The following is a 55,558-nucleotide window of genomic DNA, read 5'->3' on the forward strand; positions in this document are numbered from 1 at the left end:
GCCCGCCAGCCCGCCAGCCCGCCAGCCCGCCAGCCCGCCAGCCCGCCAGCCCGCCAGCCCGCCAGCCCGCCAGCCCGTCGTCTGGCTGCGCGCATCGGTCCCGATGGGCACCATCCATCCGCCGTTGACAGGTCCCGAGCCTGCTCCGCTGCTGTGGCGGGCGCTACCTGTCCGATCCGTTCATACCTGTCCTCCCTCCCCGTTGTCGCCGCAGTGTGTCGTTGCTGAATCCGTTGCCGGCCCGCCGCTTCGAGGGCTCGTGCGCGTTACCGGTGGGGACCCGGCGTCAGCTCCTTTCGGCTCCTGATGATGTTCAGGAAGCCCTGTCAGGAACACGTTCAACCCGAACTCGTACCGTTCGATGAGCGAGGTCGATTCGAGCAGTGAGTCGAGACCGAGCAAGTTGGGAAACGATGCCTTCCTCGATCTCATGTAGTGGCGAATCTGAGCTCCTTTCCTCTCGATCTCGTCACGAATCTCGATGGTGTGGGTGGCGCCGGCTTCCATGGCGAACGCCGCCACCCACTGGCTGAGCAACTCGTACGACAGCGCTGCTTCGATCCGGGACAGACCGCCGCCGAGGAGGACGGCGATCACGCCCTCCGCGAGCAACAGCGCGTTCGGTCCGGTCGGCCCGGTGGTCTCCATCGCCACTCTGGCGATGCCCGGGTAGGCCGTGAGTACCTCAAGCTGCTTGCGTGCGATCTCCCTGATCTGTTCCTGCCATCGATCCGGCTCGGGCTCGGGGAGCGGAACGCGGCCGAGTAATCGGTCGAGCATCAGTTCCCGTAGCTCGTCCTTGTTGCTCACATGTGCGTACAGGGACGCGGCGCCGGTACCGAGCGCCTGTGCCACACGCCGCATGCTGACCGCGTCGAGCCCTTCCTCGCTCAGCAGTGAGAGCGCCGTGTCGACGATCAGGTCCTGGCTGAGTACACGGCGTACGGGCCGCTCCTCACCTCGGGGCCAGGTCATGGTCATCACCTCCTTCTCAACCTTTCTGCGAACACCGTACTTGACACGAACGGTGTTCGCAAGTAGAACGGTATTCGACAGACGAACGGCGTTCGTCGACACGCAGCTTGACAACTCAACAGTGAGGTCCGGTCCTGGTGGACATCCGTTCGGCACCGGTTCGACCGAGGGCCGTTCGCAACTCCGTAAACTTGTGGTGAGGACGGGAGGTGACAGATTGGCGAGCACGGACGAGCGGCGCTTCGCCGTGCTGCGTGCGATAGTTGCGGACTACGTTTCCAACCAGGAGCCGGTGGCGTCGAAGGCGATCGTCGATCGGCACAACCTGGGGGTCTCGAGCGCGACCGTGCGTAACGACATGGCCTCTCTCGAGGAGGACGGTTACATCGCGCAGCCGCACACGAGTGCGGGGCGCATTCCCACGGACAAGGGTTACCGGCTGTTCGTCGACCGGTTGTCCGAGGTCAAGCCGCTCTCCGGCGCGGAACGACGAGCGATCCGTTCGTTCCTCGACGGTGCGATCGACCTCGACGACGTCCTGCGGCGGAGTGTGCGCATGCTCGCGCAGCTCACGCGGCAGGTGGCGATCATCCAGTACCCCACGTTGACCCACTCGCTGGTCCGTCACATCGAACTCGTCCAGCTCACTCCCGCCCGCGTGATGCTGGTGCTGATCACGGACAACGGTCGGGTCGACCAGCGGATGATCGACCTCGGCGACGTCGTCACCGACGACTCCGTCGGGAGACTGCGCGCGATGCTGAACTCGGCCCTGGTGGACCACCGGGTCACCGAGGCGGCGGCCAAGGTCGCCGATCTGATCGAGGAGGCGCCGTCGGAACTGCGTGACGCGATGACCCGCGTCGCGACTGTGCTGGTGGAGTCGCTGGTCGAGCATCCGGAGGAGCGACTGGTGCTCGGCGGAACGGCCAACCTGACCCGCAACGCGGCCGACTTCCCCGGCTCGTTGCGGCAGGTCCTCGAGGCGCTCGAGGAGCAGGTCGTCGTCCTCAAGCTGTTCGCGGCGGCCGGTTCGCCCGGCATGGTCACGGTGCGGATCGGGGAGGAGAACGAGGCGATGGAGATGCGGAGCACCTCCGTCGTGTCCATCGGCTACGGCCCGCACGAGACGCTGCTGGGTGGGATGGGTGTGGTCGGCCCAACGCGGATGGACTATCCGGGCACTATCGCGGCGGTGCGGGCCGTTGCCAACTATGTGGGAGACATCCTGGCCGGGCGTTGACGCCCGACCGGAAACGAACGCAGGGATTCATGCGAACCCCAGGTGCGGGGCGCACCTGGGCTGAAGGACGGGACAACGGTGGCGAGGGACTACTACGGCACTCTCGGGGTGCGGCAGGACGCGACATCCGAGGAGATCAAGCGTGCCTATCGCAAGCTTGCGCGCGAGCTGCATCCGGACGTCAACCCGGACGAGGCGGCGCAGGAGAAGTTCCGCGAGGTGACAGCGGCCTACGAGGTCCTCTCCGATCCACAGAAGCGCAAGATCGTCGACATGGGCGGCGATCCGCTGGGCAACGGTGGTGGTGGGGGCCGTGATCCGTTCGCCGGGTTCGGCCTCGGCGACATCATGGACGCGTTCTTCGGCGGAGGAGGGGCCGGCGGGGGACGCGGGCCGCGAAGCCGTGTCCAGCCCGGCTCGGACGCGCTGATCAGGATCGAGCTGACGCTGGAGGAGTGCAACACCGGGGTCAGCCGGGAGCTGACGGTCGACACCGCGGTGCTGTGCGACGTCTGCCGTGGCTCGGGCTGCGCCGAGGGCACCTCGCCGCAGGTCTGTGACACCTGTGCCGGCCGGGGCGAGATCCAGTCGGTTCAGCGGTCCTTCCTCGGCCAGGTCGTCACCGCGCGTGCCTGTCCGGTGTGTCGGGGGATCGGCGAGGTCATTCCCGATCCGTGCCGGCAGTGTGGCGGTGACGGTCGGGTCCGGGCCCGGCGCACGATCACCGCGAAGGTGCCGCCCGGGGTGGCCGACGGCATGCGGGTCCGGCTGTCCGGTCAGGGTGAGGTCGGCCCTGGTGGCGGGCCGGCCGGTGACCTGTACGTCGAGGTCGTGGAGCGGCCGCATCCCACCTTCGAGCGCAACGGTGCCGACCTGCACTGCACCATCCGCATACCCATGACCACCGCCGCCCTCGGTTCGGTGCTGCCGATGGACACCCTCGACGGCACGGTCGACCTGGAGCTGGAGGCCGGCACCCAGCCGAACACGGAGCTGGTGCTGACCGGTCAGGGCCTGCCCAGGTTGCGGTCGTCGGGACGGGTCGACGGCCGGGGTGACCTGCACGTACATGTCGAGGTCGACATTCCGGGCAAGCTCGACGCCAAACAGACCGAACTGCTCAGGGAACTCGCCAACCTGCGCGGCGAGGAGGAGCACGTGGTCGCGTCCACCAACGGTCGGGCCGGGGGGATCTTCTCGCGGCTGCGCGCACGGCACCGTTGACCGCCCCGGTTTTCCTCGTTCCCGAGTTGCCCGCCGGGTCGTCCTACCTGCTCGACGGGTCGGAGGGGCGGCACGCGGCGGCCGTGCGCCGGCTCGGGCCAGGTGAACCGCTGGTGATCGCCGACGGGAAGGGCGGTGCGGCGGCGTGCGTGGTCGAGTCGGTCGAGGGAAAGACAGCGCTGTCACTGACAGTGTCCAGGCGTTGGCAGGATCCGGCACCCGCGCCGCGCGTGGTGCTGGTCCAGGCGCTGGTGAAGGGCGATCGCGGCGAACTCGCGGTGGAGCTGGCCACCGAGTGCGGAGTCGACGCGATCGTGCCGTGGCAGGCGTCGCGCAGCGTGGCGAAGTGGGACGACGGTCCTCGTGGTGAGAAGGCGTTGGCGCGGTGGCGAAGCACGGTGCGTGAGGCCGCCAAACAGTCACGCCGTACCTGGGTTCCGGAGGTCACCGCTGCGGTGAACACGACCGCGTTGGCCTCGCTGGTCTCCGAGGCGGCGGGTGCGGTGGTGCTCGACTCCAGGGCCACGACAGGACTCATCGACCTCCCGTTGCCCGACGACGGCGACCTGATCATCGTCGTTGGGCCGGAGGGAGGTATTTCCGATGGCGAGTCCGACGCTCTGGCGGCGGCAGGAGCGCAGGTAGCGAGGCTGGGGCCGACAGTGCTGCGCACGTCGACCGCTGGAGCCGCCGCTATAGCTGTGCTAGGAGTACTCACTCGACGCTGGCGCTGAGCGTGCACGACGGTCTACGCTTTGCAGTGCAAGGCATGGGGGTTTTGATTTCCTCTTGCTGAGCGTGCGACTACCGCCGGACACCTCCCCCCTCGGTCCGGCGGCGCCGCGTTGCGGTGGAGCGACCCCCAGGCTTCACCGCAACGCGGCATCCTTCCCCTCAGGAAACACCGACCGTCACTCGGTTTCATTGCACGACTGACGGCTGTGGCCACTACCTTTGCCTTCGTGGCGGGTAAGTCGACTCCCTATGAGGAGCTTGAGGTCGGTGACCGTGTCGTGCGGATCAGTAACCCGGACCGGGTCTACTTCTCCGCGCGGGGTGAGACGAAACTCGATCTCGCGCGCTATTACCTGTCCGTCGGCGACGGCATCGTGCGTGCGCTTCGTGAACGACCGTGCATGATGCATCGTTTTCCCGACGGCGTCGACGGGGAGAAGGTGCACCAGAAGCGGTTGCCGCGAGGGGCACCGCCGTGGGTCGAGACGGTGCGCGTCGACTTTCCCCGGTACGGGCGGCACGCCTACGAGTTGTGCGTGACCGAGTTGGCGAGCGTCGTGTGGGCCACCCAAATGTCCTGTGTGGAGTTTCATCCCTGGAACTCGCGTCGCGCGGACACCGAGAAACCCGACGAGTGGCGCATCGACCTCGACCCGATGCCCGACTGTTCCTTCGACCGGGTTCGCCAGGTGGCGGTGGTCGTCAAGGACGTACTTGACGACATCGGCGCCGTCGGGTGGCCGAAGACCTCGGGCGGGAAAGGTCTTCACGTCTACGTCCGGATCGAACCGAGGTGGGGGTTCGGGGATGTGCGCCGGGCGGCCCACGCGTTCGCCAAGGAGGTCGAGCGGCGGGCTGACGACCTGGTCGACCTGACCTGGTGGCGCAAGGACCGGGATCCCAGCACCGTCTTCGTCGACTACAACCAGAACACGCGCGATCACACGATCCGGAGTGCCTACTCGGTGATCGGTGTACCGGAGGCCCGGGTGTCGACCCCGATCAGGTGGGACGAACTGGCCGATGTCGATCCCCGTGAGTTCACCATCGCCACCGTGCCCGACCGGTACGCCACGCTCGGTGACCTGCACGAAGGCATCGACGAGGCCGTCTACTCACTCGAGCGGCTCCTCGAGTGGGCGGACCGGGACGATCTCCCGGCGGCCGACGAGGGGGAGCCGACCGATTAGCCTGCACGGCATGTCGGACTGCCTGTTCTGCAAGATCGTCGCGGGAGACATCCCCGCCACCACGGTGCACGAGACCGGGACGACCCTGGCCTTCCGGGACATCAACCCGCAGGCCAAGGTGCATGTCCTGGTCGTACCGAAGGCGCACCACGAGGACGCCGCCGCTCTCGGGGTGGCCGACCCCCAGCTGCTCGCCGACGTCGTCGCCACCGCGGCGAAGGTGGCCAGGCTGGAAGGCATGGACGAGGCCGGGTACCGCCTCGTCTTCAACACCGGTGAACACGCCGGTCGTACCGTGTTCCACGCCCACCTGCACGTCCTCGGCGGTGAACAGCTGGGCCTGTTCGGCCGCCCGGCGGGCTGACGAGCAACAACGTCGATGCGGGATGCGGGTCCCTGCGACTAGCATTGCTGACAACACACACCGACGAGTTGGCGCAGCGCGCGCAGAAGGCAGGACCGAGAGCACGTGACCGGTACCGCACGGGGCAGCGAGCCCCAGACTTCTGCGCAGTCAACCACCAACCCGGCGAAGGCCGGCACCCTCGACTCGGCGGCCCAGTCCAGATTCGTCGTCCCGGATCAGGCGGTGCTGGCTTTGCTCGGCTCCCGGGACGAGAACCTGAGGGTCGCCGAGGAACTGCTCGACGCCGACATCCACGTCCGTGGCAACGAGGTGACCCTGAGCGGTGAGTCGGCCGATGTGGCCTTCGCCGAGCGGGTGTTCGCCGAGCTGGTCACGCTCGCCGGCAAGGGACAGCCGCTCGGGCCGGACGCCGTGCGCCGCACGGTCGCGATGCTCTCGGCCGGGGCGGCCGAGTCGCCCGCCGAGGTGCTCAGCCTGGACATCGTCTCCCGGCGTGGGCGCACCATCCGGCCGAAGACGCTGAACCAGAAGAAGTACGTCGACGCGATCGACCAGCACACGGTCGTGTTCTGCATCGGGCCGGCCGGCACCGGCAAGACCTACCTGGCCATGGCCAAGGCCGTGCAGGCGCTGCAGGCCAAGCAGGTCAACCGGATCATCCTCACCCGGCCCGCAGTCGAGGCGGGGGAGCGGCTCGGGTTCCTGCCGGGCACGCTCTACGAGAAGATCGACCCGTACCTGCGCCCGCTGTACGACGCGCTGCACGACATGGTCGACCCCGAGTCGATTCCCCGGTTGATGCAGGCCGGCACCATCGAGGTCGCGCCGCTCGCCTACATGAGAGGCCGCACGCTCAACGACGCCTTCATCATCCTCGACGAGGCGCAGAACACCTCGCCCGAGCAGATGAAGATGTTCCTGACCCGCCTGGGGTTCGGTTCCAAGATCGTCGTCACGGGTGACGTCACCCAGGTCGACCTTCCCGGCGGGCAGAAAAGCGGCCTTCGGGTCGTGCAGGGCATCCTCAACGGGGTCGACGACGTGCACTTCTCGGTGCTGAGCAGCCACGACGTGGTGCGGCACAGGCTGGTCGGCGACATCGTGGACGCCTACGACAAGTGGCAGGCCGCCCAGGACGCCCAGGAGAACGTGCGTCAGCAGGGTCCCCGTGGGCAGGCCCGACGGGGGCGTTGAGACTCGTGAGTGAGCCTGCGAACACAACACCGTCACCCGGCGACCGTGTACGACACCACCGAGCCGGCGAGGACCTGTCGTGAGCATCGAGATCGCCAACGAGTCGGGGGTGGCGGTCGACGAGCCGTCCATCGTCGCGGCAGCGCGGTTCGCGCTCGACCGGATGCGGGTCAGCCGGCTCGCGGAACTGTCGGTGATGCTCGTCGGCCTCGACGTGATGGCCGACCTGCACGAGCGCTACCTCGACCTGCCGGGGCCGACCGACGTCATGGCCTTCCCCATGGACGAACTCGACTCCGCCCGTCGGCCGGACGCGCCCGACCCGGGGCCGACCCTGCTCGGCGACCTGGTCCTGTGCCCCGCCTTCGCCCGCGACCAGGCGCACAAGGCCGGCCACAGCCTGATGGACGAGCTGCACCTGCTCACCGTCCACGGCGTCCTGCACCTGCTCGGCTACGACCACGCCGAGCCGGCCGAGGAACGCGAGATGTTCACGCTGCAGAAGCGGATCCTGGCCGACTTCAAGACCGAACGGGCCGCCGCCCAGCGGCGCGCGGCTCAGCGGCGTGAGGACGACAAACTGCTCGGCGCTGTCGGGCTGACAGCACCGGAGCCACCCAAACAGCCGGACGAACCGGCCCAGTAACCGCGGGGGAATCGGTGTCAGACACGGCCGGCCTACTGGTGATCGCAGTACTGCTCGTGGTGGCCGCTGGCATGTTCGCGTGTGCGGACGCCGCGCTGTCCGCGGTCTCCAGAGCCAGGGTCGAGGGTCTGGTGCGCAGCGGGCGGGCCGGCGCCAAGCAGCTGATCGCGGTGGTGTCCGACCGGCCCCGGCACATCAACCTGCTGCTCCTGCTGCGCCTGAGCTGCGAACTCGCGGCGACCGTCCTGGTCACCGTGGCCTGCATGCAGCTGATCGAACGTGGCTGGCTGTCCGGCCTGGTGGCGGCGGTCGGGATGCTCGTGGTGTCCTACGTGCTGGTCGGTGTCGGGCCCAGGACACTCGGCCGGCAGCACCCCTACGCGGTGGGGCTGATCGCGGCCGGTCCGGTGCGTGCCCTGGGATCGGTGCTGGGGCCGCTGTCCCGGTTCCTGATCGTCGTCGGTAACGCGATCACGCCCGGCCGCGGCTTCCGCGAGGGACCGTTCTCCTCCGAGGTCGAACTGCGTGAACTGGTCGACATGGCCCAGGAGAGCGGGGTCGTCGACGAGGGCGAGCGGGAGATGATCCACTCCGTCTTCGAACTACGCGGCACGATCGCCCGTGAGGTCATGGTGCCGCGCACCGAGATGGTGTGGATCGAGCAGGCCAAGTCGGTCCGGCAGGCGCTCGCGCTCTCGCTGCGCACCGGATACACCCGGCTGCCGGTGATCGGCGAGTCGGTCGACGAAATCGTCGGTGTGGTCAACCTGAAAGACCTGGTCAAGGCGGCGATGGAAGCGCCGGACTCCCGGCGTACGGTCGGCGACCTCATGGGCGAGGCCACGTTCGTCCCGGACACCAAACGGCTCGACGACCTGCTGCGCGAGATGCAGCTGTCCCGCAACCACATGGCGATCGCGGTCGACGAGTACGGCGGAACGGCCGGGCTGCTGACGATCGAGGACATCCTCGAGGAGATCGTCGGCGAGATCACCGACGAGTCCGACACCGAGGACCGGCCGCCGATCGACCATCTCGAAGACGGATCGGTCCGGGTCAGCTCGCGGTTGCCGGTCGAGGACCTCGGCGAACTGTTCGGCATCGAACTCGGTGACCACGACGTGGAAACCGTCGGCGGTCTGCTCGCCCAGCGCCTCGGCCGGGTGCCGCTGCCCGGCACGGAGGCCGAGATCTCCGGTTTACGCATGCGGGCCGAAGGCGGCAAGGACAGCCGCGGCCGGATGCGGATCACCTCGGTCGTCGTGCGGTGTCTGCCCACCGACGAACCGGCGCGGAACGACGACGAGAGGAGCGCGGAGCGTGCCTGAGCTCGACCCCGAGGACGCCAAGCTGATCACCCTGGCCCGGTCGGCGCGGGCGCGGACCGGCGCCTCGGAAGGCGCGGCCGTGCGCGACCTGGACGGCCGAACCTACGTTGCCGCAACGGTTTCGCTTCCGTCACTGTCGTTGACCGCGCTCCAGGCCGCCGTCGCCGCGGCGGTCTCGTCGGGGGTCGACGGGCTCGAGGCGGCGGTCGTGGTCACCGCCGAGCCGGCACTCGACCCGGCCTCGGTCGCCGCGGTCGCCGACCTCAGCGCCGACGCCCCGGTGCTGCACGCGGACCCGTCGGGCGCGGTGCGCTGAACACGGGCGACAATGTCCCGATGACCACACCGGACGTTCCCCACCGCTCTGGCTTCGCCTGCTTCGTCGGGCGCCCCAACACTGGGAAGTCCACCCTCACCAACGCGTTGGTCGGCTCCAAGGTCGCCATCACCTCCAGCAAGCCACAGACCACGCGGCACGCCATCCGTGGCATCGTCGCCCGCGAGGACGCCCAGCTGATCCTCGTCGACACACCCGGCCTGCACCGGCCGCGCACCCTGCTCGGCCAACGGCTCAACGACGTCGTGCGGTCGACGTGGTCCGAAGTGGACGTCATCGGTTTCTGTGTGCCGGCCAACGAGAAGATCGGGCCGGGGGACCGGTTCATCGCCACCGAACTGGTCAAGCTCTCCCGGCACACGCCCGTCGTCGGAGTGGTCACCAAGACCGATCTCGCCACCCGCCAGCAGGTCGCCGACCAGCTCGTCGCCCTGCAGGACGTCATGGAGTTCGCCGACCTGATCCCGGTGTCCGCGGTGGACAACTTCCAGGTCGACGCGTTGGCCGACGTCCTGGTCGCCCGCCTGCCGGAAGGCCCGCAGCTCTACCCGGACGGCGAACTCACCGACGAACCGGAGGCCACGCTCATCGCCGAGCTGATCCGCGAGGCCGCCCTCGAAGGCGTGCGGGACGAACTGCCGCACTCCATCGCGGTGACCGTCGAGGAGATCGTGCCCCGCGCCGACCGGGACGACCTGCTCGACATCTACGCCAACCTCTACGTCGAGCGGGACAGCCAGAAAGGCATCGTGCTCGGGCACAAGGGTGAACGGCTGCGTGAGGTCGGCGCCACCGCCCGACGCCAGATCGCCGCGCTGCTGGGCAGCAAGATCTACCTGCACCTGCACGTCAAGGTCGCCAAGGACTGGCAGCGCGACCCGAAACAGTTGCGCCGACTGGGGTTCTGAGTGTTCGCCGCCGGCGAGCGGCGGTGGCGCGACCGGCTGGGCACCCTGCGGCAGGTCGTCCGCCAGGAACTCGTCGCCCGACAGCTCGCGGCTCACCTGCCGTCCTCGGCGCACATCCTCGACGTCGGCTGCGGGCAGGGCACGCAGGCGCTGCGGCTGGCGCGCGGCGGCCACCGGGTGACCGGGCTGGACGCGTCGCCGACCCTGCTGGGCGACTTCGCGCGGGATCTCGCGGACGAGCCCGCTGACGTGCGGGAACGCGTCCGGCTCGTGCACGGCGACGCGACCGGGGCGTCCGGCTCCTTCGACGCCGTCCTCTGCCACGGCGTGCTCATGTACCTCGCCGACCCCGGCCCGGTACTGGCGGCTGTCGCGGGCGCGGTCGCACCCGGGGGAATGGTGTCCCTGTTGGTGCGCAACGGTGACGCGCTCGCGCTACGGCCCGGCCTGGCCGGCGACTGGGCCACCGCCGCCAGAGCCTTCGACACCACGGCCTACGACAACCGCCTCGGGGTCACGGCCCGCGCCGACCGGCTCGCCGACCTGACCGCACGGCTGGACACCGTCGGCCTGTCCGTCGTGGCCTGGTACGGCGTGCGCGTCTTCACCGACACAGCCCCCGACGACGCCGCCCTCCCGCCCGACCTGCCCGAGCTGCTGGACTGCGAGGAACGAGCCGGCACGACCGACCCGTACCGGCGGGTCGCCGCCCTGCTGCACGTCATCGCCGAATCCCGGCACCACCGGGTCGCCGACGCGTCCGTGTCGCCGGCGACACCGTCGGACCAGGATGAGACGATGCCCGGGTGAGCCTCTACCGCGACACCGGTGTGGTGCTGCGCGTACAGAAGCTCGGTGAGGCCGACCGGATCATCACCCTCGTCACCCGCAAGCACGGCAAGGTGCGCGCGGTCGCCAAGGGGGTGCGCCGCATGACCTCCCGCTTCGGCGCGCGGGTGGAGCCGTTCGCGCACGTCGACGTGCAGTTCTACACCGGCCGCACGCTCGACATCATCACCCAGGTCCAGACCCTCGACGCGTTCGGCGCCGGCATCATCACCGACTACCAGCGCTACACCGCCGGCTGCGCGATCCTGGAGACCACCGACCGCCTCTCCGCCGAGGAGGGGGAACCGGTCCTGCGGCTGTACCTGCTGGTCACCGGGGCCCTGCGGTCCCTGGCCGACGGGCAGCGCGACGCCTCCCTGGTGCTCGACGCCTTCCTGCTGCGGGCCATGGCCATCGCCGGTTGGGCGCCCGCCGTCCGCGAGTGCGCCCGCTGCAACGAGCCGGGCCCCCACCAGTCGTTCTCCATCCAGGCCGGCGGCTCGGTCTGCCCACGCTGCCGCCCGCCGGGCTCGGCGGTCCCCGCCAGGGACACCCTCGCCCTGATGGACGCGCTGGCCCACGGCACCTGGGACGTCGCCGAGGCGTCCACCCCGGTGGCCCGCCGGGAGGGCAGCGGACTGATCGCCGCCCTGCTCCAGTGGCATCTGGAGCGCCAGCTCCGCTCGCTGCCGCTGGTGGAGCGCAGAGGCGTGCCGAGCGGTCAGTAGGGTCGGCAGCCGAACGACTCATGGAGGACAAGTTGCTTCGGCGACGTACCAGCACGCCAACCCGACCGGCTGACAAGCCCGTCGAGCCGCCCGCTCCGCACCCGTCCGGTGCGCGACCGCCGGCGATACCCGCGCAGTTCGTACCCCAGCACGTGGCCATCGTGATGGACGGCAACGGACGCTGGGCCAACCAGCGGGGGCTGACCCGCGTCGAGGGCCACAAACGCGGCGAGGCGGTCGTCGTCGAGGTCGCCCGCGGGTGCATCGAGCTGGGCGTGAAGTGGCTGTCGCTGTACGCGTTCTCCACCGAGAACTGGCGTCGCAGCCCGGAGGAGGTCCGCTTCCTGATGGGCTTCTCCCGCGACGTCATCCGCCGGCGGACCGACGAACTCGACGCCATGGGAGTGCGGGTGCGGTGGGCCGGCCGGCGCCCCCGGTTGTGGCGCAGCGTGATCAGCGAGCTGGAGTCCGCCGAGCAGCGCACCGCCGGCAACGACGTGCTCAACCTCGCCATGTGCATCAACTACGGCGGCCGGGCCGAGATCGGCGACGCGGCGCGCGAGATCGCCCGCCTCGTCGCCTCGGGCAAGCTCAACCCCGAAAAAGTCGACCACCGAACCATCGCCAAGTACCTGTATCAACCCGACATGCCGGACGTGGATCTGTTTATCCGCCCATCGGGTGAACAACGGACCTCAAACTTCATGCTGTGGCAGTCCGCCTACGCTGAGCTGGTGTTCCAGGACATTCTGTGGCCGGATTTCGACCGGCGAGACCTGTGGCGCGCCTGCGAGCAGTTCGCGCGCCGAGACCGCCGGTTCGGCGGTGCCGTCGACGCGGCGCCGACCCCGGCCGGCGAGGGGGAAGCATGAGCGAACAGGAGGCGTTGACCACCGCCGACCTGCTCACCAAGGCCCGTAAGGCGCTGGAGACCTTCCACGACGTGCACGTGGACGACGACGGCGCGCTGAGCTTCCGGCACGTCGACGTTCCGTGCGCGGTGCAGGCCATGCAGCTCGCCGAGGGCCTGACGGTCCTCAGCCTGACCTGCGTCGTCGCGTGGGACCTGCCCGACGACCCGAACCTCGCGTCGTCCGCGGCCGAGCGGGCCGGTCAGGGCCTGTTCGGCACGCTCGGTGTCGTGCACACCGACAAGGGCATGGATGTCACGCTGCGTTACGCCTTCCCGGCCGACGGGATCGCGGAGCCGGCGCTGGGGACCCTGCTGATGCTGGTCGTCTCCACCGCCTCGCAGCTGCGTGCCGAACTGCTGGACGAGGCGCCGAAGCGGTGACCGTCGACGCACCGGCCGAGATCAGGCCGAGGCGGCGCATCACTTCGCTCGAGGTCCTCTGCGTGCTGTTCGTCGTCGCGCTGATCGGCCAGAGCTGGCTGGTCTCCGCGCTCGACACACCGGCGCTGCGGACCGGGGCGACGGTGTTCGTCGCGATCTGTGTACAGGCGTTGCCGTTCCTGGTCCTCGGGGTCCTGGTCAGCGGGGCGATCGCGGCGTTCGTGTCGGCCGACACGCTGCGCAAGGTGCTGCCGCGCCGGGCCGCGCTCGCCGTCCCGGTCGCCGGCGTGGCCGGGGTCGCGCTGCCCAACTGCGAGTGCGCGGCGGTGCCGGTGGCCCGGCGGCTCATCCAGCAGGACGTCGCGCCGTCGGTGGCGTTGACGTTCCTGCTCGCGGCACCGGCGGTGAACCCGATCGTGCTGGTGTCCACCGCGGTCGCGTTCCCCGGCGAGCCGATGATGGTGGTCGCCCGGTTCGCCGGGTCGATGGCCACCGCGCTGGTCGTCGGCTGGCTCTGGGCGCGGTTCGGGCGAGGTGAGTGGTTCGCGTCGTGGGCGACCCGGCGGGTGCCGGCGCCCAGAGGCGCCCGGTCACGCTGGACCATGTTCGTCGAAACCGCCCGCCAGGACCTCGTCGAAGCCGGTGGTTTCCTCGTGGTCGGCGGGCTCACGGCGGCCGCGCTCAACGTCGCGCTCCCGCGCTCCTGGTTCGACACCCTCGGCGACCAGCTCATCCTGGGCATCGTCGTGATGGCCGTACTCGCCGTGCTGCTCGCGCTGTGCAGCGAGGCGGACGCGTTCGTCGCCGCGTCCCTCTCAGCGCTCCCGCTGCTGCCGCGACTGGTGTTCCTGGTGGTCGGTCCGGCGATCGACATCAAGCTGTTCGTGCTGCAGGCCGGCACGCTCGGCCGCCGTTTCGCGCTGCGGTTCGCGCCGTTGACCTTTATCGTCGCCATCGTGTGCGCCGTGCTGGCCGGGGTGGTGTTCTTGTGAGGCGCGAGACGCAGAACATTCTGCTCGTCCTGCTGGGCGGCGCCCTGCTGAAGATCTCGTTCACCGGCACCTACCTGCGCTACGTCAAACCGGCCCACCAATGGCTGCTGATCTTCGCCGGTGTGGTGATGCTCGTGCTCGCCGCCTTCGCCATCGCCCGCGACCTGCGCGCCCACGCCGCGACCGCCGACACGGATCTCGACGAGATGGTCGACGCGGAGGCCGCCGAGCCGGTCGTGGCGCGTACGGAAGCGGTGCCCGCGCGAATCGCCCGCACCGATCTGACGCACCTGACCATCACGGACCCAGTCGACACCGGGACGGTGCCGGTCGACGCCGCACGTGCCGGCGGGTCGCGTTCCGATGTCTCGCTGGCCGGCGACGCGGGTGACGGTGTGGTCGCCGCCGAGCACTCCGGGACGACGGTCGGTGGTGCGGTGCCCGGCGACGGCGGGCACGCGGATGTGGACGTCGTCGGTCCCGGTGGTGGACCGGCCGCCGGCGCTCCCGCAGACCTCGGGCACGCCCGGGCAGGCTCGGCCGGTGGTCACGGCAGGCCGCCTGTCCGCGGTGACCATGGCGGGCACAACGGGAATGGCGGGCCCGACGGCGAGTACAGCGGCTCCGACGGGCGCGGCGGGCGCGGCGAGTACAGCGGCTCCGACGGCCGCGGCGAGTACAGCGACACCGGCGGGCGCGACGGGCGCGGCGAGTACGACGGCCGCGGCGAGTACGACGGGCTCGGAGGCCTCGACGGGCGTGACGGCAACGACGGGCACGGCAGGCACGGCGGTCATGACGGGCACGGGCACGACGGGCACGACGGGCACGGGCACGACGGGCACGACGGGCACGACGGGCACGACGGGCATTCGCATTCGACGAGGAGTGCCTGGTTGTTGGCGCTTCCGGTGTTCGCCGTCTTCCTGGTGGCGCCGCCGGCGCTGGGGGCCGACTCGGTGCAGCGGGCGGCGGACACCGCGCCCCGGGTGGCGGCGGCCAGCGAGTTCGACGGCTCCAGCCTGTACCCGCCGCTGCCCACCGGTGACGTGATCGCCCTGCAGCTGACCGAGTTCGTCGAGCGGGCGGCCTGGGACTCGGCGGACTCGCTGGACGACCGCCGGATCCGGCTGACCGGGTTCGTCGTGCACGAAGGGGATGGTGGCTACCTCGCCCGGATGGCCATCGGGTGTTGTGCCGCCGACGCGTACCCGGTCAAGGTGCGGCTCGACGGGGCCGACCTGGCCGGCCACCCCGACGACAGCTGGATCGAGGTCGTCGTCGAGGTGGTGCCGGACACGGCCACCAAGGCCACCGAGTACGTCCCCTCCGCCTCGGTGCACGCGCTGCGGCCGGTGCCCGAACCCAAGGACCCGTACGAGCACTAGCCGCCCGCCTCAGGCCGAGTCGCGGACCTCCAGGGTCACCGGCAGCACGGTCGTGTCCGGACGGACCTGTTCGCCGGCGAGCAGCGCCATCAGCGTGCGGACCATGTGCCGGATCTGTTCGCGGGGATCCTGGTGCACCGAGGTCAGCGGCGGGTTCATCGCGGGCGCCAGGGTCGGCTGGTCGTCGAAACCGATGATGCCGATGTCGTCCGGGATGCGGCGGCCGGCGGCGCGGATGGCCCGCATCGCGCCCGCCGCCATCGGGTCGCTGGCCGCGAACACACCGTCGAGGTCGGGGGCCCGTTCCAACAGGGCGGTCATGGCCCGCTCGCCGCTGGGCATGGTGAAGTCGCCGGCCTCCGACAGGCCGGTGGGGTCCAGGCCGAACTCCACCAGGGCGTCCTGCCAGCCGGCGAGCCGGTCGGAGGCGGCCGGGTGGTCGAGCATGCCGGTAACCGTCGCGATCCGTCGGCGGCCGGTGGACAGCAGGTGGCGCACCGCCAGGCGGGCGCCGGCGCGGTTGTCGAAGTCAACCGCGTGCACGCCGCGGCGCGCCGAGCCGGGGCGGCCGCCGTAGACCACCGGCAGCCGTAGCAGGCGCAGCGCCGTCGGCAGCGGGTCGCCCTGGTGGGGGGCGAAGACCAGGGCGCCGTCGACGTGGCCGCCCTCCAGGAAGCGGATCGTTCTCGGCACGTCCTCGCGGCTGTCGACGAACATCAACAGCATCTGCACGCCGGTCGCCGACAGTTCGCGGTACGCGCCGTGCATGACCGTGGCGAAGTACGGGTCGTCGAGCACCTTCGACTCGGGCTCGGAGAGCACGACGGCCACTGCCCCGGTGCGGCGGGTGACCAGTGAGCGGGCCGCCTGGTTGGGGGAGTAGCCGAGCTCTCTCGCCGCTCCGAGGACCTTCTCCCTGGACCGGGTGCTGACATAGGCATCGTCGTTGAGGGCGCGGGACGCGGTGGAACGGGACACGCCGGCGTAGGCGGCGACATCCTCCAGCGTGGGGCGTTCGTCCTGGGAGCGGGGTGGCACGCAGGGAGTCTATCGGCAGATTCTGGGAGCGCTCCCTAACGATCCGGATAAAGGCCGCCGTGTTTTCCTTGACAGCCCGGAGTGCCCGGGACCACACTCGGTATCTCGTTCTGGGAGCGCTCCCAGAATTCAGTCAGACACAAGGGACGACAGACGTGCGACGTATGCAAACAAGGGTGTTAGCCGGCGCGATCTCGCTCACCGCGATGGTCGGTCTGACTGCCTGTGGCGATGACGGCTCCTCGTCCGGGGGCAGTGGCGACGGCGACCAGATCGAACTCACCATCGGCACGTTCACCGAGTTCGGATACGAGGACCTGCTCAAGGAGTACGAGCGCCTGAACCCGGGCGTCAAGATCACCCATCACAAGACCGGGCAGGGCGGGCCCTACCACCAGCAGCTGCTCACCAAGCTCGCGGCGAACTCCGGCCTGGAGGACGTCGTCGCGATCGAGGAGGGGCACATCCCCGACGTCCTCGACAAGCCACACCTGTTCAACAACCTCGGCGACATCGGCCCGGAGGACGTGACGCCCGACCGCTGGCTGCCCTGGAAGGTCGAGGCCGCCACCGCCAAGGACGGCACCTGGATCGGTTACGGCACCGACATCGGCCCGCTGGCCATGTGCTACCGCAAGGACCTGTTCGACGCCGCTGGTCTGCCGTCGGACCCCGAGGCCGTCAAGCCGCTGTTCGAGACCTGGGAGTCCTACTTCGAGGCCGGTGACACCTACGCCGAGAAGACTGGCAAGGCCTGGTACGACTCCAACTCGCAGATCTTCAACGCGATGCAGAACCAGCTCGAGACCGGATATCTCGACAAGGACAACAAGCTCGCGATGGAGTCCAACGCCGACATCCGGAAGAACTGGGACATGGTGACCGCCGCCGGCAGCCGTGGCCAGACCGCCAAGCTCGTCGCGTTCAGTCCTGAGTGGAACAACGGCTTCAAGCAGGGTGCCTTCGCCACCAAGACCTGCCCGTCCTGGATGCTCGGCGTGGTCGAGGAGCAGGCCGGCCCGGACAACGCCGGCAAGTGGGCGGTCACCGACGCGTTCCCCGGCGGTGGCGGCAACTGGGGCGGCTCGTTCCTGGCCGTGCCCAAGCAGAGCGAGCACCCCGAGGAGGCCGCCAAGCTCGCCGCGTGGCTGACCGCGCCGGAGCAGCAGATCAAGGCCTTCCAGAAGACCGGTAACTTCCCGAGCCAGGTCGACGCGCTGTCCTCGCCGGAGCTGCTGGGCTTCACCAACGAGTACTTCGGCGGCGTGAAGGTCGGCGAGCTGTACGCCGCGCAGGCCAACAAGGTCGAGAAGGCGCAGTACAAGGGCCCTGGCGACGGCAAGATCCAGGAGAACGCCACCAGTCCCGCGCTGCAGGCGGTCGAGCAGGGCACCAAGTCCGCCGATGAAGGCTGGCAGCAGGCGGTGGACGCCGCCAAGAGGATCGCCGGCTGATGACCAGTTCGGTCGACACGGACGCGGGGCGGACGCCGAGCAGAGCGGCGCCCGCCCCGCCCCGGCCACCCAAGCCGAGGCTGACCTGGCGCCAGCGGCTGAGCGTGGCCGACGTGAAGTGGTCCCCCTACCTGTACATCGCGCCGTTCTTCGTGGTGTTCGGGGTGGTCGGGCTCTTCCCGGTGCTGTACACGGCCTACCTCTCGCTGTTCGACCGGGAACTGCTCGACATCGAGGGCACCTGGGTCGGGTTCGACAACTACGCCACTCTGCTCAGTGACACCCAGTTCTGGACGACGCTGGTCAACACCGTCAGCATCTTCCTGCTCTCCACGATTCCGCAGATCATCGTCGCGGTCGGCCTGGCCGCGCTGCTCAACACCAGGCTGCGCACACCCACCGGCTGGCGGGTGGGCGTTCTGCTGCCCTACGTGGCCAGCCTGGTCGCGCTGGGCATCATCTTCGCCAACCTGTTCGGGCCCAACTACGGCCTGGTGAACGGGATCCTCGAACTGCTCGGGTTCGACCGGATCGACTGGCAGGCCAACCGCTTCGCCTCGCACGTGGCGATCGCGGTCATGGTGAACTGGCGGTGGACCGGCTACAACGCGCTGATCGTGCTGGCCGCCATGAAGGCGATCCCGCGCGACGTCCACGAGGCGGCCATGATCGACGGCGCCGGCGCGTCGCGGCGGTTCTTCAACATCACCCTGCCGCTGCTGCGACCGACGCTGATCTTCGTGGTCATCACCTCGACCATCGGCGGGCTGCAGATCTTCACCGAACCCAAGCTGTTCGACGCGATGCCGGGCTCGAACAACGGCGGATCGTCCAACCAGTTCCAGACGATCACGCTGTACATGTACCAAACCGCGTTCGAGACCCAGGACCTCGGCTACGCCTCCGCGATCGCGTGGGTGCTGTTCGTCCTGATCATCGTGATCGCGTTGATCAACTTCCTGCTCACCCGACGACTGGCGTCGACCGGGGCTCCCGAGGACGGTGCCCGATGATCGCACTGCCAGCGAAGGTGCGTCGGCACACCGTCGACGCGACGGGCGCACGCCGCGCCCGGTTCTGGGTGTACGGGCTGCTGATCGCGTTCCTGATCGGCTCGATCTTCCCGTTCTACTGGTCGTTCCTGGTCGCCAGCCGGGACAGCTCGATGCTCACCGAGCAGGTCCCACCGCTGCTGCCGGGCGGGAACTTCCTGTCCAACGCGGCACGGGTGTTCGACTCGGTGCCGTTCTGGAAGTCGTTGGGCAACAGCCTGATCGTGTCCGGCACGGTGACCCTGACCACGGTCCTGTTCTCGACCCTGGCCGGGTTCGCCTTCGCCAAACTGCGTTTCCGGGGGCGCAACGCGCTGTTCGTGATCGTGGTCGCGACCCTCGCCGTACCCACCCAGCTCGGCATCATCCCGCTGTACATGGCGATGGCCGAGTTCGGTTGGGCCGGTGAGCTGCAGGCGGTGATCGTGCCGAACCTGGTCACCGCGATCGGCGTGTTCTGGATGCGCCAGTACACGATGCAGGTCGTTCCCTACGAGCTCATCGAGGCCGCGAGGGTGGACGGCTGCTCGATGATCCGGGTGTACTGGCACGTGTGCCTGCCGGCGGTGCGCCCGGCGGCCGCGTTCCTCGGCATGTTCACGTTCATGACCTCGTGGAACGACTTCCTGTGGCCGCTCGTCGTGCTGAACGCGGAGAACCCGACGGTTCAGTTGGCGCTGGAGCGGTTGCAGAGCGGGTTCTACGTGGACTACTCGCTGGTGCTGGCGGGGACCACGCTCGCGACCATTCCGATCCTGATCGTTTTCGTCGTGCTCGGCCGCCAGATCGTGGCCGGGATCATGCAAGGCGCCGTGAAGGGGTGACCATGTCAGTATTGCCGGAATCCGCACAGTCGGTGTCGCTGAGCTTTCCCACCGGTTTCGTGTGGGGAGCCGCGACCGCGTCGTTCCAGGTTGAGGGAGCGACCACTGTGGACGGACGGACGGACTCGATCTGGGACGAGTTCTGCCGCCGGCCGGGCGCCGTGGTCAACGGCGACACCGGTGATCCGGCCGCCGACCACTACCGGCGTTACGAGTCCGACATCGAGCTGATGTCCTCACTCGGCCTCGGTGCGTACCGGTTCTCGGTGGCCTGGCCGAGGGTGCGCCCGGACGCCGGCCCGGTGAACGAACCGGGCCTGGACTTCTACGACCGGCTGGTCGACGGGCTGCTCGAGGCCGGCATCGCGCCCTACGCCACGCTGTACCACTGGGACCTGCCGCAAACCCTCCAGGTCGAGGGCGGTTGGACGTCGCGGGAGACGCCTTACCGCTTCGCGGAGTACGCCGAGACCGTCGCCGAGCGCCTCGGTGACCGGGTGGCCGGCTGGATGACCCTGAACGAGCCGTGGTGCGCGGCGTTCCTCGGGTACGCGTCGGGCCGGCACGCGCCGGGCGTGACGTCGCCGACCGCCGCGGTCGCCGCCGTGCACCACCTGCTGCTCGGACACGGACTGGCGATGGAACGGATCCGGGCGGCGTCGGCCGCTCCGGCCGGGATCACGCTGAACCTGTTCCCGGTGCACCCGGAAACCGACTCCAAGGCCGACGCGGAGACCGCCCGCCGGGTCGACGGCCTGCAGAACCGCGTGTTCCTGGACCCGATCCTGCGAGGGGAGTACCCGGCCGACGTCCTGGCCGACCTGACCCCCTACGGCCTGCCCGACCTGATCAAGGACGGCGACCTGGCGGTCATCGGCGCCCCGGTGGACCTGCTGGGGGTGAACTACTACCGCGCCCTGCTCGTCGGCTCGCCGACCGACCCGGACGCCGCCGGCGAACCGACCGAGTGGATCGGCGCCGAGGGCGCGCGGTTCCTCGACAGCGGGCACCCGCGCACCGAGATGGGCTGGGAGGTCCAGCCGGAGGGGCTGGCGGAGCTGCTGGTGGACCTGCACCGCGAGTTCCCGAACCTGCCGCTGTACGTGACCGAGAACGGGGCCGCGTACCCCGACGAGCTGTCCGAGTCCGGCAAGGTCGTCGACCACGACCGGATCGCGTTCCTGGACGGGCACCTCCGCGCGTCCCTGTCCGCGATCGAACAGGGGGTGGACCTGCGCGGTTACTTCTACTGGTCGCTGCTGGACAACCTGGAGTGGGCCGAGGGCTACGCCAAGCGCTTCGGCCTGGTCCACGTCGACTTCCAGACCCAGCAGCGCACGCCGAAGGAGAGCGCCCGCTGGTACGCCGACGTGATCGCGCGCAACGGGCTGCCCGCGGAGTAATCCGCCGGGGGTGGGAGGGCGCCCGGGTCGTGACCGCACCCACGGCCCGGGCGCCCTCAGTTTCGTGTGTGCCGGCGACGGTTTCGGGCGGGCAGCGGGATCACCACGTCATCGGGGCCGGCGTCCGTGACGCGCGGAAAGTACGACCCGATGGCCGGCTGGGAGACCGGACCGCTCGGTCATCTGCGTCATCGCCGTAGCCCGGCAGGCGCGCGCCCGACACCACAGCCTTCGGCGGTGAGGATCAGGCGCGCTTCTCGCGGTCGGCGTGTTCCGACGTCCCGGCACGCAGATCGGCGGGGTGCCAGCCGATCTCGTCCCACTGGCGGCGGTAGTAGCGGCTCGACCCGTACACCCGGGCGAGCTGGTCGCGCAGGGCCGCGAGCTCCGGTTGGCTTGCAGTGTGTGGGCCGCCGCGGAGAAGCAGGCTGTGACGGTAGGTGGGAGGCAGAGGCGCCCGGAGTTGGGCGGACGTGGGCAGGCTCTGGCGGTCAGCGAAGAACCCGGGTTCGGCGGCGGTACGAGGGCCGCTGGTTGTGGCGGTTGGTGAGGGTTTGGTGGCGGTGGGTGGGCGGTGGGGAGCCGGCTGTGCGGTCGGTCAGGAAGTCCGGGTCCGCCGGCGTTGGGAGGCGGTGTCGGGTTGCGGGGGAGGGCCGGCTGTGACCGTTGGTGGGGAGGCGGGGTCTGGTCGTGGGGCGGTGTCACCGCCCCGTTGTCAGGTGAGGCAGTGGCCGCAGGTGCCGAAGACCTCGACGGTGTGGCTCACCTGGGAGAAGCCGTTCTCGGCGGCGACCTTCTCCGCCCACTTCTCGACGGCGGGGCCCTCGACCTCGACGGTGCGGCCGCAGGCGCGGCAGACGAGGTGGTGATGGTGGTGGCGCGAACAGCGGCGGTAGACCGCCTCACCGCTGTCGATGCGCAGGACGTCGATCTCGCCGGCGTCGGCCAGGGACTGCAGGGTGCGGTAGACCGTGGTCAGGCCGATGCCCTCGCCCCGGGTGCGGAGCTCCTCGTGGAGCTCCTGGGCCGAGCGGAAGTCGTCGAGCTGGTCCAGGAGGCTCGCTACGGCGGCCCGCTGCTTGGTCGAACGCCGGCCCGGCACGGTCGGCGCGGAACGCTCGCTCATCAACTTCCCTCCTCCACGTGTGCGACAGCATCCACCACGATGTGCGCCAGGTGCTCGTCCACCAGGCTGTAGACCACCTCGCGGCCATGTCGCTCACCGCGTACCACGCCGGCTGACTTCAACACCCGCAGATGCTGGCTGATCAGCGGCTGGGCCACCCCGAGGGCCTCGACCAGCTCGTGGACGCACCGGTCGTGCCGGTGCAGTTCCAACACGATCGCGATCCGTACCGGGGCGGCCAGGGCGCGCAACAGGTCACCGGCCGCCGACATGACCGCGTTCGGGCGAGTATCACCCGCGTCGACCGGGGAACGCTCGGACGAGTGCTCGATCGGGTGATCCTCGTCGGTGCGGTCGGTGCGGTCGGTGCGGGTGAGCGGGTCGGGAGAGGACGGGGTCGTTCCCGGGTTCTCGCCAGCGAGGTGACTGTGAGCCATGGCGCCGCCACGTTTGGTGGTGGCGGGACGACCGTCGCGGGGGAGCGTTACGCGGCGGCCGCCGGAGGTGTGACCGGCTGGCTGCTCGTCCGGCTGCGGGGTCGTCCGCGCGACGGCGTCCGAGGTCACGACGCACATCCTCCCGATAGTGGTTACCGTGTTCAACATCCTACGGCGTGTGGATGTTCCGCCTAGAGAACCGAGATCGCGATCGCCACCAGCACCCCGAGCACCAGCACGCGACCCGTCCGCTGGGACGGCGACAGCACGCCCCACGTCGCGCTGAGCAGGACCGCGACACCCGCCGCGAGCGCCCCCAGCAGTAGCGCCCCGGTCATCCCGCGCACCAGCACACCGATGACGAACACCGCGGCCACGACCAGGAACGCCACGATCGGGGCCACTCTCGCGAGCGGTCCGTCGCCAGGAAGCAGCCTGGCCTTCATTGATCGCTTGCCGCGCACCCGTCCTCCTTCCGGACGTATCAGCTACACCTAGTAACGGAAACGTGGTGGTAATCGACTCTAATCTGTCACTCGTTCGTGGAACCTGCGGTGGGGATACGCTTTGGCGGCTGTGCCCCGCTGAGGGCCCGTCGAATGCCCCTATTGAACGCCCTGGCCCCGAGCGCACAGCAGTTGGAGTGCCACCATGCCCGCCGATCGCGTCGAGACCGTCGTCAACCTCTGCAAGCGCCGGGGCTTCGTCTACCCCTGCGGCGAGATCTACGGCGGCACCCGCTCGGCCTGGGACTACGGGCCGCTCGGGGTGGAGCTCAAGGACAACATCAAGCGCGAGTGGTGGCGCACGATGGTGCACCGTCGCGAGGACGTCGTCGGGCTCGACTCGTCGGTGATCCTGCCCAAGCAGGTGTGGGTGGCCTCCGGGCACGTCACGGCCTTTCACGACCCGCTGGTGGAATGCACCTCCTGCCACCGCCGGTTCCGGGCCGACCAACTCGCCGAGGAGTACGTCGCCCGCGAGGGCAAACCGGCCGCCGAGGACAACCTGGTCGACGTGCCGTGCCCGAACTGCGGGGTGCGCGGCCAGTACACCCCGCCGCGCGAGTTCAACATGATGCTCAAGACCCACCTCGGACCGGTCGAGTCCGAGGAGGGCATGCACTACCTGCGCCCGGAGACCGCGCAGGGGATCTTCGTGAACTTCCTCAACGTGCTGACCACCGCGCGGCGCAAGCCGCCGTTCGGCATCGGGCAGATCGGCAAGTCGTTCCGCAACGAGATCACCCCCGGCAACTTCGTCTTCCGCACCCGCGAGTTCGAGCAGATGGAGATGGAGTTCTTCGTCGAACCGGGCACCGACGAGGAATGGCACCAGTACTGGATCGACGAGCGGCTGCGCTGGTACACCGACCTGGGCATCCGCCGGGAGAACCTGCGCCTCTACGAACACCCCGCCGAGAAGCTCGCGCACTACGCGAAGCGCACCGTCGACATCGAGTACCGGTTCGAGTTCGGCGGCCTGGAGTGGGGCGAGCTGGAGGGCGTCGCCAACCGCACGGACTTCGACCTCACCACGCACACCAACCACTCCGGGGTCGACCTGTCCTACTTCGACCAGGCCACCAGCTCCCGCTACCGGCCGTTCGTGATCGAACCCGCCGCCGGTGTCGGCCGCCCCCTGATGGCCTTCCTGCTCGACGCCTACCGCGAGGACGAGGCGCCCAACGCCAAGGGCGGGGTGGACAAGCGGGCCGTGCTGAGCCTGGACCGCCGGCTCGCGCCGGTGAAGGTCGCGGTGCTCCCGCTGTCGCGCAACCCCGACCTGACCCCGAAGGCCCGCGACGTCGCGGCCGCCCTGCGCCGCCACTGGAACGTCGACTTCGACGACGCCGGCGCCATCGGCCGGCGCTACCGGCGCCAGGACGAGATCGGCACCCCGTTCTGCGTGACCGTCGACTTCGACTCCCTCAACGACCAGGCGGTCACCGTGCGGGAGCGCGACTCGATGGCCCAGCAACGCGTCTCGATGGACAAGCTCGAGAACTACCTCGGCGGTCAGCTGATCGGCTGCTGAGAGGCTCTTCCCGGCGGACGCCTCGCTCCAGCGGTGAAGGTCGAGTCCGGAGCCGAGGGCCCCGGCGGATCGAGTGGTGGCCGGTGGGATGGCCGTGGCGGGGACGGGCTTGCCGTGCTGGTCGTCGACGTGGGGTGAGGTACTGCCGGCGAGCAACCCGGCTGAACCGGAGGAGAGCCGGTTGTGGCGGTGGTGAGCCGCTGGTCGGCAGCCGCTCGGGCGGTCTGTTGTCGCCGTTGTTCGGGGTCGTGGTGTTCCGGCGGGGCAGCGCTGGGTGCGTCGGGTGGTGCCGGACGAGGTAAGCGGCCGGGCTGTTGGTGGGACCGGCGTGGATGTGTCCGCGATCCAGTTCCGGTGGGCCGTGCCGTCGGCGGCGATGGTGCCGCGCGGGTGTCGCGTCGGAACTGGTGTGTGGGCGGGAGACGGCTGGGTGGTGGGCCGGTGGTGTCGGAGGCCGGGGCCGAAAATTCGGTGCGGTGTTGTGGCCGGCGGTTCTACCCTCCTCGGCAACGCGTTGACGGAGACGAGTAGCGCGGGGAGAACGCGAGTCGGAGAGAGCCGCCGGTGCTGGGATGGTGGCCTCGCGCCCCACGTGAAGACACTCCTGAGTGCGGGGAGGAACGGCAGACGCCTCATGCCCCGCCGGGTGACCCCCGTTGTCGGGTCCTGTTGAGGCCGCTGGCTTCCCGCCGGTGGTGAAAGTGCGGTGGCACCGCGAGTTCCCTTCTCGCCCGCACTCCCAAGGGATCGCGCACGAATCCACCAGGGAGTGTGATGATCTCTCGAGTTCTGGCCGCTGACGTGGGTCGACACGTCGGTGAGCGAATTCGGATCGCCGGCTGGGTCCACCGCCGGCGTGAACTGAAATCCGTGACGTTCGTTCTCGTTCGGGATCGGACGGGGATTGTTCAGGTTGTCGGGGTGGGGAACCTGCCCGACGGGGTGACTGAGGAGACGCCCGTCGAGGTGGTGGGGTCTGTTGTGGACAGTTCGAGGGCACCTGGCGGGTGTGAGGTCGTCGACGCGGAGTTCACCCTGCTGTCCGAGCGGGCCGTGCCCGGTCCGTTCGACCTGTACCGGCCCACCGTCACGGCCACGCTGCCCACGGTGTTGGACAACGCCTCCGTCGCCCTGCGGCACCCGCTGTTGCGGGCGCGGTTCGAGGTCGCCTCGGCCAGCGTCGCCGGGTTTCGGTCGGTGCTCGACGGGCTGGGGTTCGTGGAGACCCACACGCCGAAGATCGTGTCCTCGGCCACCGAGTCGGGGGCCACCGTGTTCGGGATCGACTACTTCGGGCGGCGGGCCTACCTCGCCCAGTCGCCGCAGTTCTACAAGCAGGCGCTGGTCGGGGTGTTCGAGCGGGTGTACGAGGTCGGGCCGGTGTTCCGCGCCGAACCCCACGACACCGCCCGCCACCTCGCCCAGTACACCAGCCTGGACGCCGAACTCGGCTTCGTCACCGACCACCGGGACGTGATGGAGGTACTGCGGGAGGTCGTGGCCGGGATGGCCGGTGCGGCCGCGCGGCTCGTGCCCGACGCCGTTCCGATGGTGCCGGAACGGATACCGGAGATTCACTTCCAGGACGCGCAGGAATGGCTCGCGCGCGAGACCGACGACGACCCGCGCGGCGAACCGGACCTCGCGCCGGCGCACGAGCGGGCGCTGGCGGACTGGGCCTGGCGCACCCACGGCTCCGAGTTCCTGTTCGTCACCGGGTACCCGATGGCCAAACGGCCCTTCTACACCCACCCGGACCCGGAGCGGCCCGGCTACTCCAACAGTTTCGACCTGCTGTTCCGCGGCGTGGAGCTGGTGACCGGCGGGCAGCGGCTGCACCGCCACGGCGACTACCTCGCCGCGCTGCGCGACAGCGGCGCCGACCCCGGGACCTACCGGGACTACCTCGACGTGTTCTCCCATGGAATGCCTCCTCATGGCGGGTTCGCGTTGGGACTCGAACGGTGGACCGCGCGGCTGCTCGGGCTGGGCAACGTCCGCTGGGCGGCGTTGTTCCCCCGGGACCTGCACCGGCTCACGCCCTGAGTCAGGCCGCGGCCGGGACCGCCGGACCGGGCTCGGTCAGGGACCGCCGGTAGGCGTCGCGGAGCAGTTCCACGACCCTGGCCGGCTCGTCCCGCAACTGGGTCGGCGGGGTGTGGATCACCAGGATGCCGGCGGCGGCGAGTCTGTTCGCCGCCGCCAGCGCCGCGTTGACCTGCACCGGTGACGGGTCGAACGAGTAGGACGTGATCTCCCAGGCGAGGTTGGCCTCCTCCCACCACGCGTCCGGGGTCGCCAGGTAGCCGCCGGCCGGGCCGGAGACCGGGCTGCGCCACCGGGGCGCCGGCAGTCCGGCCTTGACGAGCAGCCGGCGCGCCCAGCCGGTGATCAACGCGCTGGCGCCGTCGTCGATCTCGGCGAGGATGCGGTGCGGCAGGGCGGTTCCCCTGGTTCCGGTGCGGACCAGTTCGACGCGCAGGGCGGCGGGGGAGACCCGGCCATGGCGGATCGCCTCGGACAGCAGGGCGCGGACGTGTTCGGCCGACGTGGCCCGCCGGCAGGTGTCGACGGTGGCCCTGGCCAGCGGCGCCACCGGGAAACCCGATCTGAGCTGGGGGACCGGCAGCGTGTGGCTGCGTTCGAAGAAGACACCGTCGACCAGGCGGGAATGTCGGCGCGGCGGCATCAGCACATGGACCGGGCCGTCGAGACCGGCTGCCCTGAGGCCATGACAGGTGAGGGCGTCGACACCGGTCAGGATCGCGTCCTCGCCGGCGGCGGTGAGCGCGGCCTGGACGCGTTGGGCGCGGGTGGGCGGATCACCGGCGAGCAGCACCAGGCCGGATCGCAGGTGGCGCCACGGGCCGTCGTCGCTACATCGTTCGGCGATCTCCCTGCCGGACAGGCCGAGGGCGATCAGGTCGGTGGCCGCGGCCACGCGGTGGCGGAACAGGGCGGGCAGGGCGTCGAGGTCGAGCAGTGCGCGGTTCGTCATGCGGCCAAGCAAACCCCGCCCGGGGGGACCGTGGTGGCGGTCAAGATCAAACTGTGGACAACCGGTCCGGCTGTGGACAGCCGGGCTTCCACCGGGGGAGAAGAACGAGGATTGTCGGTGGTGGGCGGTAGTGTTCGAGGTTTGCGCCCCGGCCGGCAACCGTCACCCGCTGAATCTGGAAGGATCGGTCCGGTGACCCCCATGGACCCCCGGCCGAGACCGGCGTTCCGGTTCGTGCGCCGCCTGCTGGTCGGCATCGTGCTCATCGGCGCGCTGGTCGTCGGGGGCACCAGTTTCCGGGTGTGGCAGGTCGCCAGGGTCGACGACCAGACCTCGGCCGACGTCGTCATCGTGCTCGGCGCCGCGCAGTACGACGGCCGCCCCTCCAAGGTCCTGGAGGCCCGCCTGCGCAAGGCCCGCAACCTCTACGAACAGGGCGTCGCCAAACACATCGTGACCACCGGCGGGCGCCAGCCCGGCGACGAGTACACCGAGGCCGAGGCCGGCGTGATCTGGCTGACCGGCCAGGGCGTCCCGGAGGACGCGGTGATCGGCGTCGGCACCGGCCGGGACACCCTCGGCAGCATGCGCGCCGCGGCCGAGGAGGCCGCCGACCAGGGCTGGCGCACCGCGGTGATCGTCAGCGACCCGTGGCACTCGCTGCGTGCCCGCACCATGGCCGACGACCTGGGCCTGGAGGCGCGGACCTCACCCACCCACAGCGGACCCATCGTCCAGACCAGGGCCACCCAGATCCGCTACATCCTGCGCGAGACCGCCGCCCTGCTGTACTACCGAGCCACCCGCGCCCCCGCCGACTGGATCGGCATCACCGAAGATGTCGCCGTCGACAAGTAGCCTCCGGCCATGCCTCCCGGACACGCGCCGACCCCCGGCTACACCGAGCACGACGCGGCGCGCCTGTCCGGCGAACAGGACAAGAGCGCGATCCTGCCCGACTCCCCGCCGGCCCGCCGCGGCCCGTTCGCCCGCGACCGCGCCCGGGTGCTGCACTCGGCCGCGCTGCGCCGACTGGCCGGCAAGACGCAGGTCGTCGGCCCGGGGGAGGGCACCGAGGTCGGCGGGGTGCCCAGGACCAGGCTGACCCACTCGCTGGAGGTCGCCCAGATCGGCCGGGACATCGCCGAGGAACTCGGCGCCGACCCCGACGTCGTCGACACCGCCGGGCTCGCGCACGACATCGGCCACCCGCCCTTCGGGCACAACGGCGAACGCGCGCTGGACATCGTCGCCCAGCGCTGCGGCGGGTTCGAGGGCAACGCGCAGACCCTGCGGATCCTCACCCGCCTGGAGCCCAAGGTGCTCGGCGAGCGGGAGCACGGCCTGAACCTGACCCGCGCCTGCCTCGACGCGACCGCCAAGTACCCGTGGCCGCGTACCGCCGGCACCACCAAGTTCGGGGTCTACGCCGACGACCTCGCCGTGTTCGAGTGGGTCCGCGACGGCGCCCCGCCCCGGCGGCGCTGCCTGGAGGCGCAGGTCATGGACTGGGCCGACGACGTGGCCTACTCGGTACACGACGTGGAGGACGGGGTGCGCTCCGGGCGGATCTCCTTCCCCGCGCTCACCCAGCCCGAGGAGCGCACCGTGGTCGCCCACCTCGCCGCCAAGCACTTCAGCGCCGAGCCGCTGTCCGGGCTGGAGGACGTCGCCGCCGACCTGCTGCGGCTGCCGGCCGTGGCCGCGCTCACCGGCGCCGACTACGACGACTCGCTCGGCGCCCAGGTCGCCCTCAAACGCCTCACCAGCGAACTCGTCGGCCGGTTCGTCGCCGCCGCGGTCACCGCCACCCGCCGCGACCACGGCGACGGCCCGCTGACCCGGTACGCCGCCGACCTGGTCGTGCCGGCCAGGGTCGCCGCCGAGGTCGCGCTGCTCAAGGCCGTCGCGCTGCGCTACGTGATGAGCGACCCCAGCCGCCTCGCGCTCCAGGCCATCCAGCGCGAGTGGCTGGAGTCCCTGGTGGACGCGCTGGCGGCGCGGGGGGCCGCCGCGCTGGAGCCGGCGTTCGTGCCGGCCTGGGAGGCCGCCGGGGACGACGCCGCCCGCCTGCGGGTGGTGATCGACCAGGTCGCGGAGCTGACCGACGCCCAGGCCGTGCGCTGGCACCGCGTGCACGTCCTCGACCGGTCCCTGTGACGTGACACACTCGTGGCACGGCCGACCAGAGGAGAGCCCGTGACGGACCGCGCCCAGCTCGCGTTCGCCCTCGCACTGCACCGTGCCACCGCCCCCGACCCGGCGCGGACCGTGTGCTGGTCGCCGTTCTCGGTGGCCAGCGCGCTCGGGCTGGTCGCCCAGGGAGCGCACGGGCCCACTCGCGACGAGTTGGCGACCCTGCTGGCGGGGGACGCGACCGCCGACCTGGGCGCGCTGGGCAAGCAGCTGGCCAGGGCCGGTGAGCTGGACGCCGTCCGGGGCGACGAGGACGAGCCGGTGGTCGCGGTCGCCAACACGCTGTGGACCGACGAGTCGGTCGAGGTGCTGGACTCCTTCGCCGAGGAGCTGGCCAGGTGGTCCAGCGGCCGGGTCCGCGAGGCGCCGCTGCGCACCGAGCCGGCCTCGGCCCGTGACCTGATCAACCTGGACGTCGCCCGGACCACCCGGGACCTGATCCCCGAGTTGCTCCCGGCCGACGCGATCACCGCCGAGACGGTGTCCGCCCTGGTCAACGCCCTCTACCTGAAGTGTGCCTGGCGTAACCGGTTCACCGAGGGGGCGACCGAGCCGCGCCCGTTCCACGCCGTGTCGGGTACCCGCCCGGTGCCGACGATGACCCTGTCCGAGCGGATCGGGCACGCCGTCGTCGACGGCTGGCAGGTGGCGACGTTGCGGGCGGTCGGCGGGGTCGAGGCGGTGGTGCTGCTGCCCGACGGCGATCTCGCCGAGGCCGAGGCGGCGCTGGACGCCGACACGCTGGCCGAACTGCTCGACGCGCCGTCCCCGACCCAGGTCGACCTTGCCCTGCCGAAGCTGGCGGTGACCACCAGGACCGAGCTGACCGGCGCCCTGGAGCGGCTCGGGGTGCGCACCGTGTTCACCAGGGCCGCCGACCTGAGCGGGATCAGCTCCTCGCCGCTGGCGGTGGAGTCGGTGTTGCACGAGTCGGTGCTGCGGATCGACGAGCAGGGTCTGGAGGGCGCGGCCGCGACGGCGGTGATGATGCGCCTGGTGTCCATGCCGACCAGGGTCGAGCGGATGACGGTGGACCGGCCGTTCCTGCTGCTCGTGCGGCACGCGGCGACCGGTGTCCTGTACTTCATGGCGCGGGTCACCGAGCCCTGATCGTTTCGGCTGTCACGTTCCGGTGGTAGCGCCCGTCCTCAGGTCAACACCCACGAGGAGGACGAGATGCCGAGGATCCCGGGGATTCCGACCAAGGAAGCGGGCCTGCTGCTGCGGGCGTTCTACGTGTTCGCGCGCCGCCGGTTCGGCGCGGTGCCCGAGCCGTTCAGCGTGCTGGCCCACCACCAGAAGCTCATGATCGCCGCCGGTCGCCACGAGATGGCCGCCGAGAAGGCCAGCAAGGTCCTGCCGGCCAACATCCGCGAGATCGCGGTGTACCGGGTCGCGACCCGGCTCGGGTGCAGCTGGTGCGTGGACTTCGGCACCATGCTGCAGAAGCACGAGGGCCTGGACATCGAGCGGCTCAAGCACATCGACGACTACCAGAACTCCGAGGCCTACAGCACCCAGGAGCGGCTGGCGATCGCGTTCGCCGACGCGATGACCGACACGCCGATCAGCGTGACCGACGAGCAGGTCGAGCGGCTGCGGCGGGAGTTCGGTGACAAGGGCGTGCTCGAGCTCACCTACCAGGTGGGCCTGGAGAACATGCGGGCCAGGAGCTACCTCGCGCTGGACATCCGCGACCAGGGCTTCACCTCGGGTGACGCCTGCCTGATCCCGGTGCCGGCCGACGCGGCCCTCACACGTCCAGGTGCCTGAGCTTGTCAGGGTTGACGATGTCGTAGACGTTGGTGACCTTGCCGTCGCGCACGGCGAAGGTGGTGACCCGCCGGCTGAGCTCGTGGTAGTCGCCCTCGGCCGGCAGTTCGGGGATCGCCATCCCGAGGTCGCCGTTGACCAGGACCAGTTCGCCGGCCAGCAGTCGGTGCTCGCCGTACATCCTGACCAGGCCGTACAGGAAGCGGCTGATCTTGTCGGCGCCGTGCATGGGCCGGCGGCTGGTGCGGGCCTTGCCGTCGCTGTCGCCGACGAGTACGGCGTCGGGGTGCAGCAGGCGGACCACGGCCGGCAGGTCGCCGCCGGTGATCGCGGTCAGTAGCTGCTCGATGATGACGCGTTGTTCGTCGAGGGCGGCGCGTGGCGGCGGGTCGGCGTCGGCGGCGGCCCGCCGGCCCCGGGAGGCGTGCTGGCGGGCGGTGGCCTGGGCGCAGCCGAGGATCTCGCCGATCTCGGCGAACGGCACGTCGAACGCGTCGTGCAGGACGAAGGCGACGCGCTGCTCGGGGGTGAGCCGGTCGAGCACGACCATCGCCGCGAGCCGCACGTCGTCGGTGCGGACGACGGTCTCGAGCGGGTCGTCGCTTCGGGGGGCACCCAGTGGGGTGACGATCGGCTCGGGCAGCCACTCACCGACGTAGCGTTCCCGCTGGACGGCGGAGGATCGCAGACGGTCGAGGCAGAGGCGTCCCACGACGGTGGTCAGCCAGGCCCGGAGGTTGCGGATCTGCGAGCGCTGCTCATCGTCCAATCCGGACAGTCGTAGCCATGCCTCCTGCACCGCGTCCTCGGCGTCGGTGAGCCTGCCGGTCAACCGGTACCCCACCCCGACGAGGTGGGAGCGGTGTGCGGCGAACTCCTCGGCGAGCACGGCGAGGACGTCGTCCCTGACGGTCACCACGCCATGGTATGACCAATCGGGGGAGTGCCGGTGGGTGCGACCTGTCCGACCCCGCCCGGGTGGCCCGCCTAGACTCGGGCGCATGGCGGGGCGGATCCGGGAGAGCGACATCGCGCAGGTGCGCGATCGGAACCGAATCGACGACGTGGTCGGTGAGTACGTGTCCCTGCGGCGCGCCGGCGGCGGCGCGCTCAAAGGCCTGTGCCCGTTCCACGACGAGAAGACGCCCTCGTTCAACGTGCGGGCCACGCACGGCACGTTCCACTGCTTCGGCTGTGGCGAGGGCGGCGACGTCATCGCGTTCCTGATGAAGATCGACCACCTGAGTTTCGTGGAGTCGGTCGAGCGGCTCGCCGAGCGCAGCGGCATCACGCTGACCTACGAGGGCGGCACGCCCACCCGCCAGCGGGATCGGGGCGCGCGGACCCGGCTGGTCGACGCGCACCGGGCGGCGGCGGAGTTCTACGCCGAGCAGCTGCGTTCGCCGGAGGCGGTCAAGGCGCGCGAGTTCCTCGCCGAGCGGGGGTTCGACCAGGCCGCGGCGGCGACCTTCGGCTGCGGGTACGCCCCGGCCGGCTGGGACAAGCTGACCAAACACCTGCTAGGCCGGGGTTTCGACCTGGACGACCTGTACAAGGCGCAGTTGGCCAAGGAGGGCCGGCAGGGGCCGATCGACCGGTTCCACCGGCGGTTGCTGTGGCCGATCAGGGATCTGGGCGGCGATGTCGTGGGGTTCGGCGCGCGCCGGCTGTTCGACGACGACCAGATCCAGGCGAAGTACCTCAACACCAGCGAGAGCCAGATCTACAAGAAGTCCCAGGTGCTGTTCGGGCTGGACCTGGCCAAGCGGGAGATCGCGCGCCGCCACCAGGTGGTGGTGGTGGAGGGCTACACCGACGTGATGGCGATGCACGCCTCGGGTGTGCTGACGGCGGTGGCCTCCTGCGGCACGGCCTTCGGCGCCGACCACATCACGGTGCTGCGCCGCCTGCTGATCGACGACGACGCCTTCCGGGGCGAGGTCATCTTCACCTTCGACGGTGACGAGGCGGGGCGCAAGGCCGCGCTCAAGGCGTTCGACGACGACCAGAAGTTCGCGGCGCAGACGTTCATCGCGGTGGCGCCGGACGGGCTGGACCCGTGTGAGCTGCGTCAGGCCAAGGGCGAGGTGGCGGTGCGTGACCTGGTGGCCCGCCGCCAGCCGCTGTTCGCCTTCGCCATCCGTGCGCAGCTGGCGGAGCACAACCTGGACCACGCCGAGGGCCGGGTGGACGCGTTGCGTCGCACGGTGCCGATGGTGGCCAGGATCAAGGACTCCTCGCTGCGTGACGAGTACGCCCGTCAGCTGGCTTTCTGGGTCGGCTGGGAGGACACGGCGACGGTGGTGCGCCGGGTGCGGGAGAGCGCGGGCGGCGCACCGGCCCCGGCCAGGAGGGGGCGGCCGCAGCCGACCGATCCGGGTCAGGGCGCGCTGGCGGTGGACGTGGACGGGCCGGCGCGTCCGCCGCGCAACGACCCCGGGTTGTGGGTGCAGCGGGAGGCGCTGAAGGCGGCGTTGCAGGCACCGGAGTTGGCCGGGCCGTACTACGACAGTTCGGTGCCGCGGGAGGCGTTCACCCATCCCGCGTACCGGGAGCTGTACGAGGCGTTGCTGGCGGTGGGTGGGACGTCGTCGGGGTTGTCCGGGCCGGCGTTGGTGGACGCGGCGAGCCAGGCGTGTTCGCACCAGGTGGTGCGGTCGCTGGTCACCGAGTTGGCGGTGGAACCGTTGCAGCGCCGGGCGGAGCCGGACGCGCGGTTCGTCGGCACGTTGATCGCGAAGTTGCAGGAGTCGGTGGTGGCCAACCAGATCGCCGAGCTGAAGTCGCGGTTGCAGCGGCTCTCGCCGGTCGACGACGCGGAGGACTACCGGACGTTGTTCGGTGACCTGGTGGCGTTGGAGCAGTACCGCAAGGCGCTCGGTGAGCAGGCGGCGGGGGTGATGTCATGACCGGGATGTTCCGCAGGTTCTTCGGTGGTGGGGTGCCCGCCGAGCTGGACGGGGTGTTGGCGTCCGAGGAGCACGTGGTGGCCACGGCGGGGTTGCGTCCCTCGGGGTTCCTGTACGCGTCCTCGTTGGGGTTGTGGGTGCCGGCGCAGGAGGGGCAGCGGCGGGTCGGCTGGCATCTGATCAGCAAGGTGACCTGGGGCAACGGGGTGCTTGAGGTGGTTGAGGCGCGGGAGTCGGGTACGGCCGGTGATGCGGTGTTGCTGGCCGACGAGCGCCCGGTCCGCTACCAGCTGGAGCGGCCGAACAAGCTGCCGGACGTGGTCCACAACCGGGTGAACGGGTCGATCCGCTCGCGGCATCGCCGGGATCTGCCGGGGGGCGGGGTGTGGTTCGTGCAGCGCAAGGTGCCGGGCCGGGACGGGATCGTGTTGCAGGTGCGGCCGGATCCGGGTTCGGACGAGGAGGCGGTGCGCCGGGTGGCGGCCGAGGTGGCCGCGAAGATCCGTGAGGCACTACAGTAAACAGTACGTTTGTACGGTTTGCTGGAGGTCGACATGTGGGACCCCGGGAAGTACCTGGCCTTCGCCGACCACCGCTCGCGGCCGTTCTTCGACCTGGTCGCCAGGGTCGGGGCGAGCGAACCGCGCCGGGTGGTCGACCTGGGCTGCGGGCCAGGCAACCTGACCGAGTCACTGGTCGCGCGCTGGCCGGACGCGGTGGTCGACGCGGTGGACTCCTCACCGGAGATGGTGGCGGCGGCGCGGGAACGCGGGCTGGCCGCCGAGGTCGCCGACGTGCGCGGCTGGACGCCGCCGCCGGACACCGACGTCGTGGTGTCCAACGCGGTCCTGCAGTGGGTGCCAGGGCACGAGACGCTGCTGACGCGCTGGGTCGGGCAACTGCCGGCCGGGGCCTGGCTGGCCTTCCAGGTTCCCGGCAACTTCGCCGCGCCCTCACACGCCGAGATCCGCGCGCTGGTGGCCACCGAGACGTGGCGTGACCGGCTCGAACCCGTGGTGCTGCGCGAGGAGGACGCGGTGCTCGACCCGCAGGGCTACGCCGCGCTGCTCGCCGACCTCGGCTGCGAGGTCGACGCCTGGGAGACCATCTACCTGCAGCGGCTCACCGGCGCCGACCCGGTCCTGGAGTGGATCGCCGGCACCGCGCTGCGTCCGGTCCGCGCCGCCCTCGACGACCAGGCCTGGCGGGAGTTCCGCGACCAGCTGGCTCCCCGGCTGCGTGCCCACTACCCGACCCGCGCCGACGGCACGACCTGGTTCCCGTTCCGCCGGGTCTTCGCCGTCGCCCGGGTGCCCTGACCGCGGAAAGGGCACGGAAAGGGCGCGGCGCCGCCACCCCCCGAGTGACGGCGCCGCGGGCGAGGTGGTCAGGAACTGACGTCGACGGTTTCCCGCTGCTGGGCCGGCGGCGCGGCCGGCCGGTCGGCGCGACCGGGCCACCAGGCCTTGTGGCCCAGCAGTGCCGTCACGCTCGGCACCAGGAACATCGACATCACGAACGCGGCGATCATGATCCCGATCGACACGGCGAAACCCATTTCCACCAGGAACGAGATGCCGCCGAGCATCATCGACGCGAACGTGCCGGCCAGGATCACCCCGGCGGCGCCGACCGACGGGCCGCCGTGCTCGACGGCGAGGTCGGCCGCGGTGCGCGGGTCGTTGCCGAGCTTGGCCTCCTCGCGTAGCCGGGCGATCATCAGGATGTTGTAGTCCGTGCCGATCGCCACCACGAACAGGTACACCAGCATCGGCAGCATGAACGACACACCCGGCCGGTCGCCGATGCCCTGGAAGGCGATCACCGTCGCGCCCATGGTGCTGAAGAAGCCGAGCACCACCGCCACCATCAGGTAGATCGGCGCGACGATGCTGCGCAGCAGCAACCCGAGCACGATCGCGATCAGCAGGCCGGCGACCGGGAAGATCACCCACAGGTCCCGGTTGTTGGCGTCCCGGATGTCGGCGAACGCGGAGCTCAGGCCGCCGACGTAGGCGGTCGCGCCGTCCGGCGCCTCGTCCTTGGCGATCGTGCGCAGCTCACCTCCGACCAGATCGAGCGAGGAGTTGGCGTACGGGCTGTCGGCCAGCAGCAGGTCGATCTTGGCGACCGTGCCGTCCTCGCTGAGGGTGGCGACCCCGGCCGGACCCGGCATGACGCCGCCGACCCCGGGAACCTCCTGCAACCGCTGGGCGTAGGTGGCCAGCGCGGCCTCGTCGAGCGCGCCATCACCGCGCAGGTACACCGAGGTCGGGCTCAGCGCGCCGGCCGGGAAGCCGCTCTCCATGTACTCCAGGCCGCGTGCGGACTCGGTGTCGCTGGGCAGTTGGGCGTTCTGGTCGTAGTCGGTGTTGAAGCCGAACATGCCCAGCGCCAGTGCGGCCATCACGCCACCGGAGACCAGCGCCACCACGCCGGGACGCCGGCCGGTGAGCTTGCCCAGCCGCTGGAAGGTGGTGCCCTTGGGCGTGCGCTGCCAGGACTTCGACGGCCAGAACACCTTGGTCCCCAGCAGCGACACGACCGCCGGGATCAGCGTGACCGCGGCCAGCGCCATCAGCGCGACCGCGATCGACAGGCCGGGGCCGAAGCTGGTGAAGGCGCCGAACACGGCCAGCAGCAGCGCCATGAACGCGATGATGATGGCCGCCGCCGCGGACGCGATCACCTCGCCGACCCGCGCGACCGCGGCGACCAGCGCCGTCTTCTGGTCGTCGCCGGCCCGCAGGCGTTCGCGGAAGCGGAACAGCAGGAACACGATGTAGTCGGTGCCGACGCCGTAGAGCACGATCGTCATGACGATCTGGACCGACTGGTCGACCTGGAAGCCGAACGCCTCCGCCGCCCAGGCGATCAGCCCGGGCGCGATCGCGCTCACCAGGCCGACGGTGACGATCGGCAGCAGCGCGGCGATCGGACTGCGGTAGATCAGCAGCAGCAGGCCGATGATCAGCACGATGGTGGCCGCGCCGACGATCACCAGCGCGGTGTCGAACGCGTCGGCGTTGTCGGCGAACATCGCCACGTCACCGGTGACCGCGTACTCCAGGCCGGTGTCGCCCAGGGTCGAGCCGGTGGTGTCCCGGATGCTCTCGACCGCCTCGACCAGCTTCGGGTCGTCGCCGAAGCCGTCCAGCCCGGCGGTGACCAACTGGACCTTGCCGTTGGGTGAGACGGCGGGGGCGCCGGTGAGGACCTGGGTGACCCGCTCGATGTTCTCGGCCTGTAAGTCCTCGGCGAGCCCGCCGATCGTGGTCTTGTCCTGTTCGGACAGCGCCGCCCCGTCGACGCGCCGGATCACGATCGTCGCGCTGGCGTCGGTCTGCTCGCCGAACGCCTCGGTCGCCAGGTCCGCCGCCTGGACGGACTCGTAGTCCGACGGCAGGAAGTTGGCCTGGTCGCGGTTGGTGACGTCACCGAGGGTGGGCGCGAAGGAGACCACCGCGATGGTGATCAGCACCCAGGCGGCGATCACCTTCCATGGGTTGTGGACGACGAATCGACCCAGTCGTTCGAACATCTGACCTCCCCTGAGATGTCGTGGAACGAAGGTTACCTGCCGCACGGTAGGTAAGATCCACCGGCGGTCCGGCCAGGACGGAACGCTAACGTGAGCGGCCTGAGAAACCGCTGAGGAGGTGGGGCGGATGGACGGGGACACCCGCGAGACGATCCGCGAGGTCGCCATCGACCTGTTCTCCACCCGCGGCTTCGACCAGACCAGCCTGCGCGAGATCGCCGAGCGGGTCGGGCTGACCAAGGCGTCGCTGTACTACCACTACCCGTCCAAGCAGGCGCTGCTCACCGCGATCGTCTCCCCGCTGCTCGACGGCTGGCGCGCGGTCACCGACGAGGCCGAGGGCATGGCCCACACCCCGGACAACGTGCGGCACGTGCTGACCACCCTGCTGGACGTGATGGTCGTCAACCGGCCGCTGGCCAGTGTGCTGCTGCGCGACCCGGCCGGCGTGGTGGCCGCCGCCGGGCCGCTGTGGCAGGACATGATCGACGTGGCGACCAGGCTCACGAACTGGGTCGCCGGCCCGGAGCCGACGGTCGCGCAGCGGCTGCGCGCGATCGCCGCGATGGAGGTGCTGCGCGCCGCCTACAGCTCGATCACCTACCTCCGGGAGGAGGTCGCCGACGCCGAGATGCGCGAGGTGCTGCTCGACTCGGCGCTGGGCGCGCTGCGACGCTGATACGACGGTGATACGACGCTGAACCGTTCGGTCACGCGCTGCGTAGGTTGGGACTGTCCCCGTTCTCGCAGAGCACCGAAGGATGTCGTGATGCTTCGACGCGTTGGACTCACCCTGCTCCTGGCCGCGCTGGCGGTCCCCGGCCTGTCACCGTCGGCCTCGGCGAGCCCCGGCTTCCCCCCGAGTTTCGCGCTGCCCCACGGTTTCCAGCCCGAGGGCATCGCCGTCGGGCCGGGGCCGGTCGCCTACTTCGGGTCGCTGGCCGACGGTGCGATCTACCGGGCCGACCTGCGCACCGGCCGGGGCCGGGTGATCAGCGAGGGCCCGGGAACGCCGTCGGTCGGCATGAAGACCGACGCGCGCGGGCGGCTGTTCGTCGCCGGTGGCGCGGCCGGCGACGCCCGGGTGGTGGACACCCGGACCGGTGACGTGCTGGCGAGCTACCAGCTGGCCGAGGGCGCGGCGTTCATCAACGACGTCGTGCTGACCCGGGACGCTGCCTGGTTCACCGACTCGCTCAACCCGGTGCTCCACCGCCTGCCGCTGACCGGTCACCGCCTGCCGGCGCGCGCGGACACCGTTCCGTTGACCGGTGACCTGGTGTACCAGGAAGGCTTCAACGCCAACGGGATCGCGGCCACGCCGGACGGCCGGGGGCTGCTCGTCGTGCAGACCAACACCGGCTCCCTGTTCCGGGTCGAGCCGTCGGGTGTCACCCATCGGGTGGCGGTGCCGATCACGCTGACCTTCGGTGACGGCCTGTTGCAGCGCGGCTCGACCGTGTACGTCGTCCAGAACCGGCTGAACACGCTGACCGAGCTGCGGTTGCGCGGCGACACGGCGACGGTCGCCCGGCAGGTCACCGACCCGCGTTTCGACGTCCCGACGACCGTCGGCCACTTCGCCGGCCGGCTGTACCTGCCCAACGCGCGGTTCACCACCACGCCCGGCCCGGACGTCACCTACACGGTCAACTCGGTCCCGGCCTGAGCCAGCCACTCGTCCACCGAGGCCAGCAGGGCGGCGCGGACCTCCGGCGGCGCCGCCGACCCCCGGATGCCGTGCGCGGCGAGGACGGCGAGCTGCTGGTCGGTGAGGCCGAGCAGGTCGCGGCAGATCAGGTACTGGCTGGCCAGGCCGGTGCCGAACAGCAGTGGGTCGTCGGTGCCGATGGCCACCGGCACCTGGGCGCCCAGCAGCGTGGCCAGCGGGATCGTCGCCAGCTCGTGCACGCCGAAGGGCGGGTAGGAGGTCGGGCAGACCTCCAGGGTCACCCGCCGCTCGGCGAGCAGCTCCAGGGTCGGCGGGTCGGTCGCGGCGGCGGTGCCGTGGCCGATCCGGCCGGCGCCGAGGTGCTCGACGCAGGCGCGGACGTGGTCGGCGCCGGTGTAGAAGCCCGAGTGCGGGGTCGCCACCAGCCCGGCGTCGCGGGCGATCCGGAACGCCGGGGTGAACTCGGCGACGGTCGCGTGCCGCTCGTCGTTGGACAGGCCGAAGCCGACGACCCCGTCGTCGGCGTACTCGGCGGCCAGCCGGGCGAGGGTCACCGCGTGGTCGGGGGAGCGCGTCCAGCTGGACGCGACGATCACGCCGGTGGGGATGGTCGCGGCGCGCGCGCCGGCCAGCACGGCCTCCAGCGCCGCGCGGTACCCGCCGAACACCGGGGCGTAGGAGGTCGGGTCGACCTGGATCTCCAGCCAGCCGCAGCCGTCGGCGGCGTCGTCGTCGGCGGCCTCGGTGACCACCCGGGCGACGTCCTCGGCGGTGCGGATGGCCTGGCGGGCGGCGTCGTAGCGGTCCTGGAAGTCCGCCCAGGTGCCGGCCGTGGCCGGCAGCGGCGGGGGGACGGTGAGGCCGTGGCCGGCGGCCAGTTCGGTGAGCGTGGCCGGGCGCATCGCGCCGGTGAGGTGCAGGTGCAGGTGGGCCTTGGGGAGCCCCCGCGGGTCGCGCGCGGGGGCCCGGCCCGGCTCACGGCTGGTGGTAGGCGGGTTCACTCGCGTTCCGGTGTCCGTTGCCGCTCGGCGCGGACGCCGGCCTGGACCGTCCACCGAAGCCGACCTTCTCGCCGACCTTCGCCCGCGCGACGCCGGCGGCGCCCTGGACCGCGGGGTGGTCGGCGATCTTGCGGTAGGTGCGCATGATCTGGTCGTAGCGCCCACGCCCCGCCTTGGCCCCCAACACGTACCCCACCGCGGCGCCCAGCAGGAACGCCTTCATGTCATCGCCTCCCAGGATCGGGTTGCTCTCGTGGTGCCCATCCTCCCCCAGTTCGGCCCCAGGTGCCGGCCGGCGAACAGGCGAGTTCGGGCATGCGCTAAGGTTGGGTCTCGCCGGAGCCGCTCCGGTGACGATCCTCCTTAGCTCAATTGGCAGAGCATTCGGCTGTTAACCGAAGGGTTGTTGGTTCGAGTCCAACAGGAGGAGCAAGTTCTTGGTCCGGCCACTGGGTGAGCCGTTGACCGGTATGCCAATCGACAAGGTCGCCTCCCGTGCGGTGGACGCCGCGGTGGCCACGGCCACCGCGCTCGGCCTGGACGTCGGGCATACGACCGTTCTGCACGCCTCGAACCGGATCACCGTGCGCCTGGCGCCCTGCGACGTCCTCGCCCGGGTCGCGCCTGTCGCGGACCGGGCCGGCGCGGCGTTCGAGGTCGAGGTCGCTGGTCTGCTGGCGGGAACGGGCGGCCCGGTGGGCGTGCCAGAATCTCGGGTGCGGCCGCGCGTGTACGTGCGCGCGGGTTTCGCGGTCACGCTGTGGCGCTACCACGAGCCGGTGCCGGGCGAGCTGGCGCCGGCCGCCTACGCCGACGCGCTGGTGCGGCTGCACGCCGGCCTGCGGCGCGTCGACCTCCCTCTGCCGCACGTCACGGACCGGGTCGGGCAGGCGCGGCAGCTGGTCGAGGACCGGCGGCGGTCCCCGGACCTCGGCGACGCGGACCGCGCCCTGCTCCGCGACACCCTGACGAACCTGGGTGGGGCACTCGTCCACGGCGCCGCCGAGCAGCCGCTGCACGGCGAACCCCATCCCGGCAACGTGCTGGCCACCGGGAACGGGCCGCTGTTCGTCGACCTCGAGTCCTGCTGCCGTGGTCCGGTCGAGTTCGACCTGGCGCACGCGCCGGAGCCGGTCGGCGCGCACTACCCGGCGGCCGATCCGGATCTGCTCGGCCGGTGCCGGATCCTCACGCTGGCGATCGCCACGGCGTGGCGTTGGGACCTTGCCGACCGGTTCCCGGACGGCCGCCGGCTGGGGCTGCTGTGGCTCGACCAGCTCCGGGCGGCGACCGGTTACTGAGGACGGCCGCCGGCCGCCGGCGCGGGTTCCGGGTCGCCCACCGGGGAGTCCCGTGGTGCGCGGCGGGTGGGGTCACCGGTCCTGGCCCGTGGTGTGCGGCGTTCCAGCAACCAGTCGGCGAGCAGCAGCAGGAGCAGTGGGCTGAGCCAGACACCGATGCTGGCGGCGCTGTAGGTCATCAGGTCCTCGCTGCCGAGGAACGTGGTGTCGGTTTCCGGGGTGAGCACGATCGTGGCCACGATGTTGATCACCCGGCTGAGGGCGATCGACAGGGCGAGCGCGACGCTGCGCGACATCCACCGGCGGTGCTCGTTGAACCGCCGTGCCCGGGCCATCCGCAGTCCGACGAGCGTGGTGACCAGCCACAACGCCGATCCGACGAGGTTGGCCACCCGCACCGACGGCCCGGCGGTGGTGTGCCAGCCGATGTAGAGGCCGAGCAGTCCGGCGGGCAGTGCGCCCGCGTACACGTAGAGCCGGCCGGTGATCCGGTGCCCGCGCCGGTGCCGTGCGCGGAACGCCGGCCAGATCTGGAAACACGCCGTGGACATGGCGACGGTGCCGAACAGTACGTGCGCGATCAGCAGCGGGTAGTACAGCCCGTCGCCCGGCGGCGGTTCCAGGCGGGAGTTCGCCGGGTCGAAGGTCAGGTAGGGCGGCACCGAGAACGCCAGGAAGGCCGCGACCACCAGTAACAGCGGCACGATCCAGGGTCGGCGCCACCAGCGCACGGTGAGGCGGGGTGAGGTCATGACGATCCGTTCTTGTCGTGGTCACGGACAGAAACTATGTACAACATACATTAGAACGTATGACATACACAGTTTTAGGATGGTCGCGGCACGGACACGGACGGGATGGCGAATGGCGACACGAGACAGCAAGGACCCGGACCTGGAGCGCAGCCTCACGCTGCTGTGGTCGGGACGCCCCCAGGGCCGGCGCGGCCCGCGACCACGGCTCACCGTGGACGGCATCGCCCGGGCCGCGGTCGAGGTCGCCGACGCCGAGGGGATCGAGGCACTGTCCATGCAGCGGATCGCCACCGAACTCGGCTACTCGACGATGTCGCTGTACAACCACGTCCCCAGCAAGGACCTCCTGCTGGAGGTGGCCGCCGACATCGGCGCCGGACCACCCCCCGACATCGGGGACCCCGACGACTTCCGGCCGGCGGTGCGCCGCTGGGTCGCCGCGCTGTGGGCCGGCTTCCGGCTCCGCCCCTGGATGCTGCGCGTCCCCTTCGACCACGCGCCCGTCGGCCCCCACCAGCTCGCCTGGCTCGACCGGCTGCTGCGTCCCCTGCTGGCCGCCGGCCTGAGCGGTCGCCAGGCGCGGGTCGCCGCCCTGCACCTGACCGCCGTCGTGCGCGGCACCGCGCAGATCAGCCTGAGCCTGGCCGCCGTCAACCGGACCGACGACGGTGTCCCGCGCTCCGACGCCGACCTGGCCAGGATCCTCACCGGGTTCCTCGACGAGCGGGACTACCCGGCGCTGACGGCCGTCTACACCGCCGAACTGGCCGGGGACACCGCCGCCGACACCGCCGACGAGGACCCGCTCCCGTTCGAGCTGGGTTTCGGCGTCGACCGCTTCCTCGACGGCGTCGAGTCCTGGGTCGCGGCGAACCGGCCGGGCGCCGATTCCTAGCCGGTGGGTGCCTCGCCGCGTCGCCGCTCGCGGGAGACCACGGCGAGCGTCGTCACCAGGACCAGGGCGGTCGCCAGCAGGACGAACGTGCCGACGATGGTGGCCCGCAGCCCGAGGACCGCGAGCAGTCCGCTGACGACGATCACGCCGAGGGACGTCGCCGTGCGCAGCATCGCGAACATCTCCGCGCGGCGGTGCGGCGGGGCGAGGTCGTCGAGGGCCAGCGAGTAGAAGGTGCCCAACGCCGGCAGGAAGAACCCGATGACGACCGCGCCCCCCAGCGTCAGCACGAGGTGCCCGCCGAGGACGAGCAGCCAGGAGCCCGCCGTGGTCGCGGCGAGGAACGCGGCGACCGTCCCGGTCGGTGGTCTGCGGTTGCGCACGCTCACCCAGATGCCGCCGGCGACCGAACCCCCGCACAGCGCGATCGCGAACAGGAAGGCCCAGCCCGGCGCCAGGCCGAAGGCGACCGCGAACGAGACGGCTCCGACCTCGACGGTCGCCACCGCCCCACCGCTGGCCGTGGCACAGAACAGCCACAGGAGCACCGTCGGCGACAGCCGCTGTCGCGACCGGGGCGCCCCGTCCCGCAGCGGCCCTCGGGCCTCGGGAACAGCGGGCATCAGCAGCAGCGGCCCGAGACCGAGGGCGGTGATCGCCGCCATGGCCCAGACCGGGGAGAACGCGCCGAGCACCGAGGCGAGCACGGGCGAGAGGGCGAAGGTGACCTCGTTCAGTGTGGCGGCCACCCCCAGCGCGCGGGGCAGCCGGCCGGGTTCCACCAGGTGGTTGAGCAGCAGCCGCTGGTAGCCGTACGCGGCGCCGTTGACCGCGCCGGCCAGGACGACCGCGACGACCAGCGACCCGAACGGCGCCCCCAGCGCCGCGAGCACGGTGACACCGGCGAGGGCGGCCGTGCGGACGGCGATCAGCGCACGCAGGTAGTGCACGGCGTTGAACCGGCGGCCCAGCCGCGACACCGGGACAGCGGCGATGACCTGCGCGACCGTCATGGCCAGCACCATCCCCGCGCCGGACTCGGCCGTGCCGGTCAGCGGGAAGGCCAGCAGGGCGAAGGCGATCGGCGCCGCCGCCTGCGGCACACCGAACGTGCTCTGCCCGATCTGCCACCGCAGCAGGTTCGCCCGGGAGCGTGACGAGGTCTGTCGAACCAGTGTCTCTTCCCGCTCATCGGTCCCCGCCACCAGCACAGTGTCACAACGACTCATCCGAACCGGTGAATCAGGTGACGTCTCGCCGGACGGTCGCGCCCGCCAGGGCCACGGCGACCAGGGCGTAGCCCAGGAACACCAGGGCGCCGGCCCACGCGGGCAGCACCGACCCCGCCACCGGCAGGTCGACGCGGGTCCAGCCGCTGGCCGCCTTCGCCGCGCCGGTCGGGGTCCACCGACCCACCTCCGGAACCAGCATGATCAACGTCCACTCCGCGTAGAACGTCCAGAGCAGCGCCACCGCGATCGCGGCCGACTGGTTGCGCACCAGCGCCCCCACGGCCACCCCGAACACGCACCACAGCGCCGTGCCGAGCACCGACCCCAGCAGCGCCAGCGGGACCGCCGGGTCGAACAGCGGCGCGTCCCGCGTGGCCAGCAGGACCATCACCAGCGGCACCGTCACGACCGCCGCGAGCAGCCCGGCGCCCAGACCCACCGCCGCACCGGCGACGACCTTGGCGCCGATGACCGGGACACGCGTGGGCGTCACGAGGTAGGCCCAGGTCACCGTGCGGTGGCGGTACTCGCCGGCCGACAGCAGGATGCCGGCGATCATCACCGCGGGGTAGCCCTGCTGGGCCATGCCGTAGGCGGCCACGACGTCGTCCGGGTCGAACACCAGGACCTGGACCGTCGCCCACGCCGCGCACAGGACCGCGCCCAGCACGACCAGCAGCCGCACCGAACGGGTCGCGACGGCCTTGCGCAGCTCCGCGGCCACCAGGCCGCCCAGCCGGCCGCTCACCGGGCCGCCCGAATCGCGTCGAGGTACACCCGTTCCAGGTCCGGGGTCACCGGCAGCCGGGTCAGCAGGTGCCCGTCGTTGATCACCACGACCTCGTCGGCCATCAGCGACAGCTCGGTCAGTACGTGGCTGGAGACCAGCACCGTGCGGCCGTCGGCGGCCAGCGCCCGCAGGTGGCCGCGCAGCCAGTGGATGCCCTCGGGGTCCAGGCCGTTCGCCGGCTCGTCCAGGACGAGCACCGCCGGATCACCCAGCAGCGCCGAGGCCAGGGCCAGCCGCTGGCGCATGCCCAGCGAGAAGCCGCCCACCCGCCGGTCGGCCGCGTCGAGCAGGGACACCTCGTCGAGGACCTCGCCGGCCCGGCGCGTCGGGATCCGGGCGGCCAGGCACAGCGCCTCCAGGTGCACCCTGGCGGAGTGCCCGGGGTGGAACGCCGTGGACTCCAGGACGGCGCCGACCGTGCGCACCGGGTCCGGCAGGTCGACGTAGCGGGAGCCGTCGATGAGCGCGGTGCCGCTGTCCTGGCGGACCAGGCCGAGCAGCGTGCGCAGGGTCGTCGTCTTGCCGGCGCCGTTGGGGCCGAGGAAGCCGGTGACCCGGCCGGCGGGCACGTCGAAGGTGAGGTCGCTGACCGCGCGGACGCGGCCGAACGACGTGGTCAGTGCGGTCACCGAGATCATGGGGTCAACGATGGCCGGGCGCGGGCGTCCGGTCTTGGTCCCCGGAGTGGAACCGATGCCCACCCGTGGGTGGAGGTGCGGCCCGAACCAGCGAGGTACGGTCCCCACCATGGGACGACCGTGGTGGGTCCTGCCGCTCCAGGTCGTGGTCGGCGCCTACCTGCTCTACGGCCTGGTGGCCGGGGTCCTCACCGGGGCGGCCGACGGTGGGCCCGGCCGGGCGCTGCTGGTCGCGGCGATCCACCTGGCGGGGCTCGGCTGCTGGGCGCTGGTCCTGCGGCGACGTACCGCGCCGTTCGCCGTGCTCGCCGCCTCGGCGGTGCTCGGTCTGGCCGCGCACTGGCTCGCCCCGTTCTCCGGCACCACCCTGCTGTACGCGGTGGTCTGGCTGGCGCCGTTCCGGACGCGGCTGTGGCAGGCGCTGCTGCTGACCGTGCTGACCACCGGCGGGTTCGTGCTGGTGTCGCTGGACGTCGGCCTCGACCCGAGCGCGAACTACGGGATCGCCGCCGGGCTGGGCTGGGCGGTGTACATCGCCGCGGTGGTCAACCAGCTGGCGACCACCAAACGGCAGACCGCGGCCGTCGCCGCCGCGCGCGCCGACGCCGCGGTGCTCGCCGAGCGGCAGCGGATGGCCAGGGAGATCCACGACATCGTGGCCCACTCGCTGGCCGCCCAGGTCGTCCACCTGGAGGGGACCCGGATGCTGCTGGAGCGCGACGGTGACCGGGAGCAGGCGCTGGAACGGGTGCGGCAGGCCGGTGACTTCGCCCGCGCCGGGCTGGCGGAGACCACGCTGGCGGTCGCCGCGCTGCGCGGACAACACCGGCCGCTGGCCGGCGAGCTGGCCGGGCTCGCCGGTGATTTCCGTGCCACCACGGGGAATCCGTGCGAGCTGACGGTCGAGGGCGACCCGGACGTGCTGGCGCCACCGGCCCGGCTGGCCGTGGTGCGCACGGTGCGGGAGGCGTTGACCAACGTGCACAAGCACGCGCCGGCGGCCTCGGTCACCATCCGGCTGCGCTGCGGCGACGACGGCTGCGAACTCGACGTGCGGGACACCGGCGGCACGAACGGCGGGGTGCTCGCCGCGACCGGCAGCGGCTACGGGCTGGTCGGCATGCGCGAGCGCGCCGAGCTCGTCGGCGGCAGCCTCGACGCCGGCCCGCACGGGCCGGGTTTCCGGGTCCAGCTGCGGATGCCGGGCCCATGACGACCCGGGTCGTGGTGGTGGACGACCAGACCGTGGTCCGCGAGGGTCTGGAACTGATCCTGGGCCTGCTGCCCGGCGTCGAGGTCCTGGCGTGCGGTGTGGACGGTGTGGACGCGGTGCGGCTGGTCGCCGAGCACCGCCCGGACGTGGTGCTGATGGACCTGCGGATGCCCAGGATGGACGGGGTGGCCGCGACCCGGCGGATCCGCGCGGAGTTCCCGGACACCGAGGTCGTCGTGCTCACCACCTACGCCGACGACGAGTCGGTGTTCGCCGCGCTGCGCGCCGGGGCTCGCGGCTACCTCACCAAGGACTCGCGGAGCACCGAGATCGCCGAGGCGATCGCCGCCGTGCGCCGGGGCGAGGCCCACTTCGACCCGGCGGTGCAGCGGCGGCTGGCCGACGTGGTGTCGCCGCGACGCGAGCCCCGGGCGCCGGTCGCGCTGACCCCCCGCGAGACCGACGTCCTGCGGTTGATCGCCGACGGCCGGTCCAACGCCGAGATCGCGCGCGGCCTGCACATCACCGAGGCGACCGTGAAGACCCACATCAACAACCTGTTCGCCAAGGCGGGCCTGCGGGACCGGGCGCAGGCGGTCACCTTCGCCTTCCGGCACGGCCTGGTCCGTGCGCCGGACCGCTCGCCGGAGTTCGCGGCCCTCCCGCCGGAACGGAACCAGCGCCGGACGTAGTGCCCTGTCCCGGAATCGCCAGGACCACATCCCGGTGGCACGGGAACGGAGCCTCACGACGGCGGCTGTCGCGGCGCTGACAATCGACTCGTGGACAACTCCAGCGCATCCTCGGTGCTCCAGGCTCTCCGTCGCCGGGCGGCGGCCGACCCGGATCGGGTGGTACTCCGGTTCGTCGAGGACGGGCGGGAGGACCGCACGCTCACCCGGCACGAGCTGGACCTGGCGGCCGCCGCCACCGGGTCCTGGCTGCGGGAACGGTTCGCCGTCGGCGACCGGGTCCTGCTGACCTACTCGTTCGGGCTGGACTTCGTCGTCGGGCTGGTCGCGTGCCTGCACGCCGGGCTGATCGCGGTGCCCGTGCCGCTGCCAGGACGCGACCACGAACGGCGCCGATTACGTTGCGTGGTCGCGGATTCCGGTGCCTGCGCCCTGCTGACCGACACACCCAACCTGGTCGGCCTCGGCGACTGGGTCGACGACCACGCGCTCGAACTCCCCGTGCTGGCGACCGACCGGCTGCCGGTGCGCGACCAGGACCTGAGGCCGCCGGCCGACGCCGGCCCCGACACGGTCGCCGTCATCCAGTACACCTCCGGCACGACCGGCGACCCCAAGGGCGTGCTGGTCTCCCACGGCAACCTGCTGCACAACGTCGACACCATCCGGCGCACCTTCGGGATCACCGAGAACTCCACGCTCGGCGGCTGGATCCCGCACTACCACGACATGGGGCTGATGGGGCAGATCCTGCCGGCGCTGATCGCCGGTGAGGCCTGTGTGCTGATGACCCCCACCTCGTTCCTGCGCCGCCCGCACCAGTGGCTGGAGCTGGTCCACCGGCACCGCATCGAGGTGTCCGCCGCCCCGAACTTCGCCTACGACCTGTGCTCGCGGCGGATCACCGACGAACAGGTCGCCGGCCTCGACCTGTCGTGTTGGCGGCACGCGGTCAACGGCGCCGAGCCGATCCGGCCGGAGACCCTCGCCGCGTTCACCGCCCGGTTCGCCCCGATCGGCTTCCGCGCGGCGGCCATGACCCCGTGCTACGGCCTCGCGGAGGCCACGCTGTTCGTCGCCACCACCGGCAGCCGGGGGCCGACCGTGCTCGACATCGACACCCAGCACCTGGAGCGCGGCGAGCTGCGCCCGGCCGGTGCCCTGGGCCCCCGGCGCGGCCTGCTCAGCTGCGGCCGGCCACGGGACCTGGCCGTGCGGATCGTGGATCCCGTGACGCACCAACCACTTCCGGACGGCCAGGTGGGGGAGATCCAGATCCGGGGCGGCAGTGTGAGCGCCGGCTACTGGGGCGCGCGGCCGGGTCCCGACCACCTGCCCACCGGCGACCTCGGCGCCTTCCACGACGGCGAGCTGTACGTCACCGGCCGCCGCGCCGAGACACTGTCCCACCGTGGCCGCACCCTGTACCCGCACGACCTCGAGCACGAACTGCGCCTGGCGCACCCCGAGCTGACCGGTCTGGCCGGCGCGGCGTTCACCGTCGACGAGGACGCCCTGGTCGTGCTGCACGAGATCAAGGGCACGTTCACCGCCGCCGAGCTGGCGCTGATCGCCGCCGGCATGGTCCGGACCGCCGGGCGGACCCCGGGCGTCGCGCTCGCCGACGTCGTGTTGCTGCGGCCGGGCGGGATCCGGCGCACCACCAGCGGCAAGATCCAGCGGACGACGATGCGGGAGCTGTACCTGGGCGGAGGGCTGGCGCCGCTGTACGTCCACGGCGGGCCGGTCGAGCCCACCGACGTGGCGGCCTGAGGCGTCGCTACGTCTGCTGGTCGTCGCGGGCGGCGGCCTGCTGGGCCTCCCGGGACACCCGCAGCACGGCCGCCTCGTCCAGGCCGGCCCGCAGGAACCGCCGGCGCCAGTGTTCGAGCTTGCGCGGGTAGACCTCCGCGCCGGCGCCGGAGTCGATGACCGTGGTGAGGTCGCTGCGGGCCTTGGCCCACATGATGTCCAGGGCGATCCGCCGCGGCTGGTCGGGGTCGATCAGGTCGTGCGTGGGTACCGGGCCGCCGTCGAGGATCGACTCCGCGGTGGAGGCGTCCCACCCGTGCAGGTGGCGGGACAGGGCGCGGCAGACCAGTTCGACGACGGTGACCCCGACCGTCGGCTCGCCGCGTTCGAGCGATTCGAGGCTGCGGATCCCGATCCCCGCCTCGTCGGCGAACGAGGCGCGGAACCGGTGCCCGACCGCGCGCCGGGCCTGCCCGACGGCCTTTCCGAGACGGACGCGGGCCTGGGTCGGGTAGTCGGCGGTGCGCAGGTTCCGGTGGGCCACGGCAGCAGGATGCCGCAGAGTCCCGCATACCGCCAGTGCCTGTAAATGCCCGTTGCCCGGCGAATCGGCCACGACGGGCGTACTTAATTCCGCAGAGCAGTGCTTCTAGCTGCGGTGATAGCGTTTGACAGATCACGCAGATTTCCGCAGACTTCCGCTATGCCAAAGCTCAACCGGGACCGGATCCGGTTGTGGCTCGAAGAGCACAACTGGTCGGTCAAGCGCCTGGCGGAGGAGTGCAGCGCCCTGGGCGAGGACACGTTCCCGGAGGGAACGATGCGCAACGTCGTCAACGGCATCGACCCGATGCGCCCCGGCCGGATCCGGGTGATCTGCCGGGTCACGGCCAAGTACGGCGACGGCATCCCCTACGCGCAACTGATCGACCCTGACGGAAACGGGGTCTGACGAGATTCGGGTGGCCGAGCCCTGTAACCTTTTGTCCCTCGGGCACGGTCGTGTCCGGGCGTTCGAGGTCGAGCCCTTCCGAAAGCGTTGATCCCCGGGGGCGGTAGCTCAGTCGGTTAGAGCAGGGGACTCATAATCCCTTGGCCGTGGGTTCGAGCCCCACCCGCCCCACGAGTGGTGTGTTCGGCGCTGGTGCGCCTTCCCGATCTCCTTGTCCGTCGTGGGGGGCGACCCCCCACACCCCCACGGTGCGGCGCGTTCCTGACCCGGCGTGGTTGCGGTTCGCTGAGTCCTGGTGGGTCCATGGTGTGGCGGGTTTCTGGTCCGGTGTGGTTGCGGTTCGCTGAGGTCCGTGGACGCGACGGGATTGGTTCGGGAGGAGTGGTGGGTGTGGATTCGGTGTTGGTGGGGATCGCGGAGATCGCGCAGTCGGGGCAGCGGGGGGACAAGGCGGTCGCTCGGGAGAGGTTCGAGCGGTTGTGGGAGGAGATCGGTGGGGAAGAGGGGGATCCGTTGCACCGGTGCACGTTGGCGCATGCGATGGCCGACGTCCAGGAGGACGTTCGGGTGGAGTTGATGTGGGATCAGCGGGCGTTGGCGGCGGCGGATCTGGTGACCGGGGAACGGATGGCGGAGGCGGGGGTGGCGCTGCCGGTGGCGGGGCTGTATCCCTCGCTGCACCTGAACCTGGGGGAGTGTTACCGCCGGCTGGGGGACCATGAGCAGGCCAGGGAGCACCTGCGGTTGGCGCGCGAAGGGCTCGACGCGTTGGCCGACGACGACTACGGGCGGCTGATCCGGGACGGGTTCGCGCGGCTGGAGGCGTTGGTGGAGTGACCGGTCAGCTCAGGCCGAGGGCGGCTTCGGCGGCGGGGATGTCGACATAGTCGTGCAGGTGGGTGATCCGACCGGCTCGGGTGGTGAGGACCAGGAGGTTGGGCAGGGTGACGGGCCCGGTGGCCTCACTGGTGCCGACCGCCTCCTGCGCGACGACGATCGTGTTCGGGTCGGTGGTGTCGTGGATGGCCTGGGTGCGGTAGTGGGTGTAGCGCAGCGGGGACTCGCGCCAGCCGGTGGTGATCCAGGTGACGATCTCGTCCCGGCCCTTCAGGCGGGCGGGGAAACCGGGGCGGGTGAAGGGGAACTCGTGGACCGCGTCCTGGTCGTAGAGGGCGGCCAGGACGGTCGGTGAACGGGTGATCGAGGCGGCGCGCCAACGGTCGAGGATCTCGCGGGGGCCGGGGAAGGGCATGGAAGATCACCTTCGCTAAAATGAGGCATGGTCCGGTTGTTCGGACCGTAGCGGACCCCGTCCCCGGTTGACAAGGAGGAGTGCCCGTGCGGGCCGATGCGCGGCGGAACTACGAGCGGCTGGTGGAGCAGGCTCGGGTGGCGTTCGCCGAGTTCGGGGTGGACGCCTCGCTGGACGAGATCGCGCGGCGGGCGGGCGTGGCGAGCGGCACGCTGTACCGGCACTTCCCGACCCGGCTCGACCTGATCGAGGTCGTGCTGGGTGGGCAGGTCGCCGAGCTGGTGGCGCGGGGGCGGGCGCTGCTGGCGGCCGGCGGGGACGCCGGGGACGCCCTGGCGACGTGGCTGCGGGCGGCGCTCACCCACGCGCTGACCTACCGGGGGCTGGCGGCGGCGGTGATGAACTCGGCCGGCAACTCGGCCGCCGCGTGGCATGCCGAGATGTTCGAGGTGGGGACGGCGCTGGTGGACCGGGCGCGGGCGTCGGGGGCGGTGGGCGCCGACGTCGCCGGGGGCGACGTGCTGCGGTTGGTCGGGGCGGTCGCCTGGGCCGTGCGGGACGTCGAGGACGGGGACGTGCGGGCCGGGCGGATGCTGGAGATCGTGCTGAAAGGGTTGTAGGGGACGGTGCGCGGGTCGCGCACCGTCCACTGTGGACTTCTAGCGCCTGGTGAAGTCCGGCGGCGCGACCAGGTCCAGCTTGGCCAGGTTCTCCGCCGAGCGGGGCAGCCAGGTGTAGTCATTGGTCATCACCGGCTTCGCCGGGGCGTCCTCGCCCAGGACGATCGAGGTCTCGCGCACCGGCAGGTACGTGGCGGCGTCCACCCACAGGTCGATCTGGTACCCGCGCCTGGTGGCGAACAGGCGCAGGTGGTGGGTGTCCCGGTCCCCGACCCGCTCGGGGCCGATCATCTCCATCCGGCCCTCGTCGATCGCCGTCCGCAACGCGTCGGGATCGAGGATGTCAGGGACCTCCCCCTCCAGGACGATGCTGTCGTCGTGGTTGGTCGACCACGTCCGCAGCTCCCAGTCGACGACCGTGTACCGCACGTCGCCAGGGGCACCGACGCCGGCGATCGACTGGGTGCGGTGCATCGGACCCGTGCGCGGGGTCCTCGTGTCGGTGTCGGTGCCGTCGGGCTGGACGAGCGTGCTGTAGTTGTCGAGGCGGTAGCGCCTGGTCGACCGGTCGGTCCAGGTCTCCGAGTACCCGCTGTCGTAGTCGGTGCGCTCGTGGATGATCTGGTTCTGGGCCGAGCGCAGCGCCCGGAGGGTCTGCTCCTGCACCTGCGCGACGTTCGCGAACCTCGGCTCCGGTGTCCCGCCCGCGGTGGCCACCAGCACGGCGGCGGCCGCGGCGGCGGCGGTCAGTGGCGCGCCGATCGCGGTGCGCAGCTTCCAGGCACGGCGGGAACCCCGCGCGCGGACCTCGGCGGCCAGGCCGGGCTCCGCACGCACGTCGGCGGTCTCCCGGCGCAGCGCGTCGCCAACGGCACGGCCGAACTCCTCATCGGCGGACATCTGTGGTCTCCTTCATCGCGACCGGTGAATCGTGGAAATCCGCGAGCAGCTCACGCAGGCGGGTGAGCGCGCGGGTGGTGTAGGACTTGACCGTCCCGGACGTACAGCCGAGCAGCGCCGCCGTCTGGTCCACCGACAGGTCCTCGACGAACCGCAGCACGACCACCTGCCGCTGCCGCAGCGGCAGCTCGGCGAGCGCCTCGGTCACCACCTTGCGGTCGGCGACGCGGTCGTAGCCGGCGTCGACCTCGCGCAGGCCGGCCACGTCCGGTGGCAGCGGTGTCTCCGGTGGACGCCGCCCGCGCGCCCTGATCCGGTCCTTGGCCAGGTTGACCAGGACCCGCCGGGTGTAGGCCTCCGGCGCCGCCCGCGCCCTGGACCACCGCCGCAGGGTGCGCAGCAGCGCCGTCTGCACCAGGTCCTCGGCGTGCCCCCGGTCCCCGGTCAGCAGGAACGCTGTGCGCAGCAACGCGGTCGACCGGTCCTCGACGAACTCGTCAAAGCTGGCGAACATCGGCATGCCCCTCAGAACTCCAGGGCCACCGGACCGGTTGCCACGATGGCGGGGGTAGGGCCAGCCCTACCTCACAGATCACAGGTAACTCGGTGGGCAGGGCGGGACCGGGTCGTGAGAATCGTGCACATGGTTTTGGTCAGGGATGTTGTCGAATTGGTCGAGGTCACCAGGGTCTACCCCGGCGGTGTGCGTGCCCTCGACGGGGTGAGTGTGGGTTTCGAGAAGGGGACGTTCACGGCGGTCATGGGGCCCTCCGGGTCAGGGAAGTCGACGTTGCTGCACTGCGCGGCCGGGCTGGACCTGCCGACCGGCGGGCAGGTGGTGCTCGCCGGCCAGGACATCGGCACGCTGCGTGAGCCGAAGCTGACCGCCGTGCGCCGGGCGCACGTCGGGTTCGTGTTCCAGTCGTTCAACCTGGTCGACTCGCTGTCGGTGTGGGACAACGTGCTGCTGCCCCAGCGACTGGCCGGCACCCGGCCGGACCAGCGGTGGGCGCGGGAGCTGCTGGAGCGGGTCGGGCTCGCCGGGCGCGAGCGGGCCAGGCCAGGGCAGCTCTCCGGCGGCCAGCAGCAGCGGGTGGCGCTGGCCCGCGCGCTGGCCGGGCGCCCGGAGGTGATCTTCGGTGACGAGCCGACCGGTGCGCTGGACCTGGCCACCGGGCGTGCGGTGCTGGGGCTGCTGCGCCGGTTCGTCGACGAGGTCGGCGCGACCATCGTGATGGTCACCCACGACCCTGCCGCCGCGGCGTGGGCCGACCGGGTGGTGTTCCTGGCCGACGGGCGGCTCGCGGGGGAGCTGCGCTCACCGTCGGCCGAGCAGGTCTCGCGGCGGATGACGGAGCTGACCCGATGATCGGGCGACTGGCCTCGGCGAGCGTGCGGCACCGGCGCGGGTCGTTCGTCGGCACCCTGCTCACCGCGTTCCTGGCGGTCGCGCTGATCGCCGGGTCCGGCTTGCTGCTGTGGTCGGTGCTGACCGCCGGGCCGGGCGGGGACCGGTTCGCCGCCGTGGACGCGGTGGTCGCGGGGGACCGGTCGGTCGTGCTCACCACCACGACCGACAAGGGCGACAAGGTCAAGACCAAGACCAAGGACGAGCGGCTCACCGGCGCCCAGCCGCTGCCGGCCGAGACCGTCGACACGGTCACCGGCACGCCGGGCGTGCGGGACGCCGTCGCCGACCACGCCTTCCCGGTGTCGCTGGACGTCGAC

The 55,558-nt window shown here is 71.2% G+C and carries 59 protein-coding genes, 2 tRNA genes and 1 pseudogene (1 of these 62 cut by a window edge); 44 read left to right on the forward strand and 18 right to left on the reverse strand.

The window, feature by feature from the left end; all coding sequences use genetic code 11:
• Positions 1–180: 180 nt before the first annotated feature.
• On the reverse strand, positions 181–981 hold the full coding sequence (locus tag BLA60_RS22950) for a TetR/AcrR family transcriptional regulator (protein WP_075135043.1): 801 nt from the start codon (positions 979–981) through the stop codon (positions 181–183).
• A gap of 211 nt (positions 982–1,192) precedes the next feature.
• On the opposite strand from BLA60_RS22950, the gene hrcA reads away from it, so the two are divergent.
• From hrcA to BLA60_RS43510, 17 genes and pseudogenes are all read left to right on the forward strand, one after another.
• Positions 1,193–2,218, forward strand: coding sequence for a heat-inducible transcriptional repressor HrcA (hrcA, locus tag BLA60_RS22955; RefSeq protein ID WP_075135044.1), 1,026 nt, complete (start codon positions 1,193–1,195; stop codon positions 2,216–2,218).
• Positions 2,219–2,296: 78 nt separating this feature from the next.
• Positions 2,297–3,442 (forward strand): molecular chaperone DnaJ, encoded by a 1,146-nt coding sequence (gene dnaJ, locus BLA60_RS22960; protein ID WP_075135045.1) that lies wholly within the window; start codon positions 2,297–2,299, stop codon positions 3,440–3,442.
• On the forward strand, positions 3,439–4,176 hold the full coding sequence (locus BLA60_RS22965) for a 16S rRNA (uracil(1498)-N(3))-methyltransferase (protein ID WP_075135046.1): 738 nt from the start codon (positions 3,439–3,441) through the stop codon (positions 4,174–4,176). The genes dnaJ and BLA60_RS22965 overlap by 4 nt, the downstream gene beginning before the upstream one ends.
• Positions 4,177–4,404: 228 nt before the next feature.
• Positions 4,405–5,367 carry a DNA polymerase domain-containing protein gene (locus tag BLA60_RS22970; protein WP_075135047.1) on the forward strand — a complete coding sequence of 321 codons (963 nt, stop codon included), beginning with the start codon at positions 4,405–4,407 and terminating at the stop codon, positions 5,365–5,367.
• Between the two features lie 10 nt (positions 5,368–5,377).
• A complete protein-coding gene (locus BLA60_RS22975) occupies positions 5,378–5,731 on the forward strand; it encodes a histidine triad nucleotide-binding protein (RefSeq protein WP_075135048.1) in 354 nt (117 codons plus the stop codon).
• Positions 5,732–5,836: 105 nt separating this feature from the next.
• Positions 5,837–6,928, forward strand: coding sequence for a PhoH family protein (locus BLA60_RS22980; RefSeq protein ID WP_084735198.1), 1,092 nt, complete (start codon positions 5,837–5,839; stop codon positions 6,926–6,928).
• Positions 6,929–7,007: 79 nt separating this feature from the next.
• Entirely contained in the window at positions 7,008–7,574 is a 567-nt protein-coding gene (ybeY, locus tag BLA60_RS22985; RefSeq protein WP_075135049.1) for an rRNA maturation RNase YbeY, read from the forward strand.
• A gap of 14 nt (positions 7,575–7,588) precedes the next feature.
• Positions 7,589–8,902, forward strand: a complete 1,314-nt coding sequence (locus BLA60_RS22990; protein WP_075135050.1) for a hemolysin family protein — start codon at positions 7,589–7,591, stop codon at positions 8,900–8,902.
• Positions 8,895–9,218 (forward strand): cytidine deaminase, encoded by a 324-nt coding sequence (locus BLA60_RS22995; RefSeq protein WP_075135051.1) that lies wholly within the window; start codon positions 8,895–8,897, stop codon positions 9,216–9,218. The genes BLA60_RS22990 and BLA60_RS22995 overlap by 8 nt, the downstream gene beginning before the upstream one ends.
• Before the next feature lie 20 nt (positions 9,219–9,238).
• The gene (era, locus tag BLA60_RS23000) at positions 9,239–10,147 is read left to right on the forward strand and encodes a GTPase Era (RefSeq protein WP_075135052.1); all 909 of its coding nucleotides are present in this window, start codon (positions 9,239–9,241) and stop codon (positions 10,145–10,147) included.
• Positions 10,148–10,957: a class I SAM-dependent methyltransferase gene (locus BLA60_RS23005; protein WP_075135053.1), complete on the forward strand. Its 810-nt coding sequence runs from the start codon at positions 10,148–10,150 to the stop codon at positions 10,955–10,957.
• Complete coding sequence (gene recO, locus BLA60_RS23010; RefSeq protein WP_075135054.1) at positions 10,954–11,703, forward strand: DNA repair protein RecO; 750 nt, start codon at positions 10,954–10,956, stop codon at positions 11,701–11,703. The genes BLA60_RS23005 and recO overlap by 4 nt, the downstream gene beginning before the upstream one ends.
• A gap of 32 nt (positions 11,704–11,735) precedes the next feature.
• Entirely contained in the window at positions 11,736–12,575 is an 840-nt protein-coding gene (locus BLA60_RS23015) for an isoprenyl transferase (RefSeq protein WP_075135242.1), read from the forward strand.
• Positions 12,572–12,997: a hypothetical protein gene (locus BLA60_RS23020; protein WP_075135055.1), complete on the forward strand. Its 426-nt coding sequence runs from the start codon at positions 12,572–12,574 to the stop codon at positions 12,995–12,997. Before BLA60_RS23015 ends, BLA60_RS23020 begins: the two co-directional genes overlap by 4 nt.
• Positions 12,994–13,989 (forward strand): permease, encoded by a 996-nt coding sequence (locus BLA60_RS23025; protein WP_075135056.1) that lies wholly within the window; start codon positions 12,994–12,996, stop codon positions 13,987–13,989. Before BLA60_RS23020 ends, BLA60_RS23025 begins: the two co-directional genes overlap by 4 nt.
• Positions 13,986–14,177 (forward strand): annotated as a pseudogene (locus BLA60_RS42340) (DUF1980 domain-containing protein); the annotation flags it as partial. The gene BLA60_RS23025 and the pseudogene BLA60_RS42340, both read left to right, overlap by 4 nt.
• 18 nt (positions 14,178–14,195) lie before the next feature.
• Positions 14,196–15,377: a TIGR03943 family putative permease subunit gene (locus tag BLA60_RS43510; protein ID WP_211288830.1), complete on the forward strand. Its 1,182-nt coding sequence runs from the start codon at positions 14,196–14,198 to the stop codon at positions 15,375–15,377.
• A gap of 9 nt (positions 15,378–15,386) precedes the next feature.
• Here the strand turns inward: BLA60_RS43510 and BLA60_RS23035 are convergent, their stop codons facing one another.
• Entirely contained in the window at positions 15,387–16,415 is a 1,029-nt protein-coding gene (locus tag BLA60_RS23035) for a LacI family DNA-binding transcriptional regulator (protein WP_075135058.1), read from the reverse strand.
• 164 nt (positions 16,416–16,579) lie between these two features.
• Between BLA60_RS23035 and BLA60_RS23040 the strand changes: the two genes are divergently transcribed.
• From BLA60_RS23040 to BLA60_RS23055, 4 genes are read left to right on the forward strand one after another with little or no spacing between them, the layout of a single operon-like run.
• Complete coding sequence (locus BLA60_RS23040; protein ID WP_084735199.1) at positions 16,580–17,869, forward strand: ABC transporter substrate-binding protein; 1,290 nt, start codon at positions 16,580–16,582, stop codon at positions 17,867–17,869.
• On the forward strand, positions 17,869–18,882 hold the full coding sequence (locus tag BLA60_RS23045) for a carbohydrate ABC transporter permease (protein WP_075135060.1): 1,014 nt from the start codon (positions 17,869–17,871) through the stop codon (positions 18,880–18,882). Before BLA60_RS23040 ends, BLA60_RS23045 begins: the two co-directional genes overlap by 1 nt.
• The gene (locus BLA60_RS23050; RefSeq protein ID WP_075135061.1) at positions 18,879–19,745 is read left to right on the forward strand and encodes a carbohydrate ABC transporter permease; all 867 of its coding nucleotides are present in this window, start codon (positions 18,879–18,881) and stop codon (positions 19,743–19,745) included. Before BLA60_RS23045 ends, BLA60_RS23050 begins: the two co-directional genes overlap by 4 nt.
• Before the next feature lie 2 nt (positions 19,746–19,747).
• Complete coding sequence (locus BLA60_RS23055) at positions 19,748–21,148, forward strand: GH1 family beta-glucosidase (protein WP_075135062.1); 1,401 nt, start codon at positions 19,748–19,750, stop codon at positions 21,146–21,148.
• A 715-nt stretch (positions 21,149–21,863) separates the two neighbouring features.
• On the opposite strand, the gene BLA60_RS23060 is transcribed toward BLA60_RS23055, so the two are convergent.
• From BLA60_RS23060 to BLA60_RS23070, 3 genes are all read right to left on the reverse strand, one after another.
• Positions 21,864–22,274: a Fur family transcriptional regulator gene (locus BLA60_RS23060; protein ID WP_075135063.1), complete on the reverse strand. Its 411-nt coding sequence runs from the start codon at positions 22,272–22,274 to the stop codon at positions 21,864–21,866.
• Positions 22,274–22,711: an ArsR/SmtB family transcription factor gene (locus tag BLA60_RS44605; protein WP_084735221.1), complete on the reverse strand. Its 438-nt coding sequence runs from the start codon at positions 22,709–22,711 to the stop codon at positions 22,274–22,276. Before BLA60_RS44605 ends, BLA60_RS23060 begins: the two co-directional genes overlap by 1 nt.
• A gap of 191 nt (positions 22,712–22,902) precedes the next feature.
• Positions 22,903–23,115: a DUF6703 family protein gene (locus tag BLA60_RS23070; protein ID WP_245812101.1), complete on the reverse strand. Its 213-nt coding sequence runs from the start codon at positions 23,113–23,115 to the stop codon at positions 22,903–22,905.
• 247 nt (positions 23,116–23,362) lie between these two features.
• Here BLA60_RS23070 and BLA60_RS23075 point away from each other — a divergent pair, with 247 nt between their 5' ends.
• Positions 23,363–24,748 carry a glycine--tRNA ligase gene (locus BLA60_RS23075; protein ID WP_075135065.1) on the forward strand — a complete coding sequence of 462 codons (1,386 nt, stop codon included), beginning with the start codon at positions 23,363–23,365 and terminating at the stop codon, positions 24,746–24,748.
• Between the two features lie 774 nt (positions 24,749–25,522).
• The gene (gene aspS / locus BLA60_RS23080) at positions 25,523–26,794 is read left to right on the forward strand and encodes an aspartate--tRNA(Asn) ligase (protein WP_075135066.1); all 1,272 of its coding nucleotides are present in this window, start codon (positions 25,523–25,525) and stop codon (positions 26,792–26,794) included.
• 1 nt (position 26,795) lies between these two features.
• Here the strand turns inward: aspS and BLA60_RS23085 are convergent, their stop codons facing one another.
• Complete coding sequence (locus BLA60_RS23085; protein ID WP_084735200.1) at positions 26,796–27,746, reverse strand: hypothetical protein; 951 nt, start codon at positions 27,744–27,746, stop codon at positions 26,796–26,798.
• A gap of 201 nt (positions 27,747–27,947) precedes the next feature.
• On the opposite strand from BLA60_RS23085, the gene BLA60_RS23090 reads away from it, so the two are divergent.
• The 4 genes from BLA60_RS23090 (at position 27,948) to BLA60_RS23105 (ending at position 31,715) form a co-directional block, all read left to right on the forward strand.
• Entirely contained in the window at positions 27,948–28,604 is a 657-nt protein-coding gene (locus tag BLA60_RS23090; RefSeq protein WP_075135067.1) for a YdcF family protein, read from the forward strand.
• Between the two features lie 9 nt (positions 28,605–28,613).
• Positions 28,614–29,906 carry a deoxyguanosinetriphosphate triphosphohydrolase gene (locus BLA60_RS23095; protein ID WP_075135068.1) on the forward strand — a complete coding sequence of 431 codons (1,293 nt, stop codon included), beginning with the start codon at positions 28,614–28,616 and terminating at the stop codon, positions 29,904–29,906.
• A gap of 39 nt (positions 29,907–29,945) precedes the next feature.
• Positions 29,946–31,052, forward strand: a complete 1,107-nt coding sequence (locus BLA60_RS23100; RefSeq protein WP_075135069.1) for a serpin family protein — start codon at positions 29,946–29,948, stop codon at positions 31,050–31,052.
• Positions 31,053–31,118: 66 nt separating this feature from the next.
• Positions 31,119–31,715, forward strand: a complete 597-nt coding sequence (locus BLA60_RS23105; protein WP_075135070.1) for a carboxymuconolactone decarboxylase family protein — start codon at positions 31,119–31,121, stop codon at positions 31,713–31,715.
• On the opposite strand, the gene BLA60_RS23110 is transcribed toward BLA60_RS23105, so the two are convergent.
• Entirely contained in the window at positions 31,696–32,631 is a 936-nt protein-coding gene (locus BLA60_RS23110; RefSeq protein ID WP_075135245.1) for a sigma-70 family RNA polymerase sigma factor, read from the reverse strand. The genes BLA60_RS23105 and BLA60_RS23110 overlap by 20 nt on opposite strands.
• An 85-nt stretch (positions 32,632–32,716) precedes the next feature.
• Here BLA60_RS23110 and dnaG point away from each other — a divergent pair, with 85 nt between their 5' ends.
• From dnaG to BLA60_RS23125, 3 genes are read left to right on the forward strand one after another with little or no spacing between them, the layout of a single operon-like run.
• Positions 32,717–34,624 carry a DNA primase gene (gene dnaG / locus BLA60_RS23115; RefSeq protein ID WP_075135071.1) on the forward strand — a complete coding sequence of 636 codons (1,908 nt, stop codon included), beginning with the start codon at positions 32,717–32,719 and terminating at the stop codon, positions 34,622–34,624.
• Positions 34,621–35,145 (forward strand): hypothetical protein, encoded by a 525-nt coding sequence (locus BLA60_RS23120; protein WP_245812102.1) that lies wholly within the window; start codon positions 34,621–34,623, stop codon positions 35,143–35,145. The genes dnaG and BLA60_RS23120 overlap by 4 nt, the downstream gene beginning before the upstream one ends.
• Positions 35,146–35,178: 33 nt before the next feature.
• Positions 35,179–35,943 carry a trans-aconitate 2-methyltransferase gene (locus BLA60_RS23125; RefSeq protein WP_075135247.1) on the forward strand — a complete coding sequence of 255 codons (765 nt, stop codon included), beginning with the start codon at positions 35,179–35,181 and terminating at the stop codon, positions 35,941–35,943.
• Between the two features lie 68 nt (positions 35,944–36,011).
• Here the strand turns inward: BLA60_RS23125 and BLA60_RS23130 are convergent, their stop codons facing one another.
• A complete protein-coding gene (locus BLA60_RS23130) occupies positions 36,012–38,165 on the reverse strand; it encodes an MMPL family transporter (RefSeq protein ID WP_075135072.1) in 2,154 nt (717 codons plus the stop codon).
• Between the two features lie 127 nt (positions 38,166–38,292).
• Between BLA60_RS23130 and BLA60_RS23135 the strand changes: the two genes are divergently transcribed.
• Positions 38,293–38,844, forward strand: coding sequence for a TetR/AcrR family transcriptional regulator (locus tag BLA60_RS23135; protein WP_075135073.1), 552 nt, complete (start codon positions 38,293–38,295; stop codon positions 38,842–38,844).
• 90 nt (positions 38,845–38,934) lie between these two features.
• A complete protein-coding gene (locus BLA60_RS23140; RefSeq protein ID WP_075135074.1) occupies positions 38,935–39,834 on the forward strand; it encodes an SMP-30/gluconolactonase/LRE family protein in 900 nt (299 codons plus the stop codon).
• Here the strand turns inward: BLA60_RS23140 and add are convergent.
• Entirely contained in the window at positions 39,807–40,838 is a 1,032-nt protein-coding gene (gene add / locus BLA60_RS23145; RefSeq protein ID WP_075135075.1) for an adenosine deaminase, read from the reverse strand. The two genes, BLA60_RS23140 and add, sit on opposite strands and share 28 nt — an antisense overlap.
• The gene (locus tag BLA60_RS23150; RefSeq protein WP_075135076.1) at positions 40,813–41,061 is read right to left on the reverse strand and encodes a hypothetical protein; all 249 of its coding nucleotides are present in this window, start codon (positions 41,059–41,061) and stop codon (positions 40,813–40,815) included. Before BLA60_RS23150 ends, add begins: the two co-directional genes overlap by 26 nt.
• A gap of 134 nt (positions 41,062–41,195) precedes the next feature.
• Between BLA60_RS23150 and BLA60_RS23155 the strand changes: the two genes are divergently transcribed.
• Both BLA60_RS23155 and BLA60_RS23160 read left to right on the forward strand, forming a co-directional pair.
• Positions 41,196–41,268 (forward strand) — tRNA-Asn (locus BLA60_RS23155).
• Positions 41,269–41,308: 40 nt separating this feature from the next.
• Positions 41,309–42,139 (forward strand): aminoglycoside phosphotransferase family protein, encoded by an 831-nt coding sequence (locus BLA60_RS23160; RefSeq protein WP_075135077.1) that lies wholly within the window; start codon positions 41,309–41,311, stop codon positions 42,137–42,139.
• Here BLA60_RS23160 and BLA60_RS23165 read toward each other — a convergent pair.
• Complete coding sequence (locus BLA60_RS23165; protein WP_075135078.1) at positions 42,133–42,891, reverse strand: DUF2306 domain-containing protein; 759 nt, start codon at positions 42,889–42,891, stop codon at positions 42,133–42,135. The two genes, BLA60_RS23160 and BLA60_RS23165, sit on opposite strands and share 7 nt — an antisense overlap.
• A 112-nt stretch (positions 42,892–43,003) precedes the next feature.
• On the opposite strand from BLA60_RS23165, the gene BLA60_RS23170 reads away from it, so the two are divergent.
• Positions 43,004–43,789: a TetR/AcrR family transcriptional regulator gene (locus BLA60_RS23170; RefSeq protein ID WP_075135079.1), complete on the forward strand. Its 786-nt coding sequence runs from the start codon at positions 43,004–43,006 to the stop codon at positions 43,787–43,789.
• Here BLA60_RS23170 and BLA60_RS23175 read toward each other — a convergent pair.
• The 3 genes from BLA60_RS23175 to BLA60_RS23185 are packed head-to-tail and all read right to left on the reverse strand — an operon-like array spanning position 43,786 to position 46,449.
• Positions 43,786–44,994, reverse strand: coding sequence for an MFS transporter (locus tag BLA60_RS23175; protein WP_245812103.1), 1,209 nt, complete (start codon positions 44,992–44,994; stop codon positions 43,786–43,788). The genes BLA60_RS23170 and BLA60_RS23175 overlap by 4 nt on opposite strands.
• Positions 44,995–45,031: 37 nt before the next feature.
• Positions 45,032–45,769 carry a hypothetical protein gene (locus BLA60_RS23180; protein WP_075135080.1) on the reverse strand — a complete coding sequence of 246 codons (738 nt, stop codon included), beginning with the start codon at positions 45,767–45,769 and terminating at the stop codon, positions 45,032–45,034.
• Positions 45,766–46,449 carry an ATP-binding cassette domain-containing protein gene (locus BLA60_RS23185; RefSeq protein ID WP_084735202.1) on the reverse strand — a complete coding sequence of 228 codons (684 nt, stop codon included), beginning with the start codon at positions 46,447–46,449 and terminating at the stop codon, positions 45,766–45,768. The genes BLA60_RS23180 and BLA60_RS23185 overlap by 4 nt, the downstream gene beginning before the upstream one ends.
• 109 nt (positions 46,450–46,558) lie before the next feature.
• Between BLA60_RS23185 and BLA60_RS23190 the strand changes: the two genes are divergently transcribed.
• The 3 genes from BLA60_RS23190 (at position 46,559) to BLA60_RS23200 (ending at position 50,127) form a co-directional block, all read left to right on the forward strand.
• Positions 46,559–47,662, forward strand: a complete 1,104-nt coding sequence (locus BLA60_RS23190; protein ID WP_084735203.1) for a sensor histidine kinase — start codon at positions 46,559–46,561, stop codon at positions 47,660–47,662.
• Positions 47,659–48,354: a response regulator gene (locus BLA60_RS23195; protein WP_075135082.1), complete on the forward strand. Its 696-nt coding sequence runs from the start codon at positions 47,659–47,661 to the stop codon at positions 48,352–48,354. The genes BLA60_RS23190 and BLA60_RS23195 overlap by 4 nt, the downstream gene beginning before the upstream one ends.
• A 90-nt stretch (positions 48,355–48,444) precedes the next feature.
• Positions 48,445–50,127, forward strand: a complete 1,683-nt coding sequence (locus BLA60_RS23200) for a fatty acyl-AMP ligase (RefSeq protein ID WP_154814532.1) — start codon at positions 48,445–48,447, stop codon at positions 50,125–50,127.
• Positions 50,128–50,134: 7 nt separating this feature from the next.
• Here the strand turns inward: BLA60_RS23200 and BLA60_RS23205 are convergent, their stop codons facing one another.
• Positions 50,135–50,650: a hypothetical protein gene (locus BLA60_RS23205; RefSeq protein ID WP_075135083.1), complete on the reverse strand. Its 516-nt coding sequence runs from the start codon at positions 50,648–50,650 to the stop codon at positions 50,135–50,137.
• A 159-nt stretch (positions 50,651–50,809) separates the two neighbouring features.
• Between BLA60_RS23205 and BLA60_RS23210 the strand changes: the two genes are divergently transcribed.
• From BLA60_RS23210 to BLA60_RS23220, 3 genes are all read left to right on the forward strand, one after another.
• Positions 50,810–51,058 (forward strand): hypothetical protein, encoded by a 249-nt coding sequence (locus BLA60_RS23210; RefSeq protein WP_075135084.1) that lies wholly within the window; start codon positions 50,810–50,812, stop codon positions 51,056–51,058.
• A gap of 97 nt (positions 51,059–51,155) precedes the next feature.
• A tRNA-Ile gene (locus tag BLA60_RS23215) sits at positions 51,156–51,229 on the forward strand.
• Between the two features lie 219 nt (positions 51,230–51,448).
• Positions 51,449–51,895, forward strand: a complete 447-nt coding sequence (locus tag BLA60_RS23220) for a tetratricopeptide repeat protein (protein ID WP_211288819.1) — start codon at positions 51,449–51,451, stop codon at positions 51,893–51,895.
• Positions 51,896–51,899: 4 nt separating this feature from the next.
• Here the strand turns inward: BLA60_RS23220 and BLA60_RS23225 are convergent, their stop codons facing one another.
• Positions 51,900–52,310: a nuclear transport factor 2 family protein gene (locus BLA60_RS23225; protein WP_075135086.1), complete on the reverse strand. Its 411-nt coding sequence runs from the start codon at positions 52,308–52,310 to the stop codon at positions 51,900–51,902.
• An 86-nt stretch (positions 52,311–52,396) separates the two neighbouring features.
• Here BLA60_RS23225 and BLA60_RS23230 point away from each other — a divergent pair, with 86 nt between their 5' ends.
• Positions 52,397–52,930 carry a TetR/AcrR family transcriptional regulator gene (locus tag BLA60_RS23230; RefSeq protein ID WP_084735204.1) on the forward strand — a complete coding sequence of 178 codons (534 nt, stop codon included), beginning with the start codon at positions 52,397–52,399 and terminating at the stop codon, positions 52,928–52,930.
• Between the two features lie 39 nt (positions 52,931–52,969).
• Here the strand turns inward: BLA60_RS23230 and BLA60_RS23235 are convergent, their stop codons facing one another.
• Entirely contained in the window at positions 52,970–53,830 is an 861-nt protein-coding gene (locus BLA60_RS23235; RefSeq protein WP_075135088.1) for a hypothetical protein, read from the reverse strand.
• Positions 53,817–54,344: a SigE family RNA polymerase sigma factor gene (locus BLA60_RS23240; RefSeq protein WP_075135251.1), complete on the reverse strand. Its 528-nt coding sequence runs from the start codon at positions 54,342–54,344 to the stop codon at positions 53,817–53,819. Before BLA60_RS23240 ends, BLA60_RS23235 begins: the two co-directional genes overlap by 14 nt.
• Positions 54,345–54,473: 129 nt before the next feature.
• Between BLA60_RS23240 and BLA60_RS23245 the strand changes: the two genes are divergently transcribed.
• Positions 54,474–55,199, forward strand: a complete 726-nt coding sequence (locus tag BLA60_RS23245; RefSeq protein WP_075135089.1) for an ABC transporter ATP-binding protein — start codon at positions 54,474–54,476, stop codon at positions 55,197–55,199.
• Positions 55,196–55,558: the 5' end (the start) of an FtsX-like permease family protein gene (locus tag BLA60_RS23250; protein WP_075135090.1), read on the forward strand. It continues 2,130 nt past the right edge of the window; 363 of the gene's 2,493 nt are visible here — the first part of the coding sequence; the start codon lies at positions 55,196–55,198; the stop codon falls past the right edge of the window. The genes BLA60_RS23245 and BLA60_RS23250 overlap by 4 nt, the downstream gene beginning before the upstream one ends.

This window comes from Actinophytocola xinjiangensis (assembly GCF_001921215.1).
Lineage (GTDB): Bacteria > Actinomycetota > Actinomycetes > Mycobacteriales > Pseudonocardiaceae > Actinophytocola > Actinophytocola xinjiangensis.

Coding starts and splice junctions, on each gene's coding strand:
- BLA60_RS23240 (WP_075135251.1), bottom strand. CDS start 54,344: ATGTTCGCCAGCTTTGACGAGTTCGTCGAGGACCGGTCGACCGCGTTG.
- BLA60_RS23060 (WP_075135063.1), bottom strand. CDS start 22,274: ATGAGCGAGCGTTCCGCGCCGACCGTGCCGGGCCGGCGTTCGACCAAG.
- BLA60_RS23135 (WP_075135073.1), top strand. CDS start 38,293: ATGGACGGGGACACCCGCGAGACGATCCGCGAGGTCGCCATCGACCTG.
- BLA60_RS23170 (WP_075135079.1), top strand. CDS start 43,004: ATGGCGACACGAGACAGCAAGGACCCGGACCTGGAGCGCAGCCTCACG.
- BLA60_RS23045 (WP_075135060.1), top strand. CDS start 17,869: ATGACCAGTTCGGTCGACACGGACGCGGGGCGGACGCCGAGCAGAGCG.
- BLA60_RS23225 (WP_075135086.1), bottom strand. CDS start 52,310: ATGCCCTTCCCCGGCCCCCGCGAGATCCTCGACCGTTGGCGCGCCGCC.
- BLA60_RS22975 (WP_075135048.1), top strand. CDS start 5,378: ATGTCGGACTGCCTGTTCTGCAAGATCGTCGCGGGAGACATCCCCGCC.
- BLA60_RS43510 (WP_211288830.1), top strand. CDS start 14,196: ATGGTCGACGCGGAGGCCGCCGAGCCGGTCGTGGCGCGTACGGAAGCG.
- BLA60_RS23235 (WP_075135088.1), bottom strand. CDS start 53,830: ATGTCCGCCGATGAGGAGTTCGGCCGTGCCGTTGGCGACGCGCTGCGC.
- BLA60_RS23095 (WP_075135068.1), top strand. CDS start 28,614: ATGCCTCCCGGACACGCGCCGACCCCCGGCTACACCGAGCACGACGCG.
- BLA60_RS23075 (WP_075135065.1), top strand. CDS start 23,363: ATGCCCGCCGATCGCGTCGAGACCGTCGTCAACCTCTGCAAGCGCCGG.
- BLA60_RS23040 (WP_084735199.1), top strand. CDS start 16,580: ATGCAAACAAGGGTGTTAGCCGGCGCGATCTCGCTCACCGCGATGGTC.
- BLA60_RS23125 (WP_075135247.1), top strand. CDS start 35,179: ATGTGGGACCCCGGGAAGTACCTGGCCTTCGCCGACCACCGCTCGCGG.
- BLA60_RS23150 (WP_075135076.1), bottom strand. CDS start 41,061: ATGAAGGCGTTCCTGCTGGGCGCCGCGGTGGGGTACGTGTTGGGGGCC.
- BLA60_RS23165 (WP_075135078.1), bottom strand. CDS start 42,891: ATGACCTCACCCCGCCTCACCGTGCGCTGGTGGCGCCGACCCTGGATC.
- BLA60_RS22950 (WP_075135043.1), bottom strand. CDS start 981: ATGACCATGACCTGGCCCCGAGGTGAGGAGCGGCCCGTACGCCGTGTA.
- BLA60_RS23055 (WP_075135062.1), top strand. CDS start 19,748: ATGTCAGTATTGCCGGAATCCGCACAGTCGGTGTCGCTGAGCTTTCCC.
- BLA60_RS23085 (WP_084735200.1), bottom strand. CDS start 27,746: ATGACGAACCGCGCACTGCTCGACCTCGACGCCCTGCCCGCCCTGTTC.
- BLA60_RS44605 (WP_084735221.1), bottom strand. CDS start 22,711: ATGGCTCACAGTCACCTCGCTGGCGAGAACCCGGGAACGACCCCGTCC.
- dnaG (WP_075135071.1), top strand. CDS start 32,717: ATGGCGGGGCGGATCCGGGAGAGCGACATCGCGCAGGTGCGCGATCGG.
- BLA60_RS23130 (WP_075135072.1), bottom strand. CDS start 38,165: ATGTTCGAACGACTGGGTCGATTCGTCGTCCACAACCCATGGAAGGTG.
- BLA60_RS23140 (WP_075135074.1), top strand. CDS start 38,935: ATGCTTCGACGCGTTGGACTCACCCTGCTCCTGGCCGCGCTGGCGGTC.
- BLA60_RS23120 (WP_245812102.1), top strand. CDS start 34,621: ATGACCGGGATGTTCCGCAGGTTCTTCGGTGGTGGGGTGCCCGCCGAG.
- BLA60_RS23160 (WP_075135077.1), top strand. CDS start 41,309: ATGCCAATCGACAAGGTCGCCTCCCGTGCGGTGGACGCCGCGGTGGCC.
- BLA60_RS23020 (WP_075135055.1), top strand. CDS start 12,572: ATGAGCGAACAGGAGGCGTTGACCACCGCCGACCTGCTCACCAAGGCC.
- BLA60_RS23105 (WP_075135070.1), top strand. CDS start 31,119: ATGCCGAGGATCCCGGGGATTCCGACCAAGGAAGCGGGCCTGCTGCTG.
- aspS (WP_075135066.1), top strand. CDS start 25,523: ATGATCTCTCGAGTTCTGGCCGCTGACGTGGGTCGACACGTCGGTGAG.
- BLA60_RS23185 (WP_084735202.1), bottom strand. CDS start 46,449: ATGATCTCGGTGACCGCACTGACCACGTCGTTCGGCCGCGTCCGCGCG.
- BLA60_RS23195 (WP_075135082.1), top strand. CDS start 47,659: ATGACGACCCGGGTCGTGGTGGTGGACGACCAGACCGTGGTCCGCGAG.
- BLA60_RS23050 (WP_075135061.1), top strand. CDS start 18,879: ATGATCGCACTGCCAGCGAAGGTGCGTCGGCACACCGTCGACGCGACG.
- era (WP_075135052.1), top strand. CDS start 9,239: ATGACCACACCGGACGTTCCCCACCGCTCTGGCTTCGCCTGCTTCGTC.
- BLA60_RS23210 (WP_075135084.1), top strand. CDS start 50,810: ATGCCAAAGCTCAACCGGGACCGGATCCGGTTGTGGCTCGAAGAGCAC.
- BLA60_RS23190 (WP_084735203.1), top strand. CDS start 46,559: ATGGGACGACCGTGGTGGGTCCTGCCGCTCCAGGTCGTGGTCGGCGCC.
- BLA60_RS23245 (WP_075135089.1), top strand. CDS start 54,474: ATGGTTTTGGTCAGGGATGTTGTCGAATTGGTCGAGGTCACCAGGGTC.
- BLA60_RS23090 (WP_075135067.1), top strand. CDS start 27,948: ATGGACCCCCGGCCGAGACCGGCGTTCCGGTTCGTGCGCCGCCTGCTG.